The organism is Clostridium sp. AF20-7, assembly GCF_003479275.1.
Taxonomy (GTDB): domain Bacteria; phylum Bacillota; class Clostridia; order Lachnospirales; family Lachnospiraceae; genus Otoolea; species Otoolea fessa.
Genome location: NZ_QUGF01000008.1, coordinates 115344 through 173014 on the forward strand (window position 1 = coordinate 115344; position 57671 = coordinate 173014).

General features: G+C 49.8%; 55 protein-coding genes, 2 riboswitches and 1 other annotated feature (2 of these 58 cut by a window edge). Of the genes, 4 read left to right on the plus strand and 51 right to left on the minus strand.

Going from position 1 to position 57671, the window contains the following annotated elements; all coding sequences use genetic code 11:
* The 9 genes from DWX68_RS09975 to DWX68_RS10015 form a co-directional block, all read right to left on the minus strand.
* Positions 1–759, minus strand: the 5' portion of a protein-coding gene (locus DWX68_RS09975) for an ABC transporter ATP-binding protein (protein ID WP_118629295.1). Its footprint begins 384 nt before the window's first position; the window shows 759 of its 1143 coding nt (coding positions 1–759); its start codon is at positions 757–759; its stop codon lies off the left edge, out of view.
* A 28-nt stretch (positions 760–787) separates the two neighbouring features.
* The gene (locus DWX68_RS09980) at positions 788–1864 is read right to left on the minus strand and encodes an iron ABC transporter permease (protein ID WP_181357239.1); all 1077 of its coding nucleotides are present in this window, start codon (positions 1862–1864) and stop codon (positions 788–790) included.
* 36 nt (positions 1865–1900) lie between these two features.
* Positions 1901–3235 (minus strand): ABC transporter substrate-binding protein, encoded by a 1335-nt coding sequence (locus DWX68_RS09985; protein ID WP_243027689.1) that lies wholly within the window; start codon positions 3233–3235, stop codon positions 1901–1903.
* A gap of 152 nt (positions 3236–3387) precedes the next feature.
* Positions 3388–4182, minus strand: coding sequence for a sirohydrochlorin cobaltochelatase (locus DWX68_RS09990; RefSeq protein ID WP_118468380.1), 795 nt, complete (start codon positions 4180–4182; stop codon positions 3388–3390).
* Between the two features lie 219 nt (positions 4183–4401).
* The gene (spoIIID, locus tag DWX68_RS09995; protein ID WP_022360312.1) at positions 4402–4683 is read right to left on the minus strand and encodes a sporulation transcriptional regulator SpoIIID; all 282 of its coding nucleotides are present in this window, start codon (positions 4681–4683) and stop codon (positions 4402–4404) included.
* 88 nt (positions 4684–4771) lie between these two features.
* Positions 4772–5251, minus strand: a complete 480-nt coding sequence (locus DWX68_RS10000) for an acyl-CoA thioesterase (RefSeq protein ID WP_107001412.1) — start codon at positions 5249–5251, stop codon at positions 4772–4774.
* A 244-nt stretch (positions 5252–5495) separates the two neighbouring features.
* Positions 5496–6710 (minus strand): cytidylate kinase-like family protein, encoded by a 1215-nt coding sequence (locus tag DWX68_RS10005; protein WP_227589680.1) that lies wholly within the window; start codon positions 6708–6710, stop codon positions 5496–5498.
* Between the two features lie 13 nt (positions 6711–6723).
* Positions 6724–8169, minus strand: coding sequence for a sodium:proton antiporter (locus DWX68_RS10010; protein WP_227589679.1), 1446 nt, complete (start codon positions 8167–8169; stop codon positions 6724–6726).
* 217 nt (positions 8170–8386) lie between these two features.
* A complete protein-coding gene (locus DWX68_RS10015) occupies positions 8387–8785 on the minus strand; it encodes a hypothetical protein (protein ID WP_147354950.1) in 399 nt (132 codons plus the stop codon).
* Between the two features lie 182 nt (positions 8786–8967).
* Between DWX68_RS10015 and DWX68_RS10020 the strand changes: the two genes are divergently transcribed.
* Positions 8968–9861 (plus strand): glycyl-radical enzyme activating protein, encoded by an 894-nt coding sequence (locus tag DWX68_RS10020; protein ID WP_118629298.1) that lies wholly within the window; start codon positions 8968–8970, stop codon positions 9859–9861.
* Between the two features lie 347 nt (positions 9862–10208).
* On the plus strand, positions 10209–11762 hold the full coding sequence (locus DWX68_RS10025; protein WP_118293379.1) for a BCCT family transporter: 1554 nt from the start codon (positions 10209–10211) through the stop codon (positions 11760–11762).
* Between the two features lie 52 nt (positions 11763–11814).
* Here the strand turns inward: DWX68_RS10025 and DWX68_RS10030 are convergent, their stop codons facing one another.
* The 12 genes from DWX68_RS10030 to DWX68_RS10085 all read right to left on the minus strand — a co-directional run bounded on the left by DWX68_RS10030 (position 11815) and on the right by DWX68_RS10085 (position 25364).
* Complete coding sequence (locus tag DWX68_RS10030; protein ID WP_107001408.1) at positions 11815–14073, minus strand: excinuclease ABC subunit UvrA; 2259 nt, start codon at positions 14071–14073, stop codon at positions 11815–11817.
* 146 nt (positions 14074–14219) lie between these two features.
* Positions 14220–14813, minus strand: coding sequence for a TetR/AcrR family transcriptional regulator (locus tag DWX68_RS10035; protein ID WP_107001407.1), 594 nt, complete (start codon positions 14811–14813; stop codon positions 14220–14222).
* A 204-nt stretch (positions 14814–15017) separates the two neighbouring features.
* Entirely contained in the window at positions 15018–15773 is a 756-nt protein-coding gene (locus tag DWX68_RS10040; RefSeq protein WP_181986216.1) for a HesA/MoeB/ThiF family protein, read from the minus strand.
* Positions 15774–15793: 20 nt separating this feature from the next.
* A complete protein-coding gene (gene thiS, locus DWX68_RS10045; protein WP_022360324.1) occupies positions 15794–15991 on the minus strand; it encodes a sulfur carrier protein ThiS in 198 nt (65 codons plus the stop codon).
* 39 nt (positions 15992–16030) lie between these two features.
* Positions 16031–18241, minus strand: coding sequence for an aldehyde ferredoxin oxidoreductase C-terminal domain-containing protein (locus DWX68_RS10050; RefSeq protein ID WP_207663956.1), 2211 nt, complete (start codon positions 18239–18241; stop codon positions 16031–16033).
* Positions 18242–18256: 15 nt separating this feature from the next.
* Complete coding sequence (locus tag DWX68_RS10055; RefSeq protein WP_022360326.1) at positions 18257–18643, minus strand: 4Fe-4S binding protein; 387 nt, start codon at positions 18641–18643, stop codon at positions 18257–18259.
* A complete protein-coding gene (locus DWX68_RS10060; protein WP_022360327.1) occupies positions 18643–19095 on the minus strand; it encodes a rhodanese/MoeB/ThiF domain protein in 453 nt (150 codons plus the stop codon). The genes DWX68_RS10055 and DWX68_RS10060 overlap by 1 nt, the downstream gene beginning before the upstream one ends.
* Before the next feature lie 13 nt (positions 19096–19108).
* A complete protein-coding gene (locus DWX68_RS10065) occupies positions 19109–21016 on the minus strand; it encodes a molybdopterin biosynthesis protein (protein WP_118629300.1) in 1908 nt (635 codons plus the stop codon).
* Positions 21017–21090: 74 nt separating this feature from the next.
* Complete coding sequence (glp, locus tag DWX68_RS10070; protein WP_118629302.1) at positions 21091–22320, minus strand: gephyrin-like molybdotransferase Glp; 1230 nt, start codon at positions 22318–22320, stop codon at positions 21091–21093.
* 249 nt (positions 22321–22569) lie between these two features.
* Positions 22570–22710, minus strand: a riboswitch (molybdenum cofactor riboswitch).
* 142 nt (positions 22711–22852) lie between these two features.
* A complete protein-coding gene (locus tag DWX68_RS10075; RefSeq protein ID WP_118629304.1) occupies positions 22853–23563 on the minus strand; it encodes an ABC transporter ATP-binding protein in 711 nt (236 codons plus the stop codon).
* Positions 23550–24233 (minus strand): ABC transporter permease, encoded by a 684-nt coding sequence (locus DWX68_RS10080; RefSeq protein WP_022360331.1) that lies wholly within the window; start codon positions 24231–24233, stop codon positions 23550–23552. The genes DWX68_RS10075 and DWX68_RS10080 overlap by 14 nt, the downstream gene beginning before the upstream one ends.
* 210 nt (positions 24234–24443) lie before the next feature.
* Positions 24444–25364 carry a substrate-binding domain-containing protein gene (locus DWX68_RS10085; RefSeq protein ID WP_022360332.1) on the minus strand — a complete coding sequence of 307 codons (921 nt, stop codon included), beginning with the start codon at positions 25362–25364 and terminating at the stop codon, positions 24444–24446.
* A 128-nt stretch (positions 25365–25492) separates the two neighbouring features.
* A riboswitch (molybdenum cofactor riboswitch) is annotated at positions 25493–25614 on the minus strand.
* Positions 25615–26201: 587 nt separating this feature from the next.
* Between DWX68_RS10085 and DWX68_RS10090 the strand changes: the two genes are divergently transcribed.
* Positions 26202–27122, plus strand: coding sequence for a trans-4-hydroxy-L-proline dehydratase activase (locus tag DWX68_RS10090; RefSeq protein ID WP_118293375.1), 921 nt, complete (start codon positions 26202–26204; stop codon positions 27120–27122).
* 5 nt (positions 27123–27127) lie between these two features.
* Positions 27128–29575, plus strand: a complete 2448-nt coding sequence (gene hypD / locus DWX68_RS10095; RefSeq protein ID WP_107001401.1) for a trans-4-hydroxy-L-proline dehydratase — start codon at positions 27128–27130, stop codon at positions 29573–29575.
* 210 nt (positions 29576–29785) lie between these two features.
* Here hypD and DWX68_RS10100 read toward each other — a convergent pair whose 3' ends face one another.
* The 30 genes from DWX68_RS10100 to tsaB form a co-directional block, all read right to left on the minus strand.
* Complete coding sequence (locus DWX68_RS10100) at positions 29786–30871, minus strand: ethanolamine utilization protein EutH (protein WP_118472598.1); 1086 nt, start codon at positions 30869–30871, stop codon at positions 29786–29788.
* A 114-nt stretch (positions 30872–30985) separates the two neighbouring features.
* Complete coding sequence (locus tag DWX68_RS10105; RefSeq protein WP_118472597.1) at positions 30986–32278, minus strand: 2-hydroxycarboxylate transporter family protein; 1293 nt, start codon at positions 32276–32278, stop codon at positions 30986–30988.
* A 21-nt stretch (positions 32279–32299) separates the two neighbouring features.
* Complete coding sequence (locus DWX68_RS10110; RefSeq protein ID WP_182431313.1) at positions 32300–33445, minus strand: SEC-C metal-binding domain-containing protein; 1146 nt, start codon at positions 33443–33445, stop codon at positions 32300–32302.
* Between the two features lie 360 nt (positions 33446–33805).
* Complete coding sequence (locus DWX68_RS10115) at positions 33806–34318, minus strand: nitroreductase family protein (RefSeq protein WP_118629306.1); 513 nt, start codon at positions 34316–34318, stop codon at positions 33806–33808.
* A gap of 29 nt (positions 34319–34347) precedes the next feature.
* Positions 34348–34851, minus strand: a complete 504-nt coding sequence (gene greA, locus DWX68_RS10120; protein WP_022360596.1) for a transcription elongation factor GreA — start codon at positions 34849–34851, stop codon at positions 34348–34350.
* Positions 34852–34854: 3 nt separating this feature from the next.
* Positions 34855–36207 carry a phosphoglucosamine mutase gene (gene glmM, locus DWX68_RS10125; protein ID WP_118629308.1) on the minus strand — a complete coding sequence of 451 codons (1353 nt, stop codon included), beginning with the start codon at positions 36205–36207 and terminating at the stop codon, positions 34855–34857.
* Positions 36208–36386: 179 nt separating this feature from the next.
* On the minus strand, positions 36387–37241 hold the full coding sequence (gene rfbD / locus DWX68_RS10130; protein ID WP_107001395.1) for a dTDP-4-dehydrorhamnose reductase: 855 nt from the start codon (positions 37239–37241) through the stop codon (positions 36387–36389).
* Positions 37241–38263 (minus strand): dTDP-glucose 4,6-dehydratase, encoded by a 1023-nt coding sequence (rfbB, locus tag DWX68_RS10135; protein WP_118629310.1) that lies wholly within the window; start codon positions 38261–38263, stop codon positions 37241–37243. The genes rfbD and rfbB overlap by 1 nt, the downstream gene beginning before the upstream one ends.
* A 14-nt stretch (positions 38264–38277) precedes the next feature.
* Entirely contained in the window at positions 38278–39171 is an 894-nt protein-coding gene (gene rfbA, locus DWX68_RS10140; RefSeq protein WP_022360600.1) for a glucose-1-phosphate thymidylyltransferase RfbA, read from the minus strand.
* 288 nt (positions 39172–39459) lie between these two features.
* Entirely contained in the window at positions 39460–40239 is a 780-nt protein-coding gene (locus DWX68_RS10150; protein ID WP_118629312.1) for a class B sortase, read from the minus strand.
* A complete protein-coding gene (locus DWX68_RS10155) occupies positions 40208–40696 on the minus strand; it encodes a deaminase (RefSeq protein ID WP_022360603.1) in 489 nt (162 codons plus the stop codon). The genes DWX68_RS10150 and DWX68_RS10155 overlap by 32 nt, the downstream gene beginning before the upstream one ends.
* A gap of 31 nt (positions 40697–40727) precedes the next feature.
* Positions 40728–41804: a peptide chain release factor 1 gene (prfA, locus tag DWX68_RS10160; protein ID WP_107001390.1), complete on the minus strand. Its 1077-nt coding sequence runs from the start codon at positions 41802–41804 to the stop codon at positions 40728–40730.
* An 18-nt stretch (positions 41805–41822) separates the two neighbouring features.
* Positions 41823–42821 (minus strand): HemK/PrmC family methyltransferase, encoded by a 999-nt coding sequence (locus DWX68_RS10165; RefSeq protein ID WP_118629314.1) that lies wholly within the window; start codon positions 42819–42821, stop codon positions 41823–41825.
* A gap of 32 nt (positions 42822–42853) precedes the next feature.
* The gene (locus tag DWX68_RS10170) at positions 42854–43810 is read right to left on the minus strand and encodes a DUF1385 domain-containing protein (RefSeq protein ID WP_118468409.1); all 957 of its coding nucleotides are present in this window, start codon (positions 43808–43810) and stop codon (positions 42854–42856) included.
* Positions 43811–44042: 232 nt separating this feature from the next.
* Positions 44043–44252 carry a 50S ribosomal protein L31 gene (gene rpmE / locus DWX68_RS10175; protein WP_022360607.1) on the minus strand — a complete coding sequence of 70 codons (210 nt, stop codon included), beginning with the start codon at positions 44250–44252 and terminating at the stop codon, positions 44043–44045.
* Between the two features lie 316 nt (positions 44253–44568).
* A complete protein-coding gene (rho, locus tag DWX68_RS10180; RefSeq protein ID WP_118629316.1) occupies positions 44569–46380 on the minus strand; it encodes a transcription termination factor Rho in 1812 nt (603 codons plus the stop codon).
* 265 nt (positions 46381–46645) lie between these two features.
* A complete protein-coding gene (locus tag DWX68_RS10185) occupies positions 46646–47968 on the minus strand; it encodes a replication-associated recombination protein A (protein WP_118629318.1) in 1323 nt (440 codons plus the stop codon).
* A gap of 9 nt (positions 47969–47977) precedes the next feature.
* Positions 47978–48694, minus strand: a complete 717-nt coding sequence (locus DWX68_RS10190; protein ID WP_181357236.1) for a polysaccharide deacetylase family protein — start codon at positions 48692–48694, stop codon at positions 47978–47980.
* Positions 48695–48928: 234 nt separating this feature from the next.
* Positions 48929–49768 (minus strand): undecaprenyl-diphosphate phosphatase, encoded by an 840-nt coding sequence (locus DWX68_RS10195; protein WP_022360611.1) that lies wholly within the window; start codon positions 49766–49768, stop codon positions 48929–48931.
* A gap of 12 nt (positions 49769–49780) precedes the next feature.
* Positions 49781–50455, minus strand: a complete 675-nt coding sequence (locus tag DWX68_RS10200; protein WP_022360612.1) for a uracil-DNA glycosylase — start codon at positions 50453–50455, stop codon at positions 49781–49783.
* A 165-nt stretch (positions 50456–50620) separates the two neighbouring features.
* A complete protein-coding gene (locus tag DWX68_RS10205; protein ID WP_118293362.1) occupies positions 50621–51283 on the minus strand; it encodes a hypothetical protein in 663 nt (220 codons plus the stop codon).
* 165 nt (positions 51284–51448) lie between these two features.
* Positions 51449–51820, minus strand: a complete 372-nt coding sequence (gene rplL, locus DWX68_RS10210) for a 50S ribosomal protein L7/L12 (protein ID WP_107001383.1) — start codon at positions 51818–51820, stop codon at positions 51449–51451.
* Positions 51821–51924: 104 nt separating this feature from the next.
* Positions 51925–52413: a 50S ribosomal protein L10 gene (rplJ, locus tag DWX68_RS10215; RefSeq protein ID WP_022360614.1), complete on the minus strand. Its 489-nt coding sequence runs from the start codon at positions 52411–52413 to the stop codon at positions 51925–51927.
* Positions 52414–52460: 47 nt separating this feature from the next.
* Positions 52461–52595, minus strand: a sequence feature (ribosomal protein L10 leader region).
* A 37-nt stretch (positions 52596–52632) separates the two neighbouring features.
* Positions 52633–53400: a 2-C-methyl-D-erythritol 4-phosphate cytidylyltransferase gene (ispD, locus tag DWX68_RS10220; RefSeq protein WP_118293361.1), complete on the minus strand. Its 768-nt coding sequence runs from the start codon at positions 53398–53400 to the stop codon at positions 52633–52635.
* 115 nt (positions 53401–53515) lie between these two features.
* Positions 53516–54685 (minus strand): tRNA (adenosine(37)-N6)-threonylcarbamoyltransferase complex transferase subunit TsaD, encoded by a 1170-nt coding sequence (gene tsaD / locus DWX68_RS10225; protein ID WP_243027691.1) that lies wholly within the window; start codon positions 54683–54685, stop codon positions 53516–53518.
* Positions 54686–54690: 5 nt separating this feature from the next.
* Positions 54691–55602: a ribonuclease Z gene (locus tag DWX68_RS10230; RefSeq protein WP_118293360.1), complete on the minus strand. Its 912-nt coding sequence runs from the start codon at positions 55600–55602 to the stop codon at positions 54691–54693.
* Positions 55603–55823: 221 nt separating this feature from the next.
* Positions 55824–56066 carry a hypothetical protein gene (locus DWX68_RS10235; RefSeq protein ID WP_181357235.1) on the minus strand — a complete coding sequence of 81 codons (243 nt, stop codon included), beginning with the start codon at positions 56064–56066 and terminating at the stop codon, positions 55824–55826.
* Between the two features lie 116 nt (positions 56067–56182).
* On the minus strand, positions 56183–56587 hold the full coding sequence (locus tag DWX68_RS10240) for an ACT domain protein (protein ID WP_022360619.1): 405 nt from the start codon (positions 56585–56587) through the stop codon (positions 56183–56185).
* Between the two features lie 85 nt (positions 56588–56672).
* Positions 56673–57161, minus strand: coding sequence for a ribosomal protein S18-alanine N-acetyltransferase (gene rimI / locus DWX68_RS10245; RefSeq protein WP_118629320.1), 489 nt, complete (start codon positions 57159–57161; stop codon positions 56673–56675).
* Positions 57161–57671: the 3' portion of a tRNA (adenosine(37)-N6)-threonylcarbamoyltransferase complex dimerization subunit type 1 TsaB gene (gene tsaB / locus DWX68_RS10250; RefSeq protein WP_118492422.1), read on the minus strand. 239 nt of this gene lie beyond the right edge of the window; the window shows 511 of its 750 coding nt (coding positions 240–750); the start codon falls outside the window, past its right edge; its stop codon occupies positions 57161–57163. Before tsaB ends, rimI begins: the two co-directional genes overlap by 1 nt.

Consider the following 57671-nt stretch of genomic DNA (forward strand, 5'->3'; position numbering starts at 1 on the left):
CTGACGGAAGCGCCCTTCCTCGACCTGGAAAAGCTCGGAAAGATGTTCTGGAGTCAGCATCTCTTCCGGGCGTCCAAACCGGCTTTCCTGCCCCGGGCTGACGCACAGCACCCAGTCAGAGACGCGCTCCGCCAGATCAAGTTCATGAATGGATAAAATGACTGCCACCTTCTTGCGGCGCGCCAGCTCCTGCAAGACCGACATAAATTTCAGCTTATAACGGATATCCAGATAGGAAGTCGGCTCATCGAGAAGCAGCAGTTCCGGCTCCTGACAGAGCGCCCGCGCCAGCATCACCCGCTGCCGCTGACCGTCGCTGAGCGTCTGGAAGTCCCGCTCCCGAAGCTCTGATACCTGCACTGCCTCCATCGCCTCATCAACTGCCTTCCAGTCCTCCTCCGAGAGGACACCAAACCGCCCCGTGTACGGATAACGCCCGGCTGCCACAACATCCCGGCAGGTCATCCACTCTGCATGAACCTTTTCCGTAAACATGACCGCCATCCTCCGTGCGCGCTCCGTTCCCTTCATTCCCAGAAGGTCCGCGCCGTCCAGGTAAACCGCGCCTCCCAGAGGGGGAAGCTGCGCGGCGACACTCTTTAAAATGGTCGATTTTCCGGCTCCATTCGGTCCGACTAAAGTCAGGATCTCACCCTTCTTTATCCCGATCCGGACTGGATTTAAGATCTGTTTTCCACCGTATCCAACCTGTAAGTCCTCTGTATAAAAGTAGATCTTCTCCTCATTTTCTGGATTCATGGTATTTTCTCCTCCGCTGCTCTATGCTTCAGGTGCTCTTTCGATGTTTCCGCATCATCACAAAAATCACGACCGGCGCACCGAAGACAGCTGTTACCGTGCTGATGCTCAATTCCGTCGGGGCAAAGACCGTCCGCGCCAGCCAGTCGCTGAACAGGCAGAACACGCTTCCGCCCAGGAAACAGCCCGGAATCAGCACCAGCGGTCTTGTATCGGCAAACAGCCAGCGGATCAGATGCGGAACCGCGATTCCAACAAAGGAAACCGGACCGGCAAATGCCGCTACGCAACCAGATAAGATGCTGGACAAAATCACCATAAAGAAACGCAGATGTGCGACATTGACTCCCATGCTTTTCGCATACGTCTCCCCCATCTGGTATGCGCCGATCGGTTTGGATAACAGAAACACCGCTGCCGCTGAGACAAAGGTCACGCCCGCCATGACTGCCACATTTTCCCAGGTCATACCAGAAAAACTTCCGCGCGACCAGTTATGCAGGTTGACAATATCCGCATCGCTGGCGAAGGTCACAACAAAATCCGTGATTGCCGAGCAAATATAGCCGATCATCACGCCCCCGACGATCAGCATTGCCATCTGTTCCATTTTCCGCGCGACCAGGAGCACAAACAGCATAGAGAGAAGCGCTCCGGCAAATGCCGCTGCCACCAGCATCCCCGAATTGATCGTAATATTCCATTCCAGAAATCCGACCATCACAAGTGCTACCAAAAGCTTTGAACCAGAAGAAATTCCCAGCACAAAGGGACCCGCGATCGGATTGTGGAAAAAGGTCTGTAACAGATACCCTGACAGTGCCAGCGCCCCGCCAAGGATCAGCGCCGCCAGCGCGCGCGGCAGACGGATCTCCCAGATGATCGTCCACGCCATTCCACGCAGCTTAGGCTCCCGCAGTTCCTGTAAAAATTCCATGATCGGAACCGATACACTGCCTGAACAGACACTCCAGATAAGCGACAGGAGCAGCAGCATAATCAGAAGCAGAAATGCGCCTGCGATCCGCACCTGTCTGCCTGCCTGCGCCAGGTTTCTTTGTTTTTTTTCCTGTTTTTGTCTGTTTGCTTCTGATACTGAACGCATCGTTTCTCCTATCTATCTTTATTACACTTTCCATCCTCACGACTGCAATTTATACAGATATGTCCCATCTTCCTGGCTTCCGCTGAAAATCGCATGGATATCTTCCAGCATCGCTCCAACTGACATAGATTCCTGATAGAGATTCTTCGTCGTACACCAGACATTTCCCGCCTGTACCGCCTTGAAATCCTTGAGAACCGGCGCTTTTGCCAAAAGCTCCGAAATTGAGTGAATCTCCCCGTCGATTGTACTGTTATAAATCAGATAATCGGATTCTTTCGCGGCTGCATAAAATTCTTCCATCTGCATATTGACGGTCGAAGACCTCTTTCCGTCATCCCCCAGATGCCCGAATATGTATCTGCCGCCCGCTAATTCTATCATTTTCGGTATATAATCAGAGGAACGGCGCACGTTCACGCTGCCCTGGTTCGTAATATAGAAAAATGCCGCCGACGGCTTTTCCGCCTGTGCCGTCTGTTCTGTTTTTACGCTCCCGCCTGCGTTCTCCGCATCCGAACCTTCTTCTGTAACACGCTGCAAAGCTGCTTCCTGCTTTGCAAATGCCGCTTCCGCCTCTTTTTCTTTACCGGTCAGCACTCCATACAGGCGGATCCATTCCGTCCGCCCCAGCGGATGTGCTTCGTAGCTGGAATGATCCACAAGCACCGGGATTCCGAAACTTTCCAGCTTTTCTTTTACCTCCGGCGAATGGAGAATCATCGTATTTTCTATTGCCAGACCGCAGCCCTCCGAGACAATCCGCTCATAATCCGGTTCGCTGTACTTGCCTGCGTAGAGAATTGACCCATTCTCCATCGCCTCCTTTGCCTCCGGGATGTACCAGCCCGACGCATCGGTTCCCGAAAACCGGATATCCGGGAGCGCTCCCAGCATCCGGAACATATCCATGGTCGCGGTCGCTACCAGATAAATCTGTTTGACCGGGCGCTTAAGCACCTGGATCGAATCCGGAAGATCTTCCGGCACCTTTCCGCCCTCTGGAATCAGAAGAAAACGGCTTCCATCCGCAACCGAAACTGCTTCGTACTGCATCCCGTCCGCATCCTCATAGGTATCGACCGCAAACTGGGTCGCATAGGCAAGCTCCATCCGCGATTTCCAGGCCAGGGACGCACTGATCGCCTCACCCGGCTGTGGAAGTGATGCCTCCGCCACCTGTGCATCCACGTTTTCTGCCGGCTGGGACACTTTCGTACCTTTACCCGCCTCATTGGATATCTCACTGGCGGATGTAGACGACGCTGCCGCCACCGCACTCTTTCCCGTATTTCCACAGCCACTCAAGAGCAGCACCCCCATAAGCGACAGTCCTGCCATCCTAAGTGCCATTTTCTTGTTACTGTTCACGCATACGTGCCCAGTAACGGAATTTGCCGTGGCTTCGCATTTAAATACGGCAAATTCCTGCTGCCACCACGTTTTCTTACGGCACTTTCGGTTCCAAAAGTGCCTACCCGTGTACAGTAACCTTTTCTTTCCCGTTATCCATCCTATTTTCTTCATTTTTCCCACTCTGCCTCTCTCACGTGCGCCACATACAGCTTCCGGATCGCCTCAACCTCTCCCAGTCCCCGGATGCGGCATTCCACCTGGTATCCGGCGCGTTCCAGGCGGCTCTTCCAGGAATCCTCCTCTTCACCTGCCATATCCTGATTCGCATGGTCGCCTGCAACCACCATGAGCGGCTGCAGCACTGCCCTCTGATAGTGTTTCTGCGCGCCCAATTTCTCGATCACCGCTTGTAAATCCGGCTGCGCCTCCACGGTTCCGATGTAATAATTTGCATAGCCGCCCGCGATCATCCTATCCTGCATCTTCTGATACACCTGATTGGAAGCCGCGTCCGTCCCATGCCCCATCAGGCAGAGTGCCGTTTTTCCATCGTCATATCCGCCCAGTTCTCCTGCCATCGCCAGGATCACCGCATCCAGATCCGCTTCACTGGCAAGAAGCGGTGCTCCCAGCGCCAGCCGTTCAAAACGCCCCTGATTCGCTTCCACTTCCGCTTTTACATCCATGTATTCAAATCCATCCATCAGATGGGTCGGCTGCACAATCAGACTTTTAATCCCATCGGCTGCTGCCCGGTCAAGTGCCTCCTTCAGATTGTCGATCGACCGTTGATCCCGCTTTTTCAATTTATCAATGATCCTCTGGCTGGTAAATGCCCGGCGCACCTCATATGCCGGAAATGCCTCCGCCACTGCACGCTCAACCGCCCCGATCGTCTTTTCCCGGCTGTCATTGTAGCTTGTCCCGAAGCTGACTACCAGGATTGCCTGTCTTGGTTCCATCTATCCATTCTTCCTCTTTGTTTTTTATCTTTCAATTCAGAATTTTCCCGTTCCTCCTACGCTGCCATATGCCTGAATCTGGCTGACATATAGCTTCATGAATCGAAGCTACTATAGCATATTTTGAAATAGTTTGCAATGAAGCAGAAAAAATGGCACTCCGCCCGTCCAGGCGGAATGCCCCTTTTTCTGCTTTCAGCTCCAATTTTACCAGCTTTTCTATTCCTCATCCCGGCTGCACGCGCGCAGCTGGTGCTCATGCTCATATTTTTCTTTCGTCGCCATCCCGCCCCGGATATGGCGTTCCGCTTTGTTGATGTCCAGTACTACACGCGCCCGGGATGCAAGCGGCGGATTGATATGGGAAAGGCGCTCGGCCACATCTTTATGCACGGTAGATTTACTGATCCCAAATTTCCGCGCCGCCTGCCGCACTGTCGCATTGTAGTCTATGATGTAATTAGCGATCGCAACCGCCCGTTCCTCGATATATTCCTTCATGGGAGTTCCCCTGAGAACGTTTTTTACATCTTATTACATCTGTTTCCGGTTTATGCAAATTCCCTTTCCCAAACAAAAACACTGCCGATTAGTAGTTCTCCGCACGGCGGTGCTTCCGCAAGTCGTTTCTCTTCACGCCAGCTTCCCACTCTGCCTTCTCCTCATCGGTCTCGACAAGCAGTCCCGGAACCTCCATAGGATGCTCGTTTTCATCCAGCGCTACCATAACCACATAAGCGGTATTAACCAGTTTACGCGCACCGCTTAAAGACTCTACGAATGTATCGACACGCACTTCCATGGAGGTTCTTCCAACGTAAGTCAGCTTACCCTCGATAATCAGGGTATTGTTCAGGTGGACTGCCTCTTTGAACTGCAGGTTATCAACCGATGCAGTTGTCGGATTGCAGTGCGCGTGGCGGCGCGCTACAACGGTCGCTACAACGTCGATCCATTCCATCAGCTGACCGCCAAACAAACGACCAGCACCATTTAAGTGACTATTTAATACAAGCTGTGTCTGGATAACAGCTGAATCCGCTACGCGGCGCATAATTCTTTCTTCCATAATTTATTTCTCCTTTCGAGAAGGATGCCTCTTCCAATCTCCCGCTTTCGAAGGACTTCCCTGTGATATGGTACCTAGTATACTGGCTTTCCCTCAAATTTGCAAGTATTCCGCCGCAAAAATTCTGAATCTTTTTAGTTATACATTCTATTGGCAGTAAACTATAAATGTAAAAAAACGACCGAAGAATCTGGGAGCAGCGTCTGTTGTCTTTCGCTGACTCCCATCATCTTCAGCCGTTCTCTTATTTATCCTCTTCCCGCGCCATGATCATCCGATAGATGAAATCCACGGTTCCATCGATACCGTAGCTGGCACTGTTGATACAGAGATCATAGTTGTTGGAATGTCCCCAGTTTCGGTTTGTATAATAATGATAGTACTGGCTGTGGACATGATCCAGATGCTTTAACATATGGCGTGCCTGCTTGACCGTCAGGGAACTGTCAATCTCCATCGCACGTTTGATACGCTGCTCAAACGGCGCCGTGATGTAGATACTGATATGCGGGATGTTGTTGTTTGCCATGATGGCATCTCCGCATCGTCCCAGAATAACAAAATCTTCCTTCTTCGCCATGTCAACCAGAAGGTCGCTCTCGTTGAAGAAGACCGCATCACGCTTCGGCAGTCCGTGAAAACGGCTGAACTCGCGCATACGCTGGCGCAGGGTCAGATGGCGCTCCGGGATGAATGCCTCACTCGGGTTTACATTGGCATCCTGATCGTGCGCCGGCTCTTTCTTGATTCCCGGCTTGATTCCGTAGCTGACAGAATCCTGTATAGAATCCTTCTGAGCCTCGAGACGTTTCAGAACCGCTTCAAAGATCTCCGCGTCGTAGAAATTGATTTTCAGCTTATCTGCCAGCTTAAATCCGATATTTACACCGCCGCTTCCGTAGGTCCAGCTGATACATACGATCAGGTGGTCATTTTCGGAAAAACGGTTTTTCAGGTTAAATGTATTCAGCTTCGCCAGCTCTGCGTTGATAACGTCGCCGCTCGCGAAACTGGTCGGCAGACTCATGACTTCGGTCAGAATCCGGTTGTACTCGGTCATGACGAGCTTCCGCTCTTCCTTATTCTCGATGGTACGCGCCATGTTTCCGATCAGGGCAATCTCACTTCGAACCAGGTTACCCTGCGGGCGTGTCAGCATCAGATGAGTCAGCTCATCCACGCAGCGCTTCCGGTCACGGTTGAAAACACGTCCCAGAGAAGAACCTAACTGTGCATAAACCTCCGCATCCAGATCGTAAATACTCTCCGCCAGTTCACGGATTCGTTTTTCATCTCTTCCAGGCACCGTGCTACCCGGCTTCTTCCCTGCCGAATCCTTTTCGGCTGCATTTTCCGCACCCGTTACTTCATTCGCATACTGGGCGCTGTCCTTTTCAAGCGCCTGCTGCGTCTGATTTTCCATATTATCTGTATTGGTATGTTCCTGATTGTTGCTCATCGTCACTCACCCCCTATAAAAAGAATAACAGCATATCAAGTGCAAAGACCGGAACCAGAATACCGAACGACCAGAGCAGATATCCGAAGAAGGACGGCATACGCACACCGTTTTCATCCGCAATCGACTTAACCATGAAGTTCGGTGCATTTCCGATGTAGGTATTCGCACCCATAAATACCGCACCACAGGAGATCGCCATCAGCATCTTGATCGGAACCGTTCCTAACGTCGTCACCATGCCCTCCGTAAATCCAAGCGCACCTGCCGTTGTTAAAAATACCAGATAGGTCGGCGTGTTATCCAGGAAGCTGGACAGCAGACCGGTCGCCCAGAACATTTCAAACGGCTCGGAGATGCCCAGGTTCGCGCCATTTGCTTTCAGAATCATCAGGGCTGGCTGCATCGTGATGAAAATACCGATAAACAGAACCGCAACCTCCTGAATCGCGCCCCAGGTAAAGTGGTTCTCACGGCGGATCTCAACCTTCGTGGTCTTGAAGGACAGGAAGGCCGCCACCAGAATGATCACAATCTCAATGATGGCCGGATAGCTTAATTCTACCTCTCCAAACAGATGGATGCCAAGCACCTTTCCGGCTGCATCCTGGAACTGCGGCATGGACGGTAAGGTACCGCTTAAAATAACGGCTGCCACGATCATAACCAGGAAAATCAGGTTGTGCGCACCGCGCAGCTTTACTTCGGTACCCGGTTTACTGATATCCGGTTTCAGACCGCTCGCGATATCCTGACGATATGCCCTCTTATCAATAAAATAGAAGATTGTCAGCAGCACCAGCATATTGAAGAATAAGATCGGCGCCAGATGTAAGCTCCAGAAGAACGGTACGCCGCGCATGAAGCCCATCAGCAGAGGCGGGTCACCGATCGGGGTCAGACATCCGCCGATGTTGGATACAAGGAAAATAAAGAAGATAATGATATGACGTTTCTTCTTTCTCCATGCATTCATCTTGACAACCGGACGAATCATCAGCATACTGGCACCGGTCGTACCGATCCAGCTTGAAAGCAGGGTTCCCAGTGCCAGTAGTCCTACATTGACACGCGGAGAACCTGCCAGGTCACCGGACATCGTGATATTACCGGCAACGCAAAAAAGTCCAAATAACAAAATAATAAAGGTCAAATAGTCATTGACCAGGCATTCCAGAACCGTTTCCAGTGCTGTCCCCGCACTGTAACGCATCGCAAACGGAATGATAAAAAGAATTGACCAAAGAGCAACCGCATGAGGCTGGTGCTCTTCCCACCATTCTGCCTTCACAAGCGGCAGAATCGCAATACAGAGAAGCAGTCCCGCAAATGGAATACACATCCAGAGCGGCACAGAGGATGCCGATGCACCGCCTTCCTGTTCTGCTGCCAGAGCCGTCATCGGATTTGCCATCAAAAATAATCCCAGGCTCGCGCAAAACGCACTCAATCTTTTCACCTTCGTAACCTCCCAACTTTTTTCTTTTTTGTTTTACATTTTCCATTTCAGCCACTCATTATAACAATTTTATTTCCTAAATACAACCGTGTTTTTCACGTTGTAAGCGTGATTTTCCGTGAATTTTTCGTTAAAAGTACCTTATATTAATTCTTATTAATAAGTGTTGTAAGCCTGTGCTCATAACATAAACAAATACCTCTTTTGTATATAGAAATTATGTATAATACTGTAATTTCACAAATGCTATATTTAATTCTACTATGAACCAAAAAACCGCCCGCCGATATCCCGACAGACGCTTCCTACATTCACATATAACTTTTTCTTGAAATATACTCTCTTTCCAGAGTTCATATTTCAATTCCATATCTTCCCCGCTATCTTCCATCTTTTTCCTGCAGCTGTTTTCGCGCTTCATTTTAAGCCAGCCGCCCGATCTCTCGCGGTATTCCTTCGTGGTTTTTTTTCGATATGTGCCAGTTGGCAAATCTGCCGCTGTATAACCTGCTCTTTCGCAGCGTTCACACATATTCTCTCTTGAACCTGTTTTATTATAGCGCTTTTTTGTAAAATTTATTTCCGCTTTTTTGTCAAATCTTTGTAAAAAAATCAAGCAGCAAATTGGAGAAACTGTCTCATTTACTTTTTATCTTCTTTATGCTATAGTTAGCCTGTATTTTGCATTCAGTTGTATTACGAATCCATTCGGAAATTCCGGTGCCATCCCGTGCCGGAATACTCAATGTCTTATCGTGTTTTATAAATATCAGAAGGATTTTCAGGAGTATTGTATTCATGCAGGCGAATATATTTAAAATCAAACGAAATAAATTGGCTGACGGTTCCGGGCTGCGGACTACGATTTATTTTAAAGGATGCCCCCTGCGCTGTGTCTGGTGTTCAACACCGCAGGCGCATGAGCGCCCGACCCGGATTCTCTGGGACAGCAAGCACTGTCTCTACTGCAATCTCTGTGTCAGCGAATGTCCCACCGGAAGTCTGGCATTTTCAGACAACCGTCTCACCTTTACCCCGGACACCTGTACATTCTGCCGTGCCTGTACGGATCACTGTCCGTCCCGAATGCTTCATTTCGTCGGTCAGATGATGGATATGGATGAAATCATGGAACAAATTCTTGCCGACCGGGAGCTCTATGGAAATGGCGGCGTCATTCTCTCCGGCGGCGATCCGCTGATGCAACCGGAAGCAGCCACCGCTGTCCTGAAAACATGTAAAGAACACGGCATCCGCACCGCGATTGAGACAACCGCTTTCGCCAAACCGCTGGCTTTCTCCCGCTTCATCGCCAACGCGGACATGATTATCATTGATTTAAAACATTATTCTGAAAAGAAATATGTCCAGTTCACCGGCGTCTCAAATCATTCGATTCTGGAAAATCTGGACTTTGCCGTCGCTATCGGCAAAACAGTGGCGGTCCGCATTACCATTACCCCCGGCATCAACGACACGCTCATCGATGCCCGCAGGTATGCCCACCTTTTGTCTGAGCACCACATCAGACATGTAATTCTGCTCTCCTATTCAAATCTGGGGAGCATTAAATATGAAAAATACACGCAATCTCCGGCTCTTGTCCGCGAGCAGACCTTCTCCGGTCAGGATATGGAGAATTATGCGAACATGCTGCGCGGACTGGGATTTGATGTGCAGATTGAGCAGTAGGGAGGCGGCAGGATTTTTCCATTGCCGCCTCCCATACATTTTTCTATCGATTCGTTACTGTTCACGCATACGTGCCCAGTAACGGAATTTGCCGTGGCTTCACATTTCAATACGGCAAATTCCTGCTGCCACCACGTTTTCTTACGGCACTTTCGGTTCCAAAAGTGCCTACCCGTGAACCGGTAACATCTATTTCCTTGTTTCTCTATTTTTTCCCAAATTTTTCATTGATTTTTTTTCCACCCAATGCTATAATGTGTTCAATATTTAATTTATTTATCAAAAAATGAACATGAACCATTTGCAAAAATCCTCATTTTTACAAATGATTTAAAAGGAGGTTTCCCATGCAAAATCCACAATCCCAAACAGCGCCAGAGCCAAAACGCCTGGACTGGACCACGATGGTCGTCCCATTTCTTCTTATTATAATACTCTGTCTCTGCTTTCTGGCTGCGCCAGATGCATCCAAGGCAGTGTTGGAAAATCTCCGGAGCTTTCTCGGGGAAAACTTCGGTGTCGGCTACCTTGCCATCGGACTCGGCATTTTTCTTCTGTCAATCTACATCGCCTTTTCCCGCTACGGAACCATCCGGCTCGGAAAACCGGATGAGAAGCCGCTCTATTCCAATTTTGCCTGGGGTTCGATGATGTTTACCTCCGGACTTGCGGCGGACATTCTCTTTTACTCCCTGTGTGAGTGGGTTCTCTACGCCAATGACCCGCATCTGGCAGAAATGGGCAGTATTCAGGACTGGGCGAGCACATACCCGCTCTTTCACTGGGGTCCGATCCCGTGGGGCTTCTATGTCGTGCTCGCCGCTGCCTTTGGCTTCATGCTTCATGTGCGCGGCTGCCATAAACAGAAATACTCCGAAGCCTGCCGCCCGATCCTCGGAAAACACACAGACGGGCTTGCCGGAACCCTGATTGATCTGATGGCGGTCTTCGCACTGCTGGCTGGCACAACCACGACTTTTACGCTGGCGACCCCTCTGATGAGCCAGATCGTCTCCGAACTCTTCGGATTCGGCGACACCCGCCTCATCACCATCGCGATTCTGGCAGTCACCTGCCTGGTATATACCGTTTCCGTCGTGCGTGGCATGAAGGGCATCCAGAAGCTCGCGGCGTCCTGCGTCTACCTCTTCTTCGCTCTTCTGGCGTATGTGCTGCTGTTTGGCGGTGAAGCTCGCTATATCATCGAAACCGGCTTTTCCTCCATCGGAAATCTGGTACAGAACTTTATCGGACTCTCCACCTACACCGACCCACAGCGCACCACCTCATTTCCGCAGACATGGACAATGTTCTACTGGGCATACTGGATGGTCTGGTGCGTCGCTGCCCCGTTCTTCATCGGAACCATCTCTCGTGGACGTACGATCCGGCAGACAATCCTCGGCGGCTACGTGTTCGGGCTTGGCGGCACGTTTGTGAGCTTTATTATCCTCGGAAACTACAGCCTGGGACTCCAGGTGTTCGGAAAACTGGATGTCATGGGTCTTTATGCCGCCAGTGGCGACCTCTATTCCACAATCACTGCCATCATCCGCACGCTTCCGCTCGCCCCGATGGTTCTCGTTCTGCTCGCGGCGGCGATGATCGCCTTCTATGCCACCAGCTTTGACGCGATCGTACTGGTTGCCTCCGCCTACTCCTACAAGAACCTGACAAGCGAGGACGAACCGCACATGGCGATCAAAACCTTCTGGTCCCTGAGCCTGATTCTACTGCCGATGGTCCTCATTTTCAGTGATAATTCAATGGCAAACCTGCAGACCGTGTCCATCATTGCAGCATTTCCGATCGCGTTTATCATTCTCCTGATCGTGGCGGCGTTTTTTAAGGATGCGAAGAAATATCTTTCAAGCTGCCATGGTATTGAGCGAATTGATTGATTAAAAATATCCCGAATGCACTTTCCGATGCATTCGGGATATTTTTCTTTATCTATAAGCTCTCCCGCAGATACTCCCGCGTCACACTCCGCTCCGCTTCCAGCATCTCCTTCGGTGTCCCGGCAAAGAGCAGACTGCCGCCTGCGAGTCCGCCGCCCGGTCCAAGCTCCACGATATAGTCGGCGTCCTTCATCACATCCAGGCTGTGCTCGATGATAAACAGTGTATTGCCCTGATCGGTCATCCGGTTGAAAAGCTTCATCAGACGGCGGATATCGTCGAGATGCAGCCCGTCAGTCGGCTCATCCAGAATAAATATCTGTCCCCGCTCATCCAGCTTGCTCGCCAGCTTCACACGCTGCAGCTCGCCGCCGGAAAGCGTCGTCATCGACTGATTCAGGTGCAGGTAACCGAGTCCGACCTGTACCAGCGTATCGAGTTTCTTCACAAAATCCGCATCTTCAAAGAACTGGATCGCCTGACGGACGGTCATATCCATGACTTCCGCAATATTTTTTCCCTTGTACTGATAGTGCAGCACTTCCTCCGAATACCGCGTTCCGTGGCAGACTTCGCAAACCGTCTCAATCGAATCCATATATGCCATATCCGATATAATTACACCTTTTCCCTGGCACGCCGGGCAGGCGCCCTTGGAATTGAAACTGAAATATGCCTGTGCGACATGGTTCGCTTTCGCAAAAAGCGCCCGGATCGCATCCGCGATATCCAGATACGTCGCCGGGGTCGAACGCAGATTGATACCGATATCCTTCTGCCGGATCGAGATCACCTCGCCTGGATACTGGCTCGTAAAATATTCCATCAGGGAGCTTTTTCCCGAACCAGCCACACCAGCGATGACCGTCATCACGCCAAGCGGCAGTTTTACGCTCAGATCTTTTAAATTATGAAGCTTCGCGTGCTCAACCTGATACCATCCGTTCGGCTTGCGGTACTCCATCTTCATCGGCGTTTTCGTCCGCAGCATCCGCCCGGTCACAGTGTCCGCTTTCAAAAGGTTCTCGTAGCTTCCCTGATACATGATCTGTCCACCGTTTATGCCCGCTTCCGGTCCCATATCCACAATGTGATCCGCCAGAGCGATGACTTCCCGGTGGTGTTCCACAATCATCACGGTATTTCCGTGCTCTTTCAGCTTGATCAGCGAATTTTTGAGATTCTGGATATCGCGCGAATGCAGTCCGACGCTCGGCTCATCCAGCACATACATCATATCGGTAAGCGGCGAATTGATGTAACGCGCGATCTTGATACGCTGCGCCTCGCCGCCGGAGAGAGTGTCGGTTCCACGGCTTAAAGAAAGATAGCTGAGTCCGATCTCAATCAGCGCATTCATCCGCTTCAGGATCTCGGTCTTGATATCGCGCGCCAGCGGATCGTCGATCTGGCGGATAAACTCTGCCGCCTCCGGGATCGGCATATCCGAAACCTCGCAGATATTTTTTCCGTTAATCAGGCAGCTACGGATCTTTGCATTCAGTCTCGCCCCGTGGCACTCCGGACACGTAAAGGTGCTGACAATGCGATCCAGCTCCTTCTTGTGAAGCTGTCCTTCCTTAGATGTAATGATACTGCGGTACATACGCGGATAAATGCCCTCGTACTTCGCGGACTTCGGCCAGTTTGCCGGCGGATTTTTCAGGCGGATCTGCGGCGAATAGAGAAATAAATCCATCTCCTCCTTCGAATAATCCTTGATCTTCTTGTCCAAATCAAACAGACCGCTGTACGCGTACCGCTTCCACCGCCATGCACCGGTCGTGAACGCCGGCCACTGGATAACGCCCTCATCGTTTAGGCATTTATCAAAATCCACCAGCTTGTGGATGTCCAGCTCCGTCACAACACCCAGGCCCTCACAGCGCTCACACTTGCCGCTCGGATGGTTGAAGGAAAAGCTGTCCGAATAGCCGACAAACGGTTTGCCCACACGTGAGAAGAGCAGGCGCAGCAGCGCATAGATATCGGTGTATGTGCCCACCGTTGAGCGGGAGTTTGCCACCGGCTTTTTCTGATCGATCACGATCGTGACCGGAAGATTCTCCATGCGCTCAACCTCCGGACGACCATATTTCGGCAGAAACTGCTGGACAAAACTTGGAAATGTCACATTCAGCTCCCGCCGCGACTCTGCCGCAATCGTATCAAGGCAGAGCGATGATTTGCCCGAACCGGACACACCGGTAAAAACTGTGATTTTCTTTTTCGGAATTTTCAACGACACATGTTTCAAGTTGTTTTCCGTTGCATTCACAATGCTTATGTACTCCTGATTTTCTCGTTCCATCTGGCATTTTTCCTTTCTTAAGCTGCATTTTCCCGTCCCAGGTTCCTTTATTTTAAAGGTACTCAATGCTATCCTGATCTGTACGCGGCTATCACGCACAAAAGCAGACAGAAAATACCCCTAAGAAGCATTTTCCGTCTGCTTTTTTATTTGACTTCCTGCTTTACACGCACTCCGCCGAACAGCAGAGGCATTGTCTTTCTTGTATACTCTCCAAGCGCATAGCCACCGTCTGAAATGCAGTAATCATAGATGATTGCCCTCTCGCAGAGTGCATACATATGTGCAATCTCGTAATATGGCATACTGCGGGTAATCTGCCCCCGGCGCTGCCCCTCATCGACCAGCTGATTTACCATCTTATAGTAAAAACGGTTCTGGTTTAAAAGATGCTTATCCCCCTTTGTCACCACCTGTGAGGAATAGAGTGACGCCAGAAGCCCTACCGGGATATCCGACTCTATCAGATCATGTACACTGAAGCAGAGCGTCATAAGCTTGTCAAAGCTGTCCATCTCCGGATCCAGCGCCTGCATTACCTCTTCATACTTTGCATCAAAGATCTCTGGGAGAGATGCCAGAAGCTCATCCTTTCCACTATAATAATGATAGAAGCTTCCCTTTGATGTTCCAGACTGCAGGATAATCTCATCGATCGTCGTCTCCTCATATCCCTTCTCATGAAACAATTTCCATGCAACACGGGCAATTTTTGCTTTTGTGTTATTACCCTTCGCCATTTACCTTTTACCTCTTAACTTCTCAATAATCGTAATTTCAGGGAAACATTCCTGGTTATCTAATTTACCTTTTTGTTTACCTGAATCCAGCCGAAAGCAGAGTGGATAATCTTCCTCATCTGCTTTCGGCAATCTAATTTATTTTATCATTCTTTTCCTGTGAAGTAAAGAGATTGTTCATAGTGTCTATTTTTAATATCGTTTTCACATCCGGTGAACTTTGGTATGTGCATGGCAGCTACACTGGGGATGCACTGGAACTTCTATCAGATCCGTGGACCACGTTTTGGCATCAATGAACAGCATTTTTCCAATCAGCGGCTCTCCCTTGCCCAAAAGAAGCTTCAATACTTCTGCCGCCTGCATACACCCGATCATGCCGGGAATCACGCCAAGCACACCATAAGCAGCCGAATTCGGGTTTCCGGATGGGTCCTCTGCCTCCGGACAGAGACAGCGCAGACATGGTCCGTCCGATGCGAACACGGTAACCTGTCCCGCAAATTCACAGATAGCTCCATATACATCCGGCTTTCCCAGCTTCATACATGTGTCACTCAGCAGATAGCGGGTTGGAAAATTATCCGAAGCATCCACAATCACATCAAACTTTGCAAGAATTTCTTCTGCATTTTCAGCTGTAATTCCCTCTGGGTATACTTCTACCTGCACCGAATGGTTCCGGCTCTGAAGCTGCTCCGCCGCCAGTTCTGCTTTTGCCTTTCCAATGTCCTGTTCCCGGTAAAGGATTTGCCGCTGCAGATTGCTGACATCCACCCGGTCAAAATCAGCAATCCCGATCGTACCGACTCCTGCTGCTGCCAGATAGAGGCTGACGGGAGATCCAAGTCCCCCCGCCCCGACTACCAGCACCCGGCTTTCCGCCAGCTTTTTCTGTCCTTCTTCTCCTACCTCCGGCAGGAGAATATTTCTTTTATAGCGTTCTTTGTCTATCTCCAAACCAGCGTCTCCTTTCTGAATCAACCGCCCCCCAGTAAATGATAAATCTTCAAATCATCTGCTTCTTCAAGTGTTACTTTATCATAGTCTTCTGGCCAGACCAGCTGCCCATTTACCTTCACGACCAGCTTGGGCCAGGTAAATTTCATGTGTTCCATCACACCCCTGATTGTCAGTCCTTCATGCCAGTCCGGATATGGACGGTTATTCAGTACCATTATATCCACTTCCCTTCTGCAACGTATTAATGAATAGTCTTACTGAAGCGGCTCAACTACTTCCAAAAGCTCCGGAAGATCCATGCCAAGCTCTTTCAGGTGTGCAATTGTCGGAACGCCGTTTAAATTCCAGCCGCGCTTCGGATATACCGCATCAATCAGCTTCTCATATTCCCCTTCTCTGTGCTTTCTGGTCGCAGCCATCTTTTCCTTTAAGGACATTTTTTCGACTTCTTCTTTTGTAAAACCAACCAGCTCTACCAGCTGACCATCGTAGCGCTCCTGACGGGACAGATATTCTTCTTCCGTAACCGGTCCCTGGGAGCGGTATGGAATCGCATCGTTCGCACGCAGTCCCTTGCCCAGACGAATGTTGAAAACACGCTGGAAATTGTAGACACGCTCGGACATTTTAATCATCTCATCCCTATCAATCTTGACCCCAGTAACACCATAATAAAGATCCAGATAGTTATCTACGTGCTCCGGTACCTTCGCCGGTTCATCGGTCAGGCTGTTGTCAGCCGGTACAATATCATTCCACGGCAGCTTGCAAAGTCCCAGAAGACCAAACCAGGTTCTAAACATCGGATAGTAATACAGCGCCTCCGCCTTATCCTCAAAGGTAGGAATCTGGTTATTTACCTGATCCATGAAAATCAGCCATGCCTCATCATGCTGCGGTCCCTTATTGGTCAGACCATAGCCGCCCTGCTGCGCCAGGGATTCTTTGGAAGCATACTCTGAATATTCAAGTCCCTTCTGTTCCATCGCAATATCATTCATGAAATCCATATCGCCCCAGCCCTGCGCTGCAAAATACTCTTTCTGCTTGTGGCTTCCAAGTGCCGCAATCTTGCCAAAGCCTTCGTTTCGCGCCATCTGGTGCAGCAGCTCCAGCTCCGCCTCTGCATTGCCCCATACAAGCTCCAGACCGCCGGTTCTCTCCTTATTCAGGATACCATTTTCATAGCATTCCATCAGGAAGGCAGTCATGGTGCCAAAGGAAATCGTATCAATGCCATATGTATCACAGTAGAAATTCACTTCCAGGATTACCTGCGGATCGGTTACGCCGCAGTTCGGACCAACACCGGCTGCTGTCTCATACTCCGGACCATCCACACATACTTTATGTCCCTTATACGGACCTGTCTTTAATTCAAACTGATCGGCTGTTTTAGCACACGCCATCGAACATCCATACCAACATCCGTCCGCTCCGCCCTGGGTCAGCCATTTATTTCTCCATACCTCCGGTGCCATCTCATCGATCTTATCCGTTCCGCCATATTTATAATTGCGCGTCGGCAGAATATCATAATCGCTCATGATACGCAGGGAGTATGCTGTTCCGGATTTACGCATTGAATTCTGTTTGTCATCCTGTGTCGCCACCTCACGATGGAATTTCAGGCCATCCCGGTTCAGGATACTGATATCATATACATGGTTCAGATTTGCTTTTACGCCTTTAAAATGGCATACCAGCGCTTTTATGTGCTTGTCCGCAAAGACACGTCCGATACCACCACGTCCAGCCTGTTTTAAGCGGACTACATTTCTTTTCGGATCATAGAATGTAAAATTCAGCATAGAGAGGTTGCAATGATCCGCCGCTGAACCAGAACATACGACCGCCACGTTTTTGCGATCATTGTCATCCTCCGCATACATGGTTGTCAGCTCTTCTCCCAGTACATGTGCATCTTTATGCTCTAACGGTGCTTTTTCAATTGAAACGGTTCCCTTATTGCCATCGATGACAATAATCACGTCTTCCTCCGCTTTTCCAGTCAGCTCGATCACATCAAATCCGGAGAATTTTAAGAATGGGCCAAAATATCCGCCGACGTTTGAATCAATCGGGATATCTGTCATCGGTGAAATGCTGCATACCAGGCATTTTCCGGTACCGCCGTACTGCGTAATTCCGGCAATCGGTCCTGCCGACATGGTGATGGCATTTTCCGGAGAATTCCACTTTGTATCCGGATTCGTTGCATCCCACAGATAACGCAGGCAATAACCTTTTCCGCCGGTAAATTTTTCTTTGACCTCCTGAGGAATGTCGATCATATCGATGGTGTTATCTGTCACATTGATTCGAAGACGCTTATCCGTATATCCATGATACAGCGGCTTTGGCTCATATGTAACCTGATTGAGAACCGTGTGGGCCTCTTTCATTTTTTTGATTTCTTCCATATCTGCGTCCGCATAACGCGGAAGATCACACATTTTAATCATGCCTTTCTCCTCCTTTTACTCTTCTACCAGACGGATCGCTCCGGTCGGACATGCTTTTACGCACAATCCGCACGCCGTACATTTGGACGGCTCCAGATAATCATCACACTGTACCATAACATTCTCCGGACAGAATCCAACGCACATCAGACAGCCGGCACATTCTTTCTTGTTCAGCCGGTAAACGCCTCTCGCATCCTCCGTAATCACACCTGTATTGCATACTTCCGAACATTTTCCACACTGTGTGCACACAGCAATATGATGGCTTCCATCCTCCTTGTCGGTAATGCGGATGCAGGATTTCATTGGATCCGAAACCTTGTAAAATGCCTTCGAACAGGCTTCTTCGCACTGGTGGCAGCCAATGCAGAGTGATTCATCTTTCTCTAATCGTCTCATCACAGTTCCTCCTTTTTGCCTAATTTCATTATTTCATCCGAAACAGATACATACCCGTCCCGAATCACTTCCAAAAATATGGCTCCTGCCGAAAGGCGGCAGAAAACTCCTTTTTCATGGTAAATACACTCTGGAAAACACTTTTTTCCATACCCGGAGACGCGGAACACCGCCCCTCCCGCCGCCAGAAGATCCCCCGTATTTAACTGGGTGGTATCTATTCCCTCCGTTATCAGGTTTGCCTTGTAGCGGCGGAAGCAGAGTCCCGGTTCTGTCTGCTTCTCCATCCAGTCCCGGGCTTCTCCCGCCAACAGCGAAGTCTGCCTTTCACCTCCCGCTGCATGCCGGTCACCCTCCATTCCGATCCCCCTTCGGAACCAGGCGCTCTCCACGGCTTCTCCCGGCTGTCCCCTCTGCCGGAACACATATAATTCACGCACAACTGCTCCCATCTAATCCCCTCTTTTATAAATATAAAATTTCTCCGGTTCTTGCCAGCCCATAACCACCGAGCTTCTCCACTCTCTCTGCAAACTCCCGGCTTTTCAAAACCGCCAGAAAATGCTGCACCGGTGGAAAATCCAAAAATCTGACTGGAATCGCAAAGTCATACTCTTCCCGTCCAATCTCAATAAAATCAAGCCCCATTGCCCTGGCTGCCGACTGGATTCCCATGCCCGCGTCTGCATCGCCGCCGGACACGGCAGCCGCCACTGCCATATGCGTTGCCGCCTCTCTGTCATATCCGTGAATTTCTTCCGGTGAAATACCGGCTTCCTTCAGCTTATAATCAAAAAGGACTCTTGTCCCCGCTCCTCTCTGTCGGTTGACATAATTCAAACCACGTAGATCTTCAATTTCATGGATTCCAAGCGGATTTCCTTTTTTTACGATAATTCCCTGAATTCGCTCAACCCCCTTGACAAGTGCCATTTTTTCACCCGCAAACAGTTTTTTCAGGATCGCAATATTATATTCTCCTGTCTCTTCATCCAGCAGGTGAGTCGGAGCCAGATGCGCCTCTCCCCGCTTTAATGCCATTAAACCGCCCATACTGCCTACATGCGTACTGGAAAGGTAATTACCCGGGTACATACACGGCAGCAAATCTGCCATCACATCCAGAATCAGATCATGGCTTCCGATTGCCACTGCCGTACTTCCAATTTCCTCCAGGGAACGGTATAGCTCTACGTCAACGGTATCTCCCGCCTCGACCCCCTCGCTGTTCTGAGGAATCACACAGAATCCGTCTGCCCGCACCAGGCTCATTGCTGCTCCCGCCCCGCGCGCCAGTGGAGAAGCGACGAGCTTGTCACCCACTTCTCCTACCTTCACCCGCACATACTCTTTATGTTTCAGGGATGATACAAGGCGTTTGGATATGACAGCCCGCACCGTCGTGCCGCCTGTTTCTGTACGTCCTGCCAGTTTCTGCAGCACAGGAATCACAAAATTTTCAAAGTTGATATAGGCGGATACCGGATATCCCGGAAGTCCGATTACCGGTTTTCCATTGACAATCGCCAATATTACCGGTTTTCCCGGCTTGATTGCCACCCCGTGTACCAGAACCTCCCCCAATTCCCGAAGTACATGAACCGTAAAATCTTCAGTTCCTGCACTGGAGCCGGCATTGACAATCACCATGTCATAGTTTTCAACCGCCTCTGCCACCTTTGCTTTCAATGTTTCATATTCATCCGCAATCGGCGGAAAACGATGGGGCGCACCGCCATGTTCCGTTACCAGTGCCTCAAACACTCTCGAATTCGATTCGATGATGTCCCCATCCCTGGGTTCCTGTCCCGGCTCTATGATTTCGGTTCCCGTCGGAAAAATCGCTACCGACGGCTTTTTCAACACCTCAATCTCTGTAATTCCGCCAGACAGGAGAACACCTATATCAATCGGGCGTATCTCATGATAACCGGGCATCAGCATCTCACCCGCTACGATATCTTCTCCGATCGGGCGCACATGCTGCCATGATGCAGCTGCATCCGTAATCTGCACCGAGCCATCCTCCTGCTCCAGCAGATCCTCCGCCATGATAACTGCATCGCATGGTGCGTGAATCGGATCGCCCGTATCCACCACTGTAAAATCTGTACCTGGATATAGGGTAAGTGGTTTCCGCTCCGATGCTCCTTTTGTTTTCTCTGCCTCAACCGCGATTCCATCCATCGCCGCCGCATTGTAAAGCGGAGAACAATATTTCGCATAGACTGCCTCTTTTGTAATCCGGTGCAGACTTTCCGTCACGGGAATCCATTCTGCCTTGGGTCTTAATAATTCCCCCAGTGCTTTCTGGTAAAGGGCTTTTGCCTCCTCCACCGGTGTATTATTCAGATATAAATTTCTCTTTCCCATCTCTGCCTCTATTCTGTTTCCACCAGGCTCTGCCGATCCTTTATTCTCCGTCGCCCTTCTGGAAGCAATTCATTTTAAAAACGGTATACCTTCACCTGCTCACCCTTCTTCAGTCCCTCCTGATTCATATCAATCAGAACGTAGCCGTCTGCCTCTGCCATCGTCGAAATCAAGCCTGATTTTCCAAATACCGGTTCTGCCTCCAGCCCCTGCGGAGCCATCTGAAGTTTTACCAGCAGGCAGGTTGTTTTTCCGGGTGCCCCCGCCAGGTTCGTTGTCATAAAGGCTTCTAGCGGAGGTTGATCTGGCTGACCGGTTACCTGCTTCCAGAGCCACACAAATAATAAGTGGAAAACGGCAAGCGCTGCTGCCGGATGCCCAGGAAGTCCTCCTAACAGCGTATTTTTCTCTTTATCATATCCCAGAATCGTCGGTTTTCCCGGTTTCAGTGCCAGCCCATGGGTAAATACTCCCTCCTTGGAGATGCGGTTTAATATCTCCATAGTCATGTCCTTCTTTCCCTGGGAACTTCCTCCGGAGATCAGAATCAAATCACAGGCTTTGACCGCCTCCCTGATTTTGTCCTCTAAAAGTACCTCTTCATCCCTCACTGCCTCTGCCGAAACAAGCTCCAGACCTGTCTTCTTCACATAACAGGACAGCGCCCATGTATTAATATCCCGCACCTGTCCCGGTCCAGGAACCTGATCGATCCTGACCAGTTCGTCGCCCGTCGATAGAATTGCCACCTTCCACGGTTTAAAAACCGGAACCTGAACCACGCCAAGCGCTGCCAATGTTCCCGCCTGCGCCGGGCCAATCCGGGTTCCCGCTTTAAGGACTATATCCCCGGTTTTTACATCTTCTCCCGGAAGCACGATGCATTTCCCATACGGAACATTTTCATACAGGGCAACCTCATCTGTTCCGAACCGTTCACTGTATTCTACCATCACCATGGCATCTGCCCCTTCCGGAACCATGCCGCCGGTCGGCACATAGGCGCAGGTACCCGGTTCAATCTTTGATACCGCCGGATGTCCTATCTCTACTTCTTCCAGCACCTTCAGAAAAACCGGGATACTTTCCGTTGCGCCCGCCGTGTCCTTTGAACAGACTGCATACCCGTCTACACTGGAACGGCGGAATGCCGGAATCATTTCCCCAGAGACAATATCTTCTGCTAAAATACGGTCAGATGCATCTGCAAGCGCAACGTGCTCCGTTTCTGGCAGGCATTCTTTTGCCGCTTTAAGCAAACGTTCCCGCGCCTGCGCCAGCGTATCAACTTTCAATAACTTCATAATTCCTCCCTTGCGGCATGATTCTTCTTCGCGAAGGTATGCATCCACGCGAAGTGCTTCTGATTCATGGACCGCCTCTCCGAATGAAACAAAAAAACGAATACAGAAAACATTCCGCTCTCTGTATCCGTTCCTGATGATGCAGTCTGCCTCTTATGGCTTTCTGCTGATATGCACTTATCTACATCAGGCTTTGCTTGCGCTGGCGGAATTTACTGCTCTTTTCCAGAACTTCCGGGTCTTCATCCCGGTCATCCGAGAGCTATTCCTTTCCAATGCATCGCCTGATGCGGGGAGGCACCCGCGTTTCCCCGGATACCCATTGGCTTTTCTTCCATCCTGTCAATCGGTTCACAGCTTAGGCAGAAAAGCTCGAAATCAACTCTGTATAACTGCCGCTCTCGTGCGACAATTCTCTTTCTCATGATTTTCTACCTGAAATTATACCACATTTTCACAAACTGTGTCAATCATCCCAAGCAAAACTATTTCCATTTTTTTCACATTCAGCGCAATCATCTCGCATTTTTATTCATATTTCTGAATTTTTTTCATTTTCGCGATATGAAACCTCTGTATCTGCCAGATATCGGCGTATGGACGGGTGAGAGGGGTGAAGAAGGATTTCTTCCGGTGTTCCAGACACCAGAACATTCCCCTGCTCCATAAAATGTACCTGGTCACAAATCTTGCGGACATGCACCAGCTGATGACTGATTAGCAGCCATGTCATCTTATTTTTCGTCTGCTGCTCCCGCATCAGCTGTTCAAACAATTCTGTACTGTCAGGATCCAGGTTGGAAAGCGTTTCATCAACAATCACAAACGCAGGGTCAAATACCAGGGCCCTGATAAATGATAATTTCTGCTGTTCCCCGCTGCTCAGGGAACGGGCATACTGATTTTTTTTCTGCAGAAGTCCACATCGTTCCAGCCAGGCATCCATCTTCGCCTCATCTGGGCGGATTCCCCGTATTTTCAGCGGATAGATCAGGTTCTGATACACCGTATCATGCAAAAGATACGGTCTCTGTGTTGTCATCGTGATATCCCGGGGTGTCAGTCCCTCATAATCAATCCTCCCGCCATCTGGAACCAATATCCCCTGTATCAGCTTGGAAAGTGTTGTTTTTCCGCAGCCATTGGTTCCTATCAGACCATGAACCTTCCCGCTCTCCAGATACAGTTCCTCGATTTGAAGCGTAAACTGACCTATCTTCTTTTGCAGCTTAGAGATTTTCATCCGGTGTCTCCTCCTGTCTGAAATGTTCTGCCAATGTCTGTACCGCAAATGCCAGAAGCATCAGGATCACTCCCAAAAATACCCCTTCATAATAATCGCCTGCACCTTTCAGGGTTGAAATCGCAGTTGTCATTGTCCGGGTGCTGTTTTTTATATTTCCACCTACCAGAAAGACCGCCCCAACCTCACTGATGGAACGCCCATATCCAGACACAACCGCAAAATAAATTTCATTTTTCATTTCACGCAGCAGAAGCCGCGCGGTCTGATGCCGATCAGCTCCCATCGTCCTGGCAAACGCCCGGATCGAAGGCGCCGTGCGGACCGCATATGAATATACCATTCCACAGACGATCGGAGTGATGATCAGAACCTGAGCTGCCACCATTCCTTTGATCGTAAATACCCATCGAAGCGCCCCAAACGGACCTTTTTTTCTCAAAAGCATATATGTGAGCAGTCCGATGACAACCGGAGGTGCTCCCATCAAGGTCCGGTTCACGCGGACTACCAGCTTTTTTCCTGGAAATTTCGTCTGCTCCAGCACAAGTCCCAGAAAAATTCCAAGCATGGACGCAATCAAGGTTGACCAGAAAGACATCACCAGCGTTACCCGGATAGAATCTATCACTCCGACCGTACCAAAAAATTTTGAAAACAGGTTTCCCATATTTTTTCTCCCAGCATATCCACTGAAACACCTTATGTTCTGCAGGCGTTCTCATTTTCTCAATTCTTAATGACAGAAAAACCGGAAAAAGTGCATCCTCCCTTCTCCGGTTTCCTGTTTATACATTATAAATTCTGCAAGGTTCAACTGCCTGCTTTATTCGTTTAAATACGCTAATTCCAGCACTACCACATATCATCCGGCAGTATTTTACTTCTGCTCTGCATTCGGGAAGAATAACGGCTCGCCGTACTCCTTTACGCCGTATTCACCGATCAGCGTCTGGATTTCCGGAGAACAGATCCACTTGATAAACGTATTCGCCGCCTCGTTGTTGACATCCGGATATTTCTCCGGATTTACTGCGATAACGCCGTACTGGTTTAAAAGTTCCTTGCTGCCTTCACATACAATATCCATATCCGGGAAATCTGCCTTCTTGGCAAGCCAGGTACCGCGGTCAGACAGGCAGTAGCCACCTTTTTCATCTGCCATCGCCAGTGTATCAGCCATTCCAGCGCCTGCCGATACATAGTTTGGATTGCTCTCATAATCTGTAATTCCCAGCTTCTCCCAGATTCCGGTCTCCTTGTTATGGGTACCAGAGTTGTCTCCACGGGACACAAATGTCAGCTGCTCGTCCATGATCTGCTTAAATGCAGCGTTGATATCATCCGTCTTTGCAATCGGACCATCCTTCGGTCCTACGATCACGAAATCATTATACATAACCTGGAAGCGCTCTACACCGTAGCCGCTCTCCACAAATTCTTCTTCTTTTGCTTTAGAATGAACCAGTATCACATCGACTTCACCATCTTTTGCTTTCTGAATCGCATCACCGGTTCCTACTGCCGTCCACTGTAAGTCAATACCTGTATCCTCTAAAAAGATTGGCTTTAAGTAATCCAGAAGACCTGTATTATCGGTACTGGTCGTCGTTGCCATCAGAAGCGTCTCTCCGGATGCTTCCTTGGTCTCCTCTGCACTGCTTTCCTCAGCAGCCTCTGCGGTTGTCTCTGCGGCGCTTTCCGCCTCCGTTGTCTCTTTTGCGCTTCCGGAGCAGGCTGTCATAGACAATGCTGTCATGGCCGCCATTGCCAATGCAATGATTCTGTTTGTCTTCTTCATGAAATTGTTCTTCTCCCTTCTTTTGTTTAAGAATACGCTGAAAAACATTTCATCGGAACGAGACTCTGGCAGAGGATGCGCCGCCTTTTACCAGCTGCCTTTCTTCCTAAATAAGCAGCAGGTCCTACTTCTCTTTCCAATGCATTTCTTTCCAAATGCGGGAGGCATCCGAGTTTCCCCTGATACCCATTGGCTGTAAACCCTGACAATATACTGTGTTAGGTTTTTCAGCTCGAAATATAGTTTTCCTGGCTTCTACTGTCCGGGTTCTTCTAATACTTCCCGAAACATCCTTATACATTTTTACTATACCATGTCAAAATTCTTCTTGTCAACCGGGCAACTTTCACATGAGCGAAATTTTTTCATTTTTTCAAGCTTCTTATTTATTTTGTCTTTTGTTTTCTACTGCTCTTTTCTACTGTTATTCTGGATTTTTAGTCTTTTTTCACTTCTATCTCGATTTTCCCTTTTCATATTTGTGCGATGCCCTTTTAACTGTGCTTAATTTTTTGTTTTTGTTTTATATATTATGAATATTCAAACCATTCTATCTTTTCTACAATTTTCACTTTCTTTTCATGCATAATATCCTCATTTTTGCCGATTGTAAGCCCCATTTTTCTATGGTATCTTATATGTTATATTAATTTTCTTTTATAGTCATTCCGCACTCCGCTTGTTTCAGCGTGATCGGATGATTATTTTTCAGATTCGTCTGTTAAAAATTAAATTAATACATTTTTTTCAATTTACTCTTGTATTCTTGAGATGGTTGTAGTATTATAGACTCAGAACTAGAACACAGTCTAGTTTTTTGCAAAGGAGGGGGAAAGAATGGCAGAAACTCCTTACATATTTAACATCCAGAAATTTTCAACGCACGACGGCGATGGTGTCCGCACCACGATCTTCTTCAAGGGATGTCCCTTACGCTGCATGTGGTGCCACAACCCGGAGAGTCAGCATTATTATAAGGAACTGATTTTTCATCAGCACAAATGTACCACCTGCGGCCGATGCGTTGCAAAATGTAAACAGGGAGCCAATTCCATCGTAGACGGCAAGATTGTATTTGACCGTTCCAAGTGTACCGCCTGCGGCGTCTGTACCGACTGGTGCATCACAGAGGCCCGGGAGTTGGCCGGTAAGGAATACACGGTAGATGCACTTGTCAAGGAAGCGATGAAGGACAAAATCTTCTATGAGCAGTCCGGCGGCGGTGTAACACTCTCCGGCGGCGAGGTTATGGCTTCCCAGCATATGGACTATGTGGAAGAAGTCTGTCGCAAGCTCCACGAGAACGGTGTCAGCATTTTCATCGACACCAGCGGCTACACAGATTATAAGAATCTGAAGCGGATTCTTCCTTACGTAGATGTTTTTCTCTACGACATCAAGGTGATGGATCCGGAAGACCACAAGAAATATATCGGCGTTGACAATTCACTGATTCTTGAGAACTTAAAGAAATTAAGTGATGAGGGCGCTGGTCTTTACATCCGGCTTCCGATTATCCAGCAGGTCAACGCAACCGATGAACACATTGAAAGTGTCATCCATTTCCTGAAGGAAAATAATATTCACGCACGTCAGGTAAACCTTTTACCTTATCATGACATCGGAAAGGGTAAATACGCCAGCCTCGACATGGAGTACCATGAGGATGAGATGAGCGTACCGGTGTCCGAGCTTATGGAACACTTTAAGTCCATGTTCGAAGAACAGGGATTCAACAAAGTCAATATAGGAGGATGATTTAAATGGCAGAGAAAATTGATACTTCATTCGTAATCAACACACCAGAAGGTCTGTTAAAAGACAACGACCGCGGATGTACCGAGAGAATTAAAAGACTGAGAAGAATCAGCCATTCCACCCAGCCGCATCTGGATCTGGAAAGAGCAAAAATTGAAACCGATGTTTACAAAGAGTACGAAGGTTCCGTATCTGTACCGGTTTTAAGAGCTCTCGTTCTGAAAGAGTACTTCTCCAGAAAAACTCTTTACTTAGGCGATGATGAGCTGTTAGTTGGTGAGAAGGGCAAGGACCCGCAGTGTTCACCGACTTTCCCGGAGCTGTGCTGTCATACCATCGAGGATATGCACATCATGAACGATCGTAAACTGGTTAACTTCACCGTTACCGAAGACGATCTGAAGCTTCAGGAAGAAGAGATCATTCCGTACTGGAAGAACCGTGCAGTCAGAGAGCATCTCTTAAAAGCTATGACCCAGGAGTGGAGAGACTGCTATGAGGTTGGTATGTTTACCGAGTTCATGGAGCAGCGTGGACCGGGCCATACAGCCGGCGGCAAGAACTTCTACATCAAAGGCTACGGCGATTACAAGAAAGAGATCGCGCAGGCTATCAAAGATCTTGACTACTTCAATGATCCGGAAGCTTATGACAAAGAGCAGGAGCTTCGCGCTATGGATATCTGCTGCGATGCTATCATTATCTTAGGTAAGAGATATCATGATCTGGCTCTTGAGAAGGCTGCTGAGGAGAAGGATCCGGTCAGAAAAGCAGAGCTTGAGCAGATTGCAGCTAACTGTGCCGTTGTTCCGGAGCACAAACCGGAGACCTACTGGCAGGCACTTCAGATGTACTGGTTTACACACCTTGGCGTTACAACCGAGTTAAACCCGTGGGATGCCTTTACACCGGGCCGTCTGGATCAGCATCTGATTCCGTTCTATGAGAAAGATACCGCTGCAGGTACTCTGGATGATACCAGAGCTCTTGAGCTTCTTGAGTGTCTCTGGGTTAAACTGTTCAACTCTCCGGCTCCGGTTAAGGTTGGCGTAACCTTAAAAGAGTCCGGTACATACGTAGACTTCGCAAATATCAACTCCGGCGGTGTGAAGGAAGATGGTACAGACGCAGTTAACGCTGTTTCTTACTTAATCCTTGACTGTATGGAAGATATGAGACAGAACCAGCCAAACTCCAACGTACAGATTTCCAAGGTTACTCCGGATAAGTTCTTAAAGAGAGCTTGCGAGATCGCTCGTCAGGGTTGGGGCCAGCCGGCATTCTACAATACCGATGAGCTGATTCAGGAGCTGGTAAATCAGGGCAAATCTCTGGTAGATGCAAGAAACGCTGGATGCTCCGGATGTGTTGAGACAGGTGCATGGGGAACCGAGGCTTATTGGCTGACCGGTTACTTAAACATCCCTAAGTGCTTACAGCTCGCTCTGTATGATGGCTACGATGTAATGTTCAAAAAACAGATCGGACCGCACACCGGCAAAGCAGAAGACTTCAAATCCTATGACGAACTGTGGAACGCATTCAAGACACAGCTTGAGTACATCATCGATGTTAAGATGCGCGGCAACCTGGTTATCGAGAGAATCTACTCTCAGATGATGCCGGCTCCGTTCCTTTCCATCTGTACCGATGACTGTATCAAGAAAGGTAAAGACTACAACGCAGGCGGCCCGAGATACAACACAAGCTACATCCAGGGTGTTGGTATCGGCACTATTTCCGATGCACTCTCCGCTATCAAGTTCAACGTATTTGACAATCAGAAGTTTACCATGAAAGAACTCATCGACGCTATGAACGACGATTTCAAGGGCCATGAGGACATTCTGAACCTGGTTAAGAATAAAACTCCGAAATACGGCAACGATGATGATTATGCAGATGACATCATGGTAAGTGTATTCAATGAGTACAAAGATTATATTACCGGCAGACCGACCACCAGAGGCGGTGTATATCATGTAGATATGCTTCCGACCACCTGCCACGTATACTTCGGTGATGTTATGATCGCTACTCCGAACGGCCGTCTGGCTCATAATCCTCTGTCTGAGGGTATCTCTCCTGAGAAGGGTGCTGATATCAACGGACCGACCGCAGTTGTTAAATCCTGCTCCAAGATGAACCACTGTGAAACCGGCGGTACTCTGCTGAACCAGAAATTTACTCCGGCTGCTATCGCAGGCGAGAAGGGTATTGACAACCTGGCTGCTCTGATTCGTTCCTACTTCGCTATGAACGGACATCATATGCAGTTCAACGTTATCGACCGCCAGACTCTGATTGAAGCTCAGAAGAACCCGGAGGAATACAAAGAACTGATCGTCCGTGTAGCCGGATACAGTGACTACTTCCGTAACCTGGATAAACCGCTTCAGAACGAGATCATTGAGAGAACCGAGCAGAGCTTTGGAGGCTGTGGCTGCTGTTAATTGCTCGCAACCGTTTGACAACTCTAAAAGTCTTCATTGTAACCTATTAATGCCTTCTATGAAAATGATATAGCCCCAAAAGGGCGGAAAGCCCCGGCAGCGAAACTGCCGGGGCTTTCTTATTTCTTTATCTTTATCTCAATATCAGATATTCCGCTCTACTCTGTTATCATTTTTGTCCTTCTTAGATAATTTTAGTCAAATTTGCTGTTACTCGCCACCTAATGCAGGAATCTTCTCGACTGAGATAAACGCCAGGGCAACTGCCAGACCGCCTGACAGCACCTTGCTGATCATATAGGCTGTTACCCAGTTTCCCGGTATCAGGGAGGCTACGAAGGTCATCTGACCGCCTACCACATAGGCACCAGCCACAGAGAAAGCGGCATTTAATACTTTTCCGCGCTTATCCATCTTGGAAAACAATGGCAGCATCGCAAGGCTCTGTATAAAGGAAAGGAACAGTCCGACAACTGCCTCCTCATTGATACCCAGGACCGCCCCAATACGCTGGATCGGCTTTTGGAGACGTTTTAACGCCACCTGCGACAGCACCAGACCGCCGCACGCTGCGATGACCATACGGAGTACCATAAAAAGCATTTCCTCAATCAAGGCATCCTCGACAACCGCATACTTCGGCATGAAAATTCCGAAGACTGCCACACCAAACAGGAGAAAACTAAAAATACGGATCGCATTTCCGAGGAAAATCATGATCTTCATCGTCAGCGCCGGAACCAGCACAAATGCCGCAATCAGCACCATGCACAGCACCAGCACCGGGATCATATTAAAAAAGAGCTGACGGACAGGCAGACCCAGCATCAGACCTCCGACCGCCAGACCAGACGGTATGGCAATCAGACCGAAGATGAACCCCCGCATCAGCTCTCCTATTTCATCTTTTCGAACAGCTGCCAGAAAGACCGGCAGCTGGTATCCGACCGTCATTCCCAGACTGCCTGCTACCATCGCACCGGTAAATGCCGCCAGAGCCGGTGTCGCCGCCAGCTTCTGTGCCATGCCAAGCGCCCCCATATCCGGCGCCAGAAGGCAGCTTGGAATGAGCGCCGGATCAAACGGCATATGCTTTGCCGCCTCTGCAATCGCTTCCGCGTGGGTCTGCACATATGTAACTCCGATCGCAAAAAATCCGACCGTGGACATCGCCAGACCGCCCATGGTGGCAAGCCCCTTTTCAAAGTTCGGCATCAGCCCCAGCTTTCCTCCCAGCATCTCATCCACAAGACCGGCTGCCGCAAACACCAGCATGATCGCAATGAATATGTTCATAAGCCGTACCTCCCAGCTTTTTCCTATTTCTCTATTTCTCTATTTCTCTATTCCTCTGTTTCCACTTATTTTCCCTCTATCAGGTACATTTCTCTGTCAAGCACCATTCTTTTTTTACCTCGCCAGCAGCTGTATCAGCACGCCCCCAATGGTCAGCATCAGTGCCCCGCAGGAACGCGTCACAATCTGTGCAAACGGAAGCAGTTCCATCCGTTTCGAACTGCTGAGCACCGCTACATTTCCGGAGCCGCCCATGTTCGTTGTACACATCCCCGCTGCGATCGATGATTCCAGCGGATAAAATCCCATCTTGATGCCGATCAATCCGGCGGTCAGTGTGATCGCCCCGACAATCAGCACGACACTGAGCAGATAAAATGGAGTGATCGTGTGTAAAATCGTCTTTAAATCAATCAGCGTCGCCCCGATTCCGGTCAGCGCCGCCGCTGTCCAGCTGTGGATCGCGAACTGTCCCCACTCTCTCGCCGCGTCCTCCAGGCGCTCTGAAAGGATTCCCGTTCCCTTCACAATCACAACTGCTACAATCATCCACGCATACGTCGGTACAATCGAAATAAAATGATGGCAGATCGCCCCCAGTTCATAAAATGCCATTGAAATGATAAGCCCCGTACATAAGAGTGCGAAGGTCGGTTTCATCGGAGGCTGTTTCTTCACTTCGTGACCGTCATTGACAAGGCAGCCATTTCCGGTCAGGGATGGCTTTCGCTCGCCGATATTATTGGCTAAACCGCCAAAAATGATCGCCACACAATTTCCCAGCACCGTCGCCGGTGCGATCCGCGTCAGGATCTGTCCGGCGTCCGTCCCCAGAACCGACGAATACATTGCCGACAGAGGCACTGCTCCCGCCGTCATGCCGCCGCTCGTCATCGGAATACCGATATACAGGATGCCTTCCAGAAAACTATCCCCCATCACCATACCGAGCAGACCTGAAAGTATCACGCCGACTGCCAGCGATATGACAGCTGTCGGAAGCAGTTTCACCGTTGCGCGGATCAGAAGCCCGCGGTCGATATTGAAAAGACTTCCTGTGATCAGCGCTGAGATATAGAAGACCAGAAATCCTTCTTTGTTGACAAAATTGTCCAGAATCTCATGCGTCTGCTCTGGAATCAGCCCCAGCGCCTGGATGACTGCCGCCCCCAGAATACAGATGACCGAGCCGCCCAGGTACGTTTTCACAACCGGTGTATGATTTCCCAAAAAATTGAGTCCCTCGCCCAGCACCATCAGCGCAATCATGCCGCCGACCAAGCCTGCCGGAAGACAGTCCATATACATACAGACCACCACCAGCGCCAAGATGCCTAGATACAGAGGGATGGAAAAACCAGCGATCGTATTAGCTTTGCCAGATATTTCTTTCCTCTCTTGCTGCATTTTTCATTTCACCTCTGAGTATTAATTTCTTCCACAACACTTCTTATATTTCTTCCCAGATCCGCAAGGACACGGATCATTCGGATAAATCTTCTCCACCTTTTTCGCGGTTACCGGTGCTGGCTGGGACATTTCCGGCACCATCGCCGGCATGCCGCCGATCATACCTCTCTCACTTAATTCCCACGGTTTATTTCCGCGGTTTTCTTTTGTTCTCGTATTGTTGAACGCATCCATGAGAAGTCTTAAAAATTCGCCCATCTGCTGCTCGCTCTGGAAGACAATCCCTTCTTCATGCATCTTATTCATCAGTTCTGCCGGTGATTTTCCTTCATAGCTGCTGGTCCACGTCTCAAAGCACCATCTAGCCGCTTTCTCATACGGCACATCCAATTTTTTTATGAAATAGGACTCCAGCTCCTTATAAGCCAGTACCCCTGCCTCATACCCTTTCTGACAGATTTCATCCAACTGCTGTGCAGACGGAATATAGAATTTTTTATTCTGCTGCTGTTTCAACAAAGCAGTGAGTCCATCACCCTCAAAAACTGGAAGATGTACATACAAGCCCCTCTCGGAATAAAGCGGATTCTCTTTCGGCAGGTCCTGCATTCCCAGTTTCTCCATCGGGAAAATGCAGGATTCTGTGATGTCCTCCGGCATTTCCTCCAGCATCCCGATCATTTCTTCGATCGTGCCTTTCACCTTCAATTTGTACAGTTCATACAAAATTTCCAACGGCGCAATCTCATAATAATCGATAAAGAAGCTGATACACTTCATCAGCCAGCCTTTTTTGCTCTGAACCGCCCGGAATGCCTCATCGTCAATCCCGCTAAACCCCTGTGCAATCTCTTCAAAGACAGTAAAGCAGTCACTCACTTCCTCAAAACTTCCAAGTACGTATTTATATAACTGCATTCCATCCATAATCTCTTCTGCAGAAATTTTCTGTGGCTCGGTACAGGCTTTGCAAAAAAGCACCATCTGCTCTTTCGTCAGGCATGAAAGTCTGCCCCGGAGTGCCTCTTTTGTCGTTAAATATTCAACAATTCGGTCAATCAGGTCATCCTTTTTAAGCCGGGAACAGTTCTTTAACTCGTAGCTTCTTGCTTCGTTTAATAAGTCTTCTTTGGTCCATTCTTTTAAATATTCTCTTAATAACATACCATTTCCTTTTCTCATCTTACATCGTTTCATGCTTCTCTTCATATTTTTTTATTATACTTTTAAATGCACATGGATTGCAAGATATATCGTTACATATTTCTGCTTCGCGCGAGTGCGCATCATTGGCATTACACAAAAATACAGCCTGTCTCCAAGCTTCTCAGGAAACAGACTGTATCGATTAAGGATTATGGTAAATAAAGGATTGTCGTAACTGTTCAGTAGGTCTGCGCATTTACTGCGCTGACCGTACGAAAACATGGGCCAGCAGGCAAAAATCCCATTGCCGCAGGCAATTTTTAATGGATTTTTGCGCGTGACTGTGAAGGTACTGAACAGTTACGGATTGTCTATATTTTACAGAAATACTGCCAGCTCTTCTAGCGGCTTGCGATCTGTATGCAGCCTGGACGGATGAGCTGTCTCTGCCGGATATCCAAGCGGCAGATAGGCCGTCGGCTGTAAGCCCTTCATCTCTGGGAACTGCTCCAGCAATTTTTCTGGATTAAACATACCAACATACGTTGTTCCCAGTCCCAGTTCTGCTGCCTGCAGCATCATCTGGGAAACCGCCAATGTCACATCGATCTCTCCATGGTTTTTCCCGTCCTCTTCCCTTTTCCAGGAAATCTCTGGATCATAGGCTGCTACAATCACAACCGGCGAATGAAAATGACACGCCGTACATGCATCCGCTTTCGCCAGAGCCTCCTCACTCTGCATCACGAAAAAGCGCTGTGGCTGTAAGTTATGTGCCGTCGGGGCTTTGCGTCCCGCCTCCAGCACTTTCTGTAATTTTTCTGCCTCAACCGGACGGCTGTCAAATTTACGAAGTGAATAACGTGCATCACATAATTCTTCAAATTTCATAGTAATCAAAACTCTCCTTTGCGTTACAACTAATAGCTCCGAATCCGATCCGAATCCTCTTCCCCCGTCTTCTCGATCTTCCGGATCTCCACCACATAGCTGCTCTTATCGTTGACCTTCACTTCCACCTGGTCACCCACATGGTGTCCTTCGATCGCTTTTCCGAGCGGCGACTCGATGCTGATCCGGTTTTCCAGGGAATTGCCCCGGATGCTCGTTACCAGACGGTATACTTCTTCCTCGTCGTCATCCTCAAAATACAGGGTAACCGTATCATTCATTCCGACCTCATCCGGGCGGGATTCTTCCGATACGATCTTAGCGTGCTTCAGCATATTTTCCAGATAGCGAATACGGCTTTCATTCCGGTTCTTATCCTTCTTAGCAGCATAATATTCGAAGTTTTCGCTCAAGTCACCCTGTGCGCGCGCCTCCTTGACCGCCTCGATCGCCTCTTTGCGGACCACCAGCTTCCGATGGTCGATCTCTTCCTGAATCTTCTTTACATCACTTTCTGTCAGCTGCTCTCTCATGTCTTACTCTGCCAGTCCCTTTTTTTCTATCATTTCTACAACCTGTGCTACATATTTTCCGCAGATTTCATCCGTCGGTGCCTCGACCATCACGCGGATCAGCGGCTCCGTACCACTCGGACGAACTAAGATTCGACCGGTATCACCCAACGCATCCGATACCTTCTGAACCTCCGCCTGCACGTCGCGGTCTGCCTGCGCCGCCTCTTTATCCTTGACTCTGACATTTTTCAGAACCTGAGGATAAATCTGCACCTCGTCAGCCAGCTTTGCAAGTGTCTCTTTCTTCTCCAGAATCACTTCCATCAGCTTTAATGATGTTAAAATGCCGTCTCCGGTCGTCGCATGCTTGCTGAAAATGATATGACCCGACTGCTCGCCTCCCAGGCAGTGGCCGTTCTGGGACATATTTTCATAGACATACTTATCGCCAACTGCCGTCTTCTCATAGGAAATACCATCGCGCTCAAATGCCTTGTAAAGACCGAAGTTTGACATAACCGTGGTGACAACTGTATTGTTGACCAGCGTGCCCTGTTCTTTCATGTATTTTCCGCATACATAGAGGATCTTGTCGCCATCCACCAGCTTGCCTTCACTGTCCACTGCCAGGCAGCGGTCCGCATCTCCATCATAAGCGAATCCAACGTCCAGATGATTTTCAACCACGTATTTCTGCAGTCCCTCGATGTGGGTGGAACCGCAATTTGTATTGATATTCAGACCGTCCGGCGTGTTGTTGATGACGTGCGTCTCCGCGCCCAGTGCATCGAATACGTTTTTCGCAATCGCGGAAGCGCTTCCGTTTGCACAGTCCAGACCTACCCGCATATTTTTGAAAGACCGTGTTGCCAGGGAAATCAGATAACCGATATAGCGGTTGCGTCCCGCTGCATAGTCAACGGTGCGTCCGATCGCATCGCGCTTGGCAAATGGAATTTCGCCCATCTCGCCATCCAGATACGACTCAATCTTCTCGATCGTCTCCTCCTCCAGTTTCTCGCCGCGTCCATTGATGACCTTGATTCCGTTGTCATAGTATGGATTGTGGCTTGCGGAGATCATGATACCGCAGTCAAACTCCTCGGTGCGTACAACATACGATACACTCGGAGTAGTTGTCACGTGAAGCAGATAGACATCTGCGCCGGAAGCGGTCAGTCCCGATACCAGCGAATACTCAAACATATAGCTGCTGCGTCTCGTATCCTTGCCGATCACGACCCGGCAGCGATCTGCTTTCGTCTTCTGTCCATAGTACCAGCCCAGGAAACGACCTACTTTATAGGCGTCCTCCACGGTCAGCGTCACATTTGCCTCGCCGCGGAATCCGTCTGTTCCAAAATATTTACCCATTTTGAGAGTTCCTCCTACATCATCAAATACAGAGTCCAAAGGTCATGTACATTTATGGAAATACCCCACTAACATACATGACCTTCTACGATTTTGATTCCAACCTGAAGAAAATCCTGCAGCCAACGGCGCTTCACACTTTCTGCCGCTGCTGCTTTCTATGTCTGATTGCACATTTTTTACTGAATTTCTTTCAGATAGCGACCTACCGCATCCTGCCAGGACGGAAGGCGCTCAAATCCGTTGTCCGAAAGTTTTTCTTTGCTGATCCGGCTGTTCATCGGGCGTTTTGCCTGACCCGGATAAGCAGCTGTATACTCGGCAGTGCTGACCGGCGTCACCTTGACGTCCATGCCCGCCTGTTTAAAGATCTCAACTGCAAATTCATACCAGCTGCAAAGTCCCTCATTCGTCGCATGGTAACGACCATATTTATCACTCTGAATCATATCAACCAGCAAACGTGCCAGATCGTATGTGTAAGTCGGGGAACCGATCTGATCATCCACAACACTGACTGCCCCGCGCTCTTTGCCAACGCGCAGCATCGTCTTGATGAAGTTCTTGCCGTTCACGCCAAATACCCACGCGATACGGACGATGAAAAACTTCTTTACCAGCTCCTCGACTGCCAGCTCACCCTCATACTTCGACTGACCGTAGGCGTTGAGTGGTTCCCGGTGGTCATCCGGCTCCCACGGGCGGGTGCCCTGACCGTTGAATACATAATCGGTGCTGATGTACATCATTTTGATGTCCAGACCTTTGCAGACCTCAGCGATATTTCTCGTTCCATCTGCATTGACTTTACGGCAGAGTTCCATATTCTGTTCCGCTGCGTCTACTGCAGTATATGCAGCGCAGTGGATCACTGCATCCGGCTTTGCCTCGGTGATCACGCGGCGGCATGCCTCTGCATCGGTAATATCCATCTCATCGACATCCACACCGATGCCAGTAAGACCCTGTTTTTTCAGCTCATTCATCACGTCATAGCCAAGCTGGCCTTTAACGCCTGTCACTAATACTCTCATTATAATCTATCTCCATACATTTTTTCGAAGTACTGGCTGTACTCACCGCTTAAAATGTGTTTCCACCAGTCCTGATTGTTCAGATACCAGTCAATCGTCTGACGAATGCCGGTGTCAAAATTGTATTTCGGCTTCCAGCCAAGCTCCGTCTCGATCTTGGCCGGATCGATCGCATAACGGCGGTCATGACCCGGACGATCCTTGACGTAACGGATCAGGCTTTCCGGCTTGTCCAGCGCTTTCAGGATGGTTTTGACAACCTCCAGGTTGGTCCTCTCATTGTGTCCGCCAATATTGTAAATCTCACCGACGCGTCCCTTGTGGAGAATCAGATCGATCGCCTCACAATGATCGGATACGTGCAGCCAGTCGCGGACGTTCGCGCCGTCGCCGTATACCGGAAGTTCCTCGTCTGCCAGCGCACGGCTGATCATCAACGGAATCAGCTTCTCCGGGAAATGATATGGACCGTAGTTGTTGGAGCAGCGGGATACTGTCACCGGAAGTCCGTAGGTTCTATGGTATGCCAGTACAAACAGATCCGCACTCGCCTTGGAAGAAGAGTACGGGCTGGAGGTATGAAGCGGGGTCGTCTCGGTGAAGAAGAGATCCGGGCGGTCTAACGGCAGATCGCCGTATACCTCATCGGTCGATACCTGATGATAACGTTTAATTCCATAGGTGCGGCAGGCATCCAGCAGGGTGGTCGTTCCCATGACATTGGTACGGACAAATGCCTCCGGGTCCGTGATGGAACGGTCTACGTGGCTCTCCGCTGCAAAGTTTACAACGACATCTGGTTTTTCCTCTTCAAACAGCTTGAATACAAAGTCGCGGTCTGCGATATCGCCGTGTACAAACTTGTAATTCGGCTTATCCTCTACCGGTTTCAGTGTCTCTAAGTTACCCGCATAGGTCAGAAGATCCAGATTGATGATCTGATACTCCGGGTATTTATTTACCATATGGTGTACGAAGTTTCCGCCGATGAATCCGGCTCCGCCTGTCACGATAATCTTCATTGTTTTAACTCCTTTTAATTCTGATGTATTTTATCAACATATTTCCCATCCAGTACGTCTTTCAGATATTTGCCATACTGGTTTTTCTTGTATACCTCGTATGCCTCCAGCACTTCTTCCTTGCTGATCCATCCGTTTAAGTACGCAATCTCCTCCAGGCACGCGATCTTGCGGTGCTGGTGGGTCTCTACTGTCTTAACGAAATTGGTTGCCTCAACTAAGGACTCATGTGTACCGGTATCGAGCCAGGTAAAGCCCTGTCCCAGAAGAATGACATCCAGATCGCCATTTTCCAGATAGATGCGGTTCAAATCGGTGATCTCAAGCTCACCTCTGGCAGACGGTTTTAACTGTTTCGCATACTCTACTACCCGGTTGTCATAGAAATACAGACCCGTTACACAGTAATTGGACTTCGGTTTCTCCGGCTTCTCCTCGATGGAGATCGCCTTGCCCTGGTCGTCAAATTCTACGATACCGAAGCGCTCCGGATCATCGACATAGTAGCCGAATACAGTCGCGCCCTCTTTCTTGGCAGAGGCAGCACGCAGGCGTTTCACAAGTCCCTGACCTTGGAAAATATTGTCACCCAGAATCATCGCTACGGAATCATCCCCGATGAACTCCTCGCCGATGATAAATGCCTGTGCCAGTCCATCCGGACTTGGCTGCACGGCATAGCTTAAATGTAAACCAAACTGATGTCCATCGCCCAACAATTCCTTAAAACGCGGTGTGTCATCCGGTGTCGAAATAATCAGAATATCCCGGATTCCCGCGTTCATCAGAACGGAGATCGGATAGTAAATCATCGGTTTGTCATAAATCGGAAGCAGCTGTTTGGAAGTTACGCGTGTCAGCGGGTAAAGGCGTGTGCCTGAACCGCCTGCTAAAACGATACCCTTCATATCTTGTTCTCCTCATATGTTTTATTTTCACGCCTCTTTTCTAAAAAAAGGCAGATCTCATCACTATAAGTAATATACCACATTTGCCTGCTGCTTGCAAATTTATTTGCTTTGCACTTCTTTCTTGCATTGTACAATCGTAACTGTTCACGGGTAGGCACTTTTGGAACCGAAAGTGCCGTAAGAAAACGTGGTGGCAGCAGGAATTTGCCGTATTTAAATGCGGAGCCACGGCAAATTCCGTTACTGGGCACGTATACGTGAACAGTAACGTACAATCCATAAGCATCACTCATCCACTGCATACACAATCGTCCGCGCATCCGCAAATTCATAACTGCACGTCACAAAGGAATACAAGTGGGAAACCTCTTCGTCTGGAAGTTCTCGAAACCGGCATCCCTCCGTCATTTCTTCTATATAAGGATGCATCTCCGACCGATCCGCAAATTCCGTCCTACGCCGTTCCCCCTGACTGCCCGCAGTGAGCGCTGCAATCAGACGGAGTGTCCGCCTTTTCCCATCTGGGAAATAGAGATAAGCAGTCCGATGCTTCTGGAAGAAATCTTCGTCTTTCAGGCGGATCAGCTCGGAAAACCGGCTTCCGTCCTTCATATGATGCCCGTAAAAAATCGAATGAAAATCCGATGCATCCGGTGCACTCTCGCAGTCCAGAAAGACAGTCCCGGCTGGATCTGGTTTTCCATCCAGCCCGATGCTGCGGTACGATTCATTGTCGGTTGTCTGGACAACCGGTTCGTCGATGTGAGTACCGGGAATGTGAATCCAGGCGATGACGTCGGCATTCTGGAATTTTAAGGCTGCGAAATCTGGCTGCCATATCGGCTCTGACGCATCTGAATCAGATTTTCCTGATAAATTCTGCTCTACATTTTCTTCAGATTGGGAATCTCTGTTTTCCGCCCTTCTAACCGCATCCCCCACACCATCCGCCAGAACCAGACACCCAATCACGATCAAAAAAGCACAGAAGATGCGGCGTGCCCAGCGGGCAGCGCCGTCTCCTGTGCGCTTCTTAGTACCCAAATTTTCCTTCCAGCGATTCATCTTCGCGGATCCAATCTTCTACATCGACTTTTCGGTACTCATTTTTCGTATCACGGATATAGACATGTTCAATTCCAGCATTGATTACCATGCGCTTGCACATCGAACAGCAGCTCGATTTTTCCACATACCCGCCGGTTCTCGCATCGACACCGGTCAGATACAGCGACGCGCCGATCATGCGCTCTCTGGAGGCACTGATCAGGGCATTGGCCTCGGCATGGACACTGCGGCACAACTCGTACCGCTCGCCGCGCGGCACATGAAGCTCCTCGCGGATGCAGCGACCGATATCGGAACAGTTTTTCCGTCCGCGCGGGGCGCCCACATAGCCGGTCGAGATAACCTCATCGTTATTCACAATCACTGCCCCGTAGTGCTTTCGCAGACAGGTACTCCGCTGCGAAACCATTTCCGCCAGATCCAAATAATAATTGACTTTATCTCTTCTTTCCATATAGGATCCCCCTTCCGTTTTCTCTAATTCTTTAGATGCCCTCATTCATCTTCGCCAGCTTCGCCGCCTGATCGGCTGCAATTAAGCTGTCAATGATCTCATACAGATCGCCGTCCATGATCGAATCGATCTTATACAAGGTCAGTTTGATGCGGTGCTCGGTCACACGTCCCTGCGGGAAGTTATAGGTACGGATCTTCTCGGAACGGTCACCGGTACCAATCTGGCTGCGGCGTTCTGCCGCTTCCTCGTTCTGGCGTCTCTCCAGCTCCAGATCATATAGCTTGGAACGCAGAAGGCGGAACGCCTTTTCCTTGTTCTGTAACTGCGATTTCTCAGTCTGGCTGTAGATCACGATACCGGTCGGAATATGGGTCAGACGTACCGCGGAGTCAGTCGTGTTGACACACTGTCCACCGTTTCCGGACGCACGCATAACGTCAATACGGATATCTTTATCATCGATGACAACGTCCACATCCTCTGCCTCCGGCATCACGGCAACCGTCGCGGTCGAGGTATGGATACGTCCGCCGGACTCGGTCTCCGGCACACGCTGTACGCGGTGGACACCGCTCTCGTACTTCATCTTGGAGTAAGCGCCCTGGCCGGTAATCATGAAAACGACCTCCTTGAAGCCGCCGATTCCATTTTCACTGACGCTGACAAGCTCAGTTTTCCAGCGGTTGCGCTCTGCAAAGCGCACATACATACGGTACAGTTCGGACGCAAATAATGCCGCCTCATCGCCGCCTGCACCTGCACGGATCTCGACGATAACGTTCTTTTCATCGTTCGGATCCTTCGGAAGAAGCAGAATTTTTAATTCCTGCTCCAGATCTTCAATGCGCTTTTTCGCAGCATTTAACTCTTCCTTCGCCATCTCGCGCATCTCCTCGTCGGATTCCTCATCCAGAAGCGCCAGACTGTCCTCTACGTCCTGTTTTGCCTTCTTATACTCTTTATATGCCTCCACAATCGGAGCCAGATCCGACTGCTCCTTCATCAGCTTGCGGAAACGATTTGTATCGCTTGCCACTTCCGGGCTGCCGAGCTCTTCCATCAGCTCTTCATAACGGATCAGCAAATCATCCAATCTGTCAAACATGATATCCTCCTCTATCGTCTAACGGTTCCACCGTGCCTTTACCACGCGGTTAAGCCCCGGCTCATCCTTTATCACTTCTATCTCCCGATACCCGGCGATGGTCAGTATCCGGCTGACCGCCTCCGCCTGGTCATATCCTATCTCAAAATATACGCAGCCGCCCTTGTTCAGATGTTTGCTGCACTCCAGCGCCAGAACCCGGTAAAAATACAGACCGTCCTCGCTGCCGTCCAGCGCCAGCCGCGGCTCATGGTCGCGTACCTCCGGTTCCAGACCATCGATCACCGCCGATGGGATATACGGCGGATTCGACACAATCACATCGTACATGACATCCGCCTCCACCGCCTGAAACAGATTGCTCTGCAAAAGTGTCAGGCTGTGTTCCTCGATCTCTGCCTGCAGGCGCGGTCCCTTTGCCAGCCACGTTTTCAGGCGGATGCACCACGGTTCCTCCGATACCTGAAACGATTCTGACCGCGCAGTTCCCTTCTGAATCAAAAAGAGACGTCTCGCATTTTTCTTTGCCACGCGCAACGCCGCCTCGGAAATATCCACCGCCGTCACGTTCTGGTAACCGCCAAACACGGCAAGGCTGATCGCGATACAGCCGGATCCGGTACACATATCCAAAAGTTTCAGATCCTTTTCCGGGTAATCCCGAAGAACCCGCTCAACTAACGTCTCTGTATCCTGGCGCGGAATCAGGACATTTTCATCGACAGAAAATGTCATTCCCATAAAATCCTGCATTCCCAGAATCTGCTGCAGTGGAATGCGCTCTGCCCGTTTCTGAAGCATTTCCTGATAGCGCCCATAGCCCTTTTCCAGGCGTTCTGCATGGATCGGACGGTTCTGATCCAGATAATAATGCACCCGGTCAATCCCGAACGCCGCTTCCATCAGATACCAGGCATCCGTCCCTGCGTCCGGCACACCCGCCTCACTTAAGCGCGCGCCTCCCTCATCCAACAGTTCTCTCCAGGTCAGGTCTGTTCTTCCGTTTTCCTCGCTCATCGACTCATCCCCTCTGTCGTACCGTGTTCTATTTATGACTCTTCCAGCTGCTTTTCCCAGCCTGGGAAATTCTCCGTCAGGTATTCTCTCCAGTCAAAAACTGCCTCGGTCGCCGCGATCGCCACCTCAATCATCGAGTCATCCGGCTCCTTCGTCGTCAGACCCTGCATCCACATACCCGGACGGCTCACCAGATCCATAAACTTCGAATTGCTCCGTCCGGCGCACTGCAATACCTCATATGATATACCCGCAATGACCGGAACCAGAATAATACGGCTCAGCATCCGCATCCAGATCGTATCGACCCGGATCACCATAAACATCAGAATACTGATCACCATGACAATCAATATGAAACTGGTACCACAGCGCTTGTGCTCCTTCGAGCTCTCGCGCACATATTTTACCGTCAGCGGATGTCCGTGTTCCACACAGTTGATGCACTTGTGCTCCGCCCCGTGGTACATAAATGTCCGCCGGATGTCCTCCATCCGCGAAACGAGTTTAATATAGATAATAAAAATCGCGATCCGGATCACACCTTCCAGCACTGCCATCAGATGATCCGATGTGATAACTCCCTTAAACAGGTTCGCAATCCCCAGCGGCAGGAGCATAAAAATACCAATTGCCAGGATAAACGAAATTACCAGCACTGCTGCCATGATCGCACTCTCCAGCTTCTCGCCGAACACACGGTCTAAAAGCTGTTCGAATTTTCCCGGCTCTGCATCCTCATCATCCTCAAAAAAGCTGGCGGAATACGACAGACTCCGCATGCCGATGATCATCGAATCTGCAAACCGGAACACGCCGCGCACAAACGGGAGCTGTAAAATCTTCGCTTTTTTCGTGATACTCTGGTATGTGTCTTTTTTTACTTCTATCTCTTTGTCAGGCCGGCGGACTGCCACTGCATAGTCCTCGCCTTTCATCATCATGATTCCTTCAATTACCGCCTGACCGCCAATTCCTGAATACTTCATGCTGTCCTTTCAAAATAAAATAAAAAAAGAAGAAAAGTAACTGTTCAGCAGGTCTGCGCATTTACTGCGCTGACCGTACGAATACATGAGCCAGCAGGCAAAAATCCCATTGCCGCAGGCAATTTTTAATGGATTTTTGCGCGTGACTGTGAAGGTACTGAACAGTTACGAAGAAAACAAAAAGGCTGAGTTTAATGTCGCCACTAAAACCCAACCTTTACATGGTTCAAACTTATTTGCCTGCGTTGATGCCGTACTTGCGGTTGAACTTATCGATACGTCCGCGGGCAGCGGCTGCTTTCTGCTGGCCTGTGTAGAATGAATGACACTTGGAGCAAACCTCTACGTGGATGTCTTTCTTGGTAGAACCAGTTACGAACTCGTTACCACAGTTGCAAACTACTTTTGCCTGATAATAGGCTGGATGGATTCCTTCTCTCATTTCTTTCACCTCTCTGAATTTTTCATTGCGATTTCCGACCGCTTTTTTAATTGCAAGCCGTCTTAAAACGGCTCTATATAAAGCTCCGCACATCCAGGCACGCTATTCCATCATTTAAGCGTTCCTTCCACTCGTAAGGACGACTCACGCAGATGTCAGAACTACCGTCTGTTAATACAGCCTTATAATTATATCATGATGCGTACTTTTTAGCAAGCAATTTTATCTATTTTTCAATACTATTTTTCTTCTTACAGTCCTGTTTTCCTGCCTGGAAGAAAGTCCTCACAGATGCGCTATTGGTGAAACATGATTTTTAGTAAAATGACCCCTTTTTCCGCGTGATCTCCACAAATTCCGCATTGTTCTTCGTCTTGGCAAACAGATCCAGGATCCGCTCGACGGTATCCTCCGGTTTCTGCGTGTTGGTCGCCTTGTGGACGATATCGACCGCTTCCGCCTCGGCGGACGAAAGAAGCAGATCATCTCTTCGCGTACCGGAACGCAGGATATCGATCGCCGGGAAGATGCGCTTCTCGGAAAGTTTGCGGTCAAGCACCAGCTCCATGTTGCCGGTTCCCTTAAATTCCTCGTAAATAACATCGTCCATACGGCTGCCCGTCTCAATCAGCGCGGTCGCCAGAATCGTCAGGCTGCCGCCCTCGCGTATATTTCTCGCCGCACCGAAGAAGCGCTTCGGCATATGCAGCGCTGCCGGATCCAAACCACCTGAAAGAGTTCGTCCACTCGGCGGAACCACCAGGTTGTAAGCCCTTGCCAGACGGGTGATACTGTCTAAAAGAATCATAACGTCCCTTCCGTGCTCGACAAGGCGCTTCGCCCGTTCTACTACCATCTCCGACACACGTTTATGACGCTCCGGCAGCTCGTCAAACGTCGAATAGATGACCTCGACATTTTCTCCCGTTACCGTCTCACGGATATCTGTCACCTCCTCCGGACGCTCATCGATCAGAAGGATGATCAGGTGCATTTCTGGATGGTTCTTTGTGATGGTCGTCGCCACCTGCTTTAACAGGGTGGTCTTTCCGGCTTTTGGCGGGGATACGATCATGCCTCGCTGTCCTTTTCCGATCGGGGACAGCAGATCCATCACGCGCATCGCCATGGAAGTCTTAACCCCTGGATATTCCAGGTGCAGACGTTCATTTGGGAAAATTGGCGTCAGATTTTCAAAATTCGGACGTTTTTCCACCACGCTGGTCGGGTATCCATTGACCGAATTAATATATAATAATGCGGCAAATTTCTCCGTCGCCGACTTCACACGACGGCTTCCGCGCACGATATCACCAGTTTTCAGATTAAAACGGCGGATCTGGGACGGCGCCACATAGACGTCATTTTCACCCGGCAGGAAGTTTTCACAACGGATAAATCCAAATCCATCCGGCATAACCTCCAGGATTCCGTTCGCCTCGATGCCGCTGTCCAGCTCCTGAAATTCATTTTTCAGATCCTCCATGCGTGCATTTTCCGCCTCGGTACGGGTGCTTTCCATCTGCTGCACCGGCGCGGTACGTTCCGGCTGACTGTACTCGGAGGCTGCTTCTGCCATCTGCGGTACCGGTGCGGTATGTTCCGGCTGGCTATACTCGGTTCTTGCGCTCATCGCTTCATTGTAATTGTTACGCGGCACATAGGAATTTCTCTGATACCCCTCTCGCTGCGTGTACTCGCGTCTGCGGTTATCCTGGTAACGGGTATTATTATTCTCACGGCGTGTATAGGAGCCGTATTCATTCCGACGGTATCCGCCTTCGCTGCGGCGCTCATAGCTGGAATTCTGCCCTCCCGCAGCCCGTTCTCCGTTGGCAGATCTCCGCGGCTGCGAATACGTCTGTGCCGATGTATTCTGCCCTGCATCCGTTCTGCGCGGCTGCACGTGCATTTCCGTTCTCTCTGCCGGTTCCGCCGATCCAGCCGGATGCTCACTGACAGAAGCCTGGGGCGTTTCTTCTTTCTGTCCCCCTTCCGCCGGCTTCTCAAGTTCGCACAGCCTGTCTATGATCTCCGCCTTTTTCAGGGTGCTGATCCCCTTTAACCCCTGTGCCTTCGCCATTTCCCGAAGCTGCACCAGAGGGAGTGTCTTTAATTTTTCTCTCATATAATTCTCCTTACCCTGTTTAATTGTGTCATATTCTCTGGGATTCAAAAATCAGAAATAAGAAACGTGTGGATGTCTTCCAGGTACTTACACGAAACCGGACAGGCAGATACCTGCCCGGCATACCTTTTTAACATAGCCTTTTATGCTGTGACTGCTCTTTATCCTGCAGCCACCTTGGTTTTATTATAAACGGTTTTCATAAAAATTCAAGTAAACATTTTCTTCATACATATCAATTCAGGAACATATGGGAAGCTTTTTCTCATTCAGAGCCCTTCAGGAAGCGCAGCCACTCCCCAATCTTCTTCTCATACCCATTTTCTGACGGGCGGTAAAATGTGCTGCCCTCCAGTCCATCCGGCAGGTACTGCTGCTTCACATAATGATTCGGATAATCGTGTGCATACTTGTACCCGTCGCCATGCCCCAGCTTCTCCGCCCCGCTGTAATGGCGATCGCGCAGATGGGACGGCACCGTAAAGTTTCCCTTTAACCTGACCGCCTCCTGTGCCTCATCGACCGCCACATACGCCGCGTTGCTCTTCGGCGCGCTCGCCACATAGGTAGCTGCCTGCGACAGGATAATCCGCGCCTCCGGCAGACCAATCCGTTCCACTGCCAATGCCGCGCTGACCGCAACCTGAATCGCCTGCGGATCCGCATTGCCGACATCCTCCGACGCACAGATCATGATACGCCGCGCAATAAATTTGATATCCTCGCCTGCATCCAGCATCTTCGCCAGATAATAAACTGCCGCATCCGGATCGGTACCGCGCATACTCTTGATAAACGCTGAGATCGTATCGTAATGGTTGTCCCCCGTCTTGTCATACTTCACGGCACGGCGCTGGATGCACTCCTGTGCTACATCGAGTGTGATGTGAATCAGGCCATCTTCACTCCGTTCCGTTGTGAGAATACCAAGCTCGATCGCATTGAGCGCCGCGCGCGCGTCTCCGCCTGCCATATCGGCCAGAAAATCGAGCGCCTCGTCCGTCGCCTCCGCGCGATAGCTTCCCATACCCTTTTCCTTGTCATGGAGCGCCCGCTCTAAAAGCTCGCGGATATCCGCATTTTCCAACGGTTTCAGCTCAAAAATACGGGATCGGGAAATCAGCGCCCCGTTGACCTCAAAATACGGATTCTCCGTCGTCGCACCAATGAGCAGAATCGTACCATCCTCAACAAACGGCAGAAGATAGTCCTGCTGCCCCTTATTAAAGCGGTGAATCTCGTCGATAAACAGGATCGTGCGCTTTCCGTACATCCCCAGCGCATCCTTGGCATCCTGCACGACCTGTTCCATATCTTTTTTCCCCGCCACCGTCGCGTTGAGCTGCTCAAAACGCGCGCTCGTCGTGTTGGCAATCACGCGCGCCAGCGTCGTTTTGCCCGTTCCGGGCGGTCCATAAAAAATCAGCGATCCGAGCTTATCTGCCTTGATCGCCCGGTACAAAAGCTTATCCTTTCCTATGATATGCTTCTGTCCCACCACCTCGTCAAGCGTGGACGGGCGCAGCCTGGATGCCAGCGGCGCCTCCTGCTCGATCGTATTTTTCCGCATATAATCAAATAAATCCATCGTATCCTCTCAATCAATCAGACATTCTTCTATTGTAACAAAAGTATATCCCTCCGCCGTCAATGTGTCAATCGTCTCAAGCGCAGCATCGACCGAAGTCTGATATGCATCATGCATCAGCACCACCGTGTGAACCGCCGCATTTTTGCAGATATGCTTCACAATCCGCGCCGTATTCCGGTTTTTCCAGTCCAGCGTATCGACGTCCCAGAACACCGGCGTCATCGACACTCTCTCCTGAAGCTCCGTACTCCATGAACCATACGGCGGACGTATGTATTCCGGACGTTTTCCCGTGACCGCCTCGATCCAATCGGCCGTCTCCCGAATCTCCTCCACGCTCTTTTCAATCGGCTGGCGCGCCAGATCCACATGTGCCATGCAGTGAACCCCGATGAGATGACCGTCTTTAGCCATCTGTTGCACCAGTTCCTCATTACCCGGAATATTTTCCCCGACCAGAAAAAAAGAGGCTTTCACGCCCCTCTCGCGCAAGCCGTCCAGCAGCTTTTTCGTGTACACCCTGTGCGGTCCGTCGTCGAAGGTCAGCGCCAGCTCCCCGCCGGAAAAGCATTCCGGGGAGGAAACCGTCTGGTCCGTCTGGTCCGCCTGCTCCACTTCCGCCAAATCTTCCCACTGCATCCCCACTGCCAGCCTGCACACGATTCCTAAGAAACACAGATCCAGCAGCACTGCCGTGCACAGGCAGAGCAGTTTTTTCCTCATGGAACCCTTATTTTGAATGATCCGATTTACCATTTTAGACGTGTCAGCCCTGAACTGTGACAGGGCATCCCCTTTATATTTGCGTTTCCGCTTCCATGTATTATATGAACGCAAAAAAGGATCCAGACCTCCGCATTTCTGTCAGGTCTGAATCCTCTTTTTCTATTTAATGTGCTCTCGGAATCTTTCCGCCAGCCGCAAAAGCAAGTGCAGGAAAGACTCCGAGCGTACATTTTAACCTACTAGCGCCGAAATACCAAAGTAGGACAGCACCACGATACCAAGCACAATCCGATAATATCCGAAAAACTTGAAATCATGCTTGCGGACATATCCCATCAGGAACTTGATCGAGTACACGGACACGCCAAATGCGACCACCATACCAAGAACCAGATAAATGAACTCCGCGAAAGAAAATCCGCCGCCCTGAATGAAAAATTTCACAATCTTTAAAAAACTCGCACCGAACATAACCGGAATCCCAAGGAAGAATGAAAATTCTGCCGCCGCCGGACGTGAACAGCCGATCAGCATCGCGCCCAGAATCGTCGCGCCCGAACGGGAAGTACCCGGAATCATCGCCAGCACCTGGAAACAGCCGATCAGCGCCGCTGTCTGGAACGAAATCTGCGTCACGCGCTCAATCGGAAAATGACGGTGCACGTTTCGATTTTCCAGTACGATAAACAAAACGCCGTAGAGAATCAGCATCGCTGCTACGACATAGCCGTTCATCAGCTTATCCATGAAATGGTCAAGCGGAAGCCCAATCACCGCTGCCGGAATGCAGGCTATAATAATTTTTATCCACAAACGAATTGTACCGCGCTTCTGCGCCATCGATTTGTGCGGTGAAAACGGATTCAATTTATTGAAATACAGCACCATAACCGCCAGAATCGCACCCAGCTGGATGACAACCATAAACACTTCCCGGTACGCCTCGCTGACATCCAGATGGATGATCTCATCCACCAGAATCATATGCCCGGTACTGCTGATCGGAAGCCATTCCGTGAAACCTTCCACGATTCCCAGTACAATTACCTTTAAAATCTCAACAAAACTCATGTCTGCTCCTTCCTACACGTTTTCTATCTGCCAGTCGATCGGGGCAACACCATGTTCTTTTAAAAATTCATTGGTCTTGCTGAATGGCCGGCTGCCGAAAAATCCGCGGTACGCAGACAGCGGGCTCGGATGCGGTGCTTCGAGAATCAGATGCTTTGGATTATTAAGCATCGATTTCTTCGCTTGTGCCGGACGTCCCCACAGAATAAATACCATCGGACGGTCCTGCTCATTTAAGATCTTGATCGCAGCGTCCGTAAACTCCTCCCAGCCGATTCCACGGTGGGAATTTGCCTGATGCGCGCGAACGGTCAGAACAGTGTTCAGCAGCATGACTCCCTGCTTCGCCCATTTCGTCAGATAGCCATTGTTCGGGATGTAGCAGCCGAGATCATCGTGCAATTCCTGATAAATATTCACCAGGGACGGCGGGATTTCCACATCCGGCTTTACCGAAAAGCAAAGCCCATGCGCCTGTCCCGGACCATGGTAGGGATCCTGACCTAAAATAACCACCTTTACCTCGGAAAGAGGGGTAAAATCAAATGCATTGAAAATATCATTCGCATCCGGATATACAACATGCGTCTCATATTCCCGTTTCACAGTATCGTATAACTTTCTGTAATATGGCTTTTTAAACTCTCCGCTGAGCGGAGCCAGCCAGTCATTACTGATTGCTCCCATTGCCCTATCCTCTCGTCCATGTCATTTTCTGTCGTTTTCTGTCAAACGATGGTTCCATTTTAGCACAATCGAAGCGGTTTCTCAAGTTTTGCTTCCCAAATGTCCCCTCCGCAGATAAGTGGACGTTACTGTTCACGCATACGTGCCCAGTAACTAAGTGGACTCTCAATCGCAGGAAGGAAAATTGCGGATAAAGCCGACCGAATTCTGCGGAATCGATACGGTCCTCTCCTGAATATCTCCGACAATCTGGTAAAACTTCTGGTTTATCCGATACATATGCGATTTGCGGTTAAAAAAGACCGTCTTTTCAAAGGGCCAGCGGATGACGGTCGGCGTCTTGAAATCCACTCCCAGCTCGAGAATCAGAAGCGCATGGTTTAAGGTTCCAGCCAGCCATTCCCGGTAGAGATTCCAGCTTTTCAAATAACCTTCCTCGATATACGGATTCGCCAGAACTGTGTTTTCTGTCAGCGGCGCCCCACAGTGCGGGCAGATACCATCCGCCACCTCGCCGCGCTCCCAGATATCCTTCGTACAGCCTTTCGAACACTGAAGCCAGTTCACATTACCGCACGGCGCCGTGATTTTCGCTTCATCCAACGAACTTTCAAAGATGCGCGCATCCTTTGCGGTTGTCACGATAAAATAATCCTTCCCCTCTGTCATCGATGCCAGCGCCCGGTATGCCTCCTGTACCTCCGCGCCTCCCGCCTTCTCCCATTCGCTTCCAAGCCCAATCAGCAGAAATTCGCACGCCTTAAGCCGTTCCCGAAGCGTTTTAAGTTCCTCATCTGCTGCCGTTTCATTTCTTGTCTTCTCTGCCATCTTGATTTGATTCCCCCGTTTAAAAAAGAGTCTGCATCTTCGCGGAGCGTTTTTTTATTTCATAGGACGCAATTTCCCATGAAATAAAAAGAGCCCGGCATGCGCTCACGCACACGCCAGACTCTCCATCTGTAATGCAATTAGCTCTATGCGAAATTACTTAAATTACTTTAAGGTAACTTTAGCGCCTTCAGCCTCTAATTTAGTCTTGATGTCCTCAGCCTCTTCCTTGGAAGCGCCAGCCTTAACTACCTTCGGAGCACCGTCAACTACTTCCTTAGCCTCTTTCAGACCAAGACCTGTAGCTTCACGAACTACCTTGATAACTTTAACTTTGTTCGGGCCAACCTCTGTCAGCTCTACGTCGAACTCAGTCTTCTCTTCTGCTGCCTCAGCTGCACCTGCTGCTGCTACAACAACGCCTGCTGCTGCGGATACACCGAACTCTTCCTCGCAAGCTTTTACTAAATCGTTTAACTCTAATACGGATAATTCTTTGATTGCCTCAATGAACTCAGCTGTTGTTAACTTTGCCATTTTAATATTCCTCCTGTGATTGAATTTTAAATCGACCTTATGCGGCCTCTTGCTTTACTATGCGGCTCTCACGCACCTTACACCCTGCTTTGCAGGTAAGGGTCTTATGCCTCCTGCTGCTCTGCGATCTGTTTGATAACACGAGCGAAGTTTGTGATCGGAGACTGCATGCTTCCAAGAAGTTTTCCAAGAAGAACTTCTCTGGACGGGATGGTTGCGATAACCTGCATGCCCTTTGCATCGTAGTAAGTATCCTCTACAACGCCGCCCTTGATCTCAAGCTTGTCTGCTTTTTTAGCGAACTCAGCTAAAATTCTTGCCGGAGCTGTAGCATCCTCTTTGGATACAGCCAGAGCGGTCGGACCCTCCAGATTCGGCTCCAGAGCCTCGAACGCGGTACCCTTAGCAGCGAAACGAATCATGGTGTTCTTATATACTTTATAAGTAACACCAGCTTCTCTTAACTGCTTACGGAGCTGTGTGTCCTGCTCAACTGTCAGTCCACGGTAGTCAACTACTACTGCGCCCTTAGCGCCGTTGAATAATTCTGCGATTTCAGCAACAACCGGCTGCTTTAATTCAACTTTTGCCATGATTGGTTTACCTCCTGTTTTATTTCTATAACCGCCTGGTAAACGTTTTCTGTAAAATAAAATCCCTCCGTCACTCGCAGGACAGGGGGATAGAAATATACAACGATATCAGTTCCCTCGGCAGGCGTATTAACCTTATGCCTTTCGGCACCTGCTGTCTTCGGCAGTTAAACACGATAAGTACTATAACATAGAAGTCAAGGGTTGTCAATAGACCTATTAACTTTTTTTATTTTGTAAAAATGCAGCCGCAACCTCCATATCCTCCGGCGTTGTCACCTTGATATTCCGGTAAGAACCTTCGGTCAGGCGCACCTTGTGATCGGTCATCGTCTCGACCACCATCGCATCATCCGTCACTCCCTGCTGGTACTCTTCCCGACTCATCATCTTGTCATACGCCGCGCGGATCAGCGGGTAAGTAAATCCCTGCGGTGTCTGAATCATCCAGACATGCGCCCGTTCCGGCGTCACAGAGGCAAATCCGTCCGCATCCACCAGCTTGACCGTATCCTTTGACGGCATGCCTGCCACTGCTGCGCTATAACTTCGTATATCTGATACGATACGTTCAATCATCGGCTCGTCCACAAACGGACGCGCCCCGTCATGAATCAGGACGCAGTCCCCCTCCCCATAGGAAAGCTGGCTGCCGAGCGCCTTTAAACCCTCGTAGACCGAATGGTAGCGCTCTTTTCCGCCCGCAACGATAGCGCGCACCTTGGAAAATCCATATTTTCCTACAATCTCGTCCCGGCAGTACGCGATCTCATCCGCCCCGGTCACCAGAATCACATCATCGACCCGGCTCTCCTCAAACGCGTGAAGTGCATACCAGATGACCGGCTTTTCCTCCAGAAGGAGAAACTGCTTCTGAATCTTGCTTTTCATCCGTTTTCCCTGTCCGGCTGCCAGAACGATAGCGGCGGTGCGGGTCGGATGCGGTGTAATTTTCTCTTTCCCAAATTGATCCAATGTATGTTCCATCTCGTTTCTCCTCCATGCCAGAACGATCTCTTAAAACACTCTTTTTCCACTTTTTGTCAAATCAATATTTTAAAAAAAACTAACCGCAAAACAATTCTTCCTGAAAAAATTTGTATTATCTCTCGCCCAGCTTCAAATTCGGCACCGCATTCAGATCCCAGCCTGCGCGCGCGCCCTTCTTATATTCATAGTACGCCGCCGCGCCGATCATCGCCGCATTGTCCGTACAGAAGATCGGTGACGGATGGAAAAACTGGATGCCCGCCTCTTTACAGGCCTTCTCCATGCCCGCCCGGAGAGCGGAGTTAGATGCCACACCACCGGCGATCGCCACGCGCTTATAGCCATGCTGTTTCGCCGCCTCGATCGTGCGCGATACCAACACTTCCACAACCGCATTCTGGAACGAAGCCGCCAGATCCGGCACATTAATCTCCTCGCACATCATTTTCGCATGGTTAATATAATTTAAGACCGCCGATTTTAAGCCGCTGAAGCTGAAATCATATGGATTGTCGCCCACTTTTGCCCGTGGAAACTCAATCGCATGTGGATTCCCCTCTTTTGCCGCCTTATCGACCTTCGGGCCGCCCGGATAACCGAGCCCGACCGCGCGTGCCACCTTGTCAAACGCCTCGCCTGCTGCATCGTCTCGGGTGCGTCCCAGAATCTCAAATTCGCCATAATCTTTCACAATCACCAGATGTGTATGTCCGCCTGACACGATCAGGCACATGAACGGCGGTTCCAGATCCGGATTTTCGATGAAATTTGCCGATACGTGCCCCTCGATATGGTGTACGCCGACCAGCGGCTTCTTCGCCGCATACGCGAGTGCTTTGGCTTCCGCCACACCGACCAAAAGCGCGCCAACCAGCCCCGGACCGTAGGTAACTGCAATCGCCGTCATCTCCTCCAGACTCATATGTGCCTCTGTCAGCGCCTCTTCAATAACCTGGTTGATCTTCTCGATATGCTTTCTCGACGCAATCTCCGGCACAACGCCGCCAAACAGCGTGTGAAGATCGATCTGGGAAGATATGATATTGGAAAGAACGGTACGTCCGTTTTTCACGACTGAAGCTGCCGTCTCATCACAGGAACTCTCGATTGCAAGAATGTAAACATCTTCTGATGAGTGTCCGTTTTCTGTATCATGCACGGAAATCTCTGCCCCCGATACCGGAGCTTTCCCTGGTCCCTGTTCCAATGCTCCTGAAACTGGCATTTCCATCCGTTCTTCCTTCTTTTCTTCTATATTCTCTCTCTTTTCTTCCGTCTGCATCGCCCTTACTCCTCATCAAATCCCAGCTCTGCCGTCCAGCCATCGCGGGCGGCTTTCGCTCTCGGGAATATCTCACGCACTTTATCCATATAATCATCCGGACGGATGAGCGACGGGCTGTAATGAGTCAGCCACATTTCCTTCGGCTGGGCCTCCTTCGCCAGATGCGCCGCCTCCTGGAATGTCATATGCTTGTATTCTCTCGCCTTGGCTTCTTTCCCGTCCTCGCCGTACATGCCTTCACAGATAAACAGATCCGCATCCTTCGCGTACTCCGCAATTACCGGAAGCGGTCTCGTATCGGTACAGTATGACACCTTGATTCCCTTCCGGTCACCTCCGAGCACCATATCCGGTGTCAGCGTTCTGCCTTCCTCCTCGATCGTCTCCCCCTTCTGCAGGCGGCTCCAGAACTTCTGCGGAATCTCCTGCGCCCGCGCGCGTTCCACATCGAACCGTCCCTTTCTCGGAATCGAAATCGAGTACCCATAACAGGTCACATTATGGTTGACCCGGTACGCATCGATCACATACGGTCCAATCTGAAGCTGCTGTCTCGGCTCCGTCAGCTCGATAAACTCAAGCGGAAACGGCAATTCCGGCGCGATCGTCCGCAGTGCCGTCACCACGCGTTCCAGTCCCTTCGGTCCAATCATCGTGATCGGCTCCGTCCGCTCCGCATTTCCCATCGTCAACAAAAGTCCCGGCAGACCGCTGATATGATCCGCGTGATAATGTGTAAAACAAATCACATCCACCGGCTTCGGACTCCAGCCCTTTTCTTTCAACGCAATCTGCGTGCCTTCCCCGCAGTCTATCAGCAAATTGCTGCCCGAGCAGCGGACCATCAAAGCCGTCAGCCACCGATACGGCAGCGGCATCATCCCTCCCGTTCCCAGCAAACATACATCTAACATGGAACATCCTCTTTTCTATTAAATAAATGATTCATAATAAATCTTTTTAATTAAAAGTCATGCAAAAAGCTGTCAAAACAGCTTTTCTCCTAACTCCCATATCATTTAATAATATCATAAAGAAATACTATGTTGCAAGCCAGAAATTCAGCAATCCAATTCACTGGCGAGACGCAGATGGCGCACCGCCTGTCCCGCGTTTCTCCGTTCCCCTCACGACTCTACAATAGTTCCGTCCTCTCCTCCTTATCTGCCTCAATCAGAAATTCCCGCGTCACTCCATCATAGCACTCCTCGCACAGATCAAAATGATGCACCTCCCCATCTTTCTCTGAAAAATAGTCCCATGCCACATCAAAATGCGCCGCTCCTTCGCGCAGAATGCCTTCTTTCACCGCCAGCTTCTTCCCGCACCGGTTGCAGACAACCGACAGAAGAATGCCGCTCTCTCCATATTTTCTCATGCTCTCCTCGCCTTTCTCTTCTATATACGCAAAATGGAGAAGCCATGTCCTCCACAGCTTCTCCATCATTATACTGTTTTTTATACCGGTTTTTAAGCGGAAAGTGCTGGAAATACTTACAGTACCTTATATCCCTTCGATGTCAGGCAGATGCTGACCTCCCTCACATCGTCCGTGTGAAGCACCATAACCGGCTTGCCAGAATCACGATTGAAGGAGAGATACAGGTAATCTACATTGATATTGCTCTCTTCGAGGGAAATTAACAGACGGTTGAGTGCTCCGACCTCGTCATCCAGTTCGACGCCAAGCACCTCTGTCAGACGGCAGAGATAACCAGCTTCCGCCAGCACTTTCTCCGCGTGCTCTGGATTAGAAACAACCATACGGATAATACCGTACTCCGCACTGTCATTCGTGATCGAACCCCAGATGTTAATATTCTCTTTCTGAAGAAGGGATGTAATATTCTGTAAACGTCCTTTCTTATTCTCTGCAAAAATAGATACCTGACTCAGCATATGAACCTCCTACCGTTCTTTTCTTTTAGTTTAATACTGTAAAGTGTTACGCTTTTATCTGTTAAACAGTATACTCATTTCCATTTCATCTGTCAATGCTTTTTCCGCTTCTTTTCCAATAAATCAGCGCATCTTCCGTCGGCCCGCTGTAATAATTCTTCCGAACCGCCTCTTTCTGAAAGCCATACGCCTCATACAGCGCAATCGCCGGGCCATTGGATGCACGCACCTCCAAGGTGATATCCTCGACGTTTTCTTCCTCTGCTTCCCTTAACAGCCGTTCCATCAGAAGCCGCCCATAGCCGCGCCCCCGGCACGCGCCGTGAACCGCGATCCGCATCAGCTCGCCTTCCCCGGCAATGACGCGGAAATTGCAGTAGCCACAGACGGTTTCATCCTCTTTCAGCACCCAGGCTTTATCCCAGCTGCTCGTCAGCAGATCCTGTAAAAGCTTCTCCGACCATGCATCCGAAAAGCATTCCAGTTCCAGTGCCCGGACCGCCGGAAGATCCCCCGGCTGTAAATCCACTATCTGAACACGAAGCCCTTTTTGCGTTCCCGTTTCTGCCGCCATTATTTCTTCTCCACAACCACAATACCGGCTGCCAGCTTATCCATCTCGCCCTGGCGCTCTGCGACCTCGCGCTCGCGCTCCGCCTGCGATTTCCGCAGATAATCCGGCTTGTGCTCGGCTGCCGTCTCAGTCTTTCCCTCTGCCAGATACACTGCGCCAAGCGCTGCCACCGCCGAAGCTCGCTGACGGCTCGCCTGTGCCGGTGCAAACGAATACGGCACCTTCATCTCTTCCTCGATCACCGCCCGGTTGACCGGCACACCGTCCCCCAGGAAAATCACGCGCTCGCCGCGCTCATTTAACTCGGCAATCAACGCATGGATATCCGTAATGTACTGTTCTTTCACAATCTCGAACTTCTCTTCATACCGATAGAGTCCCGTGTACACCTGCTGCCGTCTCGCATCCAGCATCGGGCAGATGAGCGCCGAAGCCCCGTACAGACAATATCCCATCGCATCCATCGTCGGCACATGGATCAGCGGCTTCCCAAGCGCCAGTCCCAGTCCT

Bases quoted from the DNA above. Each gene is read 5' to 3' on its own strand.
- rplL (WP_107001383.1), bottom strand. From the start codon at position 51,820: ATGGCAAAGTTAACAACAGCTGAGTTCATTGAGGCAATCAAAGAATTA.
- DWX68_RS10055 (WP_022360326.1), bottom strand. From the start codon at position 18,643: ATGAGACGATTAGAGAAAGATGAATCACTCTGCATTGGCTGCCACCAG.
- DWX68_RS10080 (WP_022360331.1), bottom strand. From the start codon at position 24,233: ATGGGAAACCTGTTTTCAAAATTTTTTGGTACGGTCGGAGTGATAGAT.
- DWX68_RS10200 (WP_022360612.1), bottom strand. From the start codon at position 50,455: ATGGGAGCAATCAGTAATGACTGGCTGGCTCCGCTCAGCGGAGAGTTT.
- DWX68_RS10235 (WP_181357235.1), bottom strand. From the start codon at position 56,066: ATGAGAAAATATGGAGAGAGCGGCATTCTTCTGTCGGTTGTCTGCAAC.
- thiS (WP_022360324.1), bottom strand. From the start codon at position 15,991: ATGGTACTGAATAACCGTCCATATCCGGACTGGCATGAAGGACTGACA.
- DWX68_RS10000 (WP_107001412.1), bottom strand. From the start codon at position 5,251: ATGGAAGAAAGAATTATGCGCCGCGTAGCGGATTCAGCTGTTATCCAG.
- DWX68_RS10190 (WP_181357236.1), bottom strand. From the start codon at position 48,694: ATGAGGAAAAAACTGCTCTGCCTGTGCACGGCAGTGCTGCTGGATCTG.
- DWX68_RS10165 (WP_118629314.1), bottom strand. From the start codon at position 42,821: ATGAGCGAGGAAAACGGAAGAACAGACCTGACCTGGAGAGAACTGTTG.
- DWX68_RS10035 (WP_107001407.1), bottom strand. From the start codon at position 14,813: ATGGCGAAGGGTAATAACACAAAAGCAAAAATTGCCCGTGTTGCATGG.
- DWX68_RS10025 (WP_118293379.1), top strand. From the start codon at position 10,209: ATGCAAAATCCACAATCCCAAACAGCGCCAGAGCCAAAACGCCTGGAC.
- rplJ (WP_022360614.1), bottom strand. From the start codon at position 52,413: ATGGCAAAAGTTGAATTAAAGCAGCCGGTTGTTGCTGAAATCGCAGAA.
- ispD (WP_118293361.1), bottom strand. From the start codon at position 53,400: ATGGAACATACATTGGATCAATTTGGGAAAGAGAAAATTACACCGCAT.
- DWX68_RS09980 (WP_181357239.1), bottom strand. From the start codon at position 1,864: ATGCGTTCAGTATCAGAAGCAAACAGACAAAAACAGGAAAAAAAACAA.
- DWX68_RS10090 (WP_118293375.1), top strand. From the start codon at position 26,202: ATGGCAGAAACTCCTTACATATTTAACATCCAGAAATTTTCAACGCAC.
- tsaD (WP_243027691.1), bottom strand. From the start codon at position 54,685: ATGCAGACGGAAGAAAAGAGAGAGAATATAGAAGAAAAGAAGGAAGAA.
- prfA (WP_107001390.1), bottom strand. From the start codon at position 41,804: ATGTTTGACAGATTGGATGATTTGCTGATCCGTTATGAAGAGCTGATG.
- hypD (WP_107001401.1), top strand. From the start codon at position 27,128: ATGGCAGAGAAAATTGATACTTCATTCGTAATCAACACACCAGAAGGT.
- glp (WP_118629302.1), bottom strand. From the start codon at position 22,320: ATGAAGTTATTGAAAGTTGATACGCTGGCGCAGGCGCGGGAACGTTTG.
- DWX68_RS10085 (WP_022360332.1), bottom strand. From the start codon at position 25,364: ATGAAGAAGACAAACAGAATCATTGCATTGGCAATGGCGGCCATGACA.
- rpmE (WP_022360607.1), bottom strand. From the start codon at position 44,252: ATGAGAGAAGGAATCCATCCAGCCTATTATCAGGCAAAAGTAGTTTGC.
- DWX68_RS10100 (WP_118472598.1), bottom strand. From the start codon at position 30,871: ATGAACATATTCATTGCGATCATGCTGGTGTTTGCGGCAGCCGGTCTT.
- glmM (WP_118629308.1), bottom strand. From the start codon at position 36,207: ATGGGTAAATATTTTGGAACAGACGGATTCCGCGGCGAGGCAAATGTG.
- DWX68_RS09990 (WP_118468380.1), bottom strand. From the start codon at position 4,182: ATGGAACCAAGACAGGCAATCCTGGTAGTCAGCTTCGGGACAAGCTAC.
- DWX68_RS10115 (WP_118629306.1), bottom strand. From the start codon at position 34,318: ATGAAATTTGAAGAATTATGTGATGCACGTTATTCACTTCGTAAATTT.
- DWX68_RS10030 (WP_107001408.1), bottom strand. From the start codon at position 14,073: ATGGAACGAGAAAATCAGGAGTACATAAGCATTGTGAATGCAACGGAA.
- DWX68_RS10195 (WP_022360611.1), bottom strand. From the start codon at position 49,768: ATGAGTTTTGTTGAGATTTTAAAGGTAATTGTACTGGGAATCGTGGAA.
- DWX68_RS10170 (WP_118468409.1), bottom strand. From the start codon at position 43,810: ATGAAGTATTCAGGAATTGGCGGTCAGGCGGTAATTGAAGGAATCATG.
- DWX68_RS10105 (WP_118472597.1), bottom strand. From the start codon at position 32,278: ATGCAGCAAGAGAGGAAAGAAATATCTGGCAAAGCTAATACGATCGCT.
- greA (WP_022360596.1), bottom strand. From the start codon at position 34,851: ATGAGAGAGCAGCTGACAGAAAGTGATGTAAAGAAGATTCAGGAAGAG.
- DWX68_RS10005 (WP_227589680.1), bottom strand. From the start codon at position 6,710: ATGAGCAACAATCAGGAACATACCAATACAGATAATATGGAAAATCAG.
- rfbA (WP_022360600.1), bottom strand. From the start codon at position 39,171: ATGAAGGGTATCGTTTTAGCAGGCGGTTCAGGCACACGCCTTTACCCG.
- DWX68_RS10020 (WP_118629298.1), top strand. From the start codon at position 8,968: ATGCAGGCGAATATATTTAAAATCAAACGAAATAAATTGGCTGACGGT.
- DWX68_RS10205 (WP_118293362.1), bottom strand. From the start codon at position 51,283: ATGGCAGAGAAGACAAGAAATGAAACGGCAGCAGATGAGGAACTTAAA.
- rfbB (WP_118629310.1), bottom strand. From the start codon at position 38,263: ATGAAGATTATCGTGACAGGCGGAGCCGGATTCATCGGCGGAAACTTC.
- spoIIID (WP_022360312.1), bottom strand. From the start codon at position 4,683: ATGAAGGAATATATCGAGGAACGGGCGGTTGCGATCGCTAATTACATC.
- DWX68_RS10150 (WP_118629312.1), bottom strand. From the start codon at position 40,239: ATGAATCGCTGGAAGGAAAATTTGGGTACTAAGAAGCGCACAGGAGAC.
- DWX68_RS10065 (WP_118629300.1), bottom strand. From the start codon at position 21,016: ATGGGAAAGAGAAATTTATATCTGAATAATACACCGGTGGAGGAGGCA.
- DWX68_RS10110 (WP_182431313.1), bottom strand. From the start codon at position 33,445: ATGTTATTAAGAGAATATTTAAAAGAATGGACCAAAGAAGACTTATTA.
- DWX68_RS10185 (WP_118629318.1), bottom strand. From the start codon at position 47,968: ATGGATTTATTTGATTATATGCGGAAAAATACGATCGAGCAGGAGGCG.
- DWX68_RS10050 (WP_207663956.1), bottom strand. From the start codon at position 18,241: ATGATTAAAATGTGTGATCTTCCGCGTTATGCGGACGCAGATATGGAA.
- DWX68_RS10230 (WP_118293360.1), bottom strand. From the start codon at position 55,602: ATGTTAGATGTATGTTTGCTGGGAACGGGAGGGATGATGCCGCTGCCG.
- DWX68_RS10155 (WP_022360603.1), bottom strand. From the start codon at position 40,696: ATGGAAAGAAGAGATAAAGTCAATTATTATTTGGATCTGGCGGAAATG.
- rimI (WP_118629320.1), bottom strand. From the start codon at position 57,161: ATGGCGGCAGAAACGGGAACGCAAAAAGGGCTTCGTGTTCAGATAGTG.
- DWX68_RS10240 (WP_022360619.1), bottom strand. From the start codon at position 56,587: ATGCTGAGTCAGGTATCTATTTTTGCAGAGAATAAGAAAGGACGTTTA.
- rho (WP_118629316.1), bottom strand. From the start codon at position 46,380: ATGAGAGAAAAATTAAAGACACTCCCTCTGGTGCAGCTTCGGGAAATG.
- DWX68_RS10060 (WP_022360327.1), bottom strand. From the start codon at position 19,095: ATGGGAGCAGTTGTGCGTGAATTATATGTGTTCCGGCAGAGGGGACAG.
- DWX68_RS10075 (WP_118629304.1), bottom strand. From the start codon at position 23,563: ATGAAAATCTCTAAGCTGCAAAAGAAGATAGGTCAGTTTACGCTTCAA.
- rfbD (WP_107001395.1), bottom strand. From the start codon at position 37,241: ATGAGAGTATTAGTGACAGGCGTTAAAGGCCAGCTTGGCTATGACGTG.